Here is a 57,671-nt window from a genome sequence, read left to right on the forward strand (position 1 = left end):
GAGGTCGGCGGCATCAACCTCTTCGAACGTGCCGAGATCGCCGGGAAGGGCGAATGGCGGCTGCTGACGCGCAATACGCCCGACGGCAGCCAGTCGCTGCAGCTCGCCGCCTGGCAGCTGCCCGAACTGCTGTCGGTGGTGGCTGTGGACAATCCGGCTGGCAGTGGCAGTGGTGGTGCGCCGGGTGACCTCTCGGCGCTGCCCAACCCCTTCGCCGACGACAGCGCTGTCGCTGTGCCGGTCGTGCCCGAGCTGTGCTGATGGATGCCAACGGACAGCGCTTCTGGTTACTGGCCGACGACCGGCACTGGCCGGGGCGCAGTCACGTCGATTACCGTGCCGCTTGCCGTGCCTTGCGCCTGGCCAGCGAGCGCCGTCTCTCGGCAGCTCCGGCGGACGCCGCCGGGATCGCCGCGGCGGCGCTCGAACGTCTGCCGCAGTCGGTCGACCGGCACGGCGCCAGCGCGCGCTGGGAGCAAGCGGCGATGGCCATCGTCGTCGTCAGTCATCTGCCGGCGGTGGCGACTTTGCTGCCACTCACCGAGCGACCGCTGGATTTTACTGCCGGCTTCGACGACGTGCTCTACGTGGCGCTGGGCGAACGCCTCCTGCTGCACGACCTGCGCGGTCGCTGGCCGGACACCGTTTTGCCGACACCGGACTTCCAGGCCTGGCGTCTTGCCGCCGATCCACGCGGCGGCGTGTGGCTGCTGGAACGTGCCAGCGGTCGCCTCGGTCACCTCAGCGGCTGCCTCCAGCCGGAGCGGCCGGCGGTTGACTACGCGCCGGGCACTTTCCGCCCCGATCCCGAAAACCCCAGTCCGCCAACGCTGAAGATTTTCGACGACGTTGTCTGGCCGGCCGGCGAGCGGCCGCAGGCGCTGACGCTTGCCGCCGACGGCACGCTGGCGCTGTTGTCATGGTTCGGCGATGGCGAATGTCGCCTGCGCCTGTTCGATCGGCTGCTGGCCAGGCTCGGACCGGCGCAGACGCTGGCCGGTGCGATCTTCGCCTATGCGATCGACTGGCTCAGCGAGGGCGGAAGCCGTGTCATCGTGGCGCGCGTGCCGGGCCGCCGTGACGCGCCAGTGTGGGTGCCCAGGGGTTCGCCCGCGGTGGCGCTGACGCTGCAGCCGGCCGGCGACATCTACCCGCTGGCGAGCGCTGCCGAGGAAGCGCCTTTCGCCCATCGCCTCGACGATCCGCCACGTTACCCGCTGGCGGGCGGCGCGCTCGAACCGCTTTACCGGTTGTCGCTGGCCAACCTCGCCCGCCGCGGCGAGGCGGCGAATTTCAGCAGCGCGGCGATGCATCTCATCGACAGCGGCGACCAGCGGACGGTCTGGCACCGGGTCTACGCCGACGCCCGCCTGCCGGTCGGCTGCGGCCTGCTGGTGTGGTTGGCGACGAGCGCCGAGCCGAGCCCTGCGGTGGTCGATGAATGGCACGCGCATGTCTTCGGTGAACTGCCCGACGAGTCACTGCCCGCCGGGCCCGTGCCGCACGCGGTTTGGGAACGGCAGCCTTCCGAGCTGCCTGGCCATCCCGGCCTGGGTGCCTGGGGCGCGCCCGAGCCCGGCCGCGCCGGACTGTGGACGGCGCTGGTCCAGCGTGCCGCGCATCGCGTGCGCGCTCTCAGCGGCCGCTATCTGTGGGTGCGTGTGGCGTTTTTCGGCGCGGGGCGTGATTCGCCTGAACTGGCCGCCTTGCGCGCCTACGGCTCGCGCTTCTCCTACCGTGATCAATATCTGCCGCGCCTCTATCGCGAAAGCGAATTCGGCGCCGCCGCGGAAAGTCCTGGCGTGGCGACGCCCGCCGATTTCCTCGAGCGTCTGCTGGGCAACGTCGAAGGCGTGCTCACTCCGCTTGAAGACCGCGTCGCCGCTGCTCATCTGGCGAGCGACCCGGTGGTGGTGCCGGAAGAGTCGCTCGAATGGCTCGCTGGCTGGCTCGGCGTGGCCTTCGACGCCGTGCTGCCGGAGGGGCGGCGGCGCGAATGGCTCGTCCGTTCGAGCGAGCTTGCGCGCTACCACGGCAGCCAGCGCGGTCTGCGGCTGGCGCTCGACATCGCCAGCGACGGCGGCGTGCGTGGCGGCGAGATCGTGGTCCTGGAAGGCTTTCGCATGCGCCGGCTGATGAGCACGCTGCTCGGCGTGAACCTCAACGTCGCGGACGACCCGCTTTTGCCAGGCCTGGTCATCAGCGGCAATTCGGTGGTCGGCGATACCCTGGTTCTCGGCGAGGCCGAACGCGTCGAACTGCTGGCACTGTTCCGCGACGAGCTGATTTCGAGCGCCGAGCGCTCGGCGGTGCTTGCTTTCTACGACCAGCTGGCCTTCCGCGCGCTGGTGCTGGTGCACCAGCGCGTCGAGCCACAGGACCTTGGCCTGCTCCGCCGCATCGTCGAGCTCGAAGCGCCGGCCCATGTCGAAGTGCAGGTGGCGACTGCCACCTGGCCGCTGCTGGTCGGCATTGCCAGCCTGGTCGGTGTCGATACCTACCTTGGCCCGCCGCGCGAGCGCATTGCGGCTCGGCTCGGCGTCAGCAGCCTCGGCAACGGCGATTACGTGCTCGGCGTCGGCAGCCTGGATCCGCGTTTGTCAGGTGCGCTGTCACCGCTGCCGCTGGTGCCGCCGGTGGCTGATGCCGGCCCCGACATGGCCGTCGCGCACGGTCGCAGCTTCGTCCTCGATGGCAGCGGCTCGAGCGCCGCGCCTGGCGGACGCATCATCGAGTATCGATGGCGCCTGACAGACTAGGTGCCAGCAGCGCGGCAACAGCGCTGGTAAAACCACCCGCAACTCAACCCGACACAAGGAGCCAAAAATGGCCGAGTTCATCATCAACCAGGAGGTCAAGACCGAGACCCCCACCGTCGAAGTCACCCTGTCCGCCGATTCTGCGCTGCCGCTGGGGCGCCACACCTTCCGTCTGGTGGTGGTGGACGACTCCGGCAACAGCTCGATTGCTGACGACGTGATCGTCATCGTCGCCGATACCGAAAACCCCACCGCCGTGCTGAATGCACCGCGCAGCGTGGACTTCGCGACCAGCTTCAACCTCGATGGCAGCCGGTCCTTCGATGCTGGCGGTGGCCGTGTGGTGACCTATTTGTGGACTTACATGGGTCAGCCCTGAGTCGCCAAGCGGAGCCGATGCGATGACCACTTTTGTCAAGGGGCGCACCGTCGAAACCGCCGAACCCGTGGTGGTGGTCGATGCCGGCCTGTCCGTCGGCACGCACCGCTTCCAGTTGGTGGTGGTGAGCAACAATGGACGGCGCAGTGCGCCCGAGGCGGTCGATGTGGTCGTCAGCCGGCGGCTTGTAGTCGAAACGCCACCGCGGCCAACGCTATTTCGGCCGCCGTTGCCGGGGTGGACAGCAATCCTCACCCCCGTTGTTCGGCCGACCCGTGCCCCCGCTGAAGCGCGCAAGGCGCGGGCGCGCAAACCCGCCAAGCCCGCCAAGCCAGCCAAACCCAGGAGCGAAACATGAACAGGCCCCTTCGCCCGCCTTCCGACGACCCGCTCTACGCGCTGCCCGACGCGGCGCGCCCGCACTACGCCACGGGAATGCTGCTCGATGCCGGTGACTTTGCCGACGAGCAGACCTACCACCGCAGCCGACTTGCTCGCGCGCTAGCTTTTGTCAGTGGCGCCGGAGCGCGGCGCCTGCCCGCGGGGCTGGATGCCGATGCTGCCGGCGCGACGGGCCTTTTTGCTGGCGGGACGTTGGCCGGCTTGCGCGTGCGTCAGGTGCCGGCGGCAGGCGAGGCGGTCGAGGAAGTGCGTATCGCCCCCGGCCTGGCGGTAGACCGGCTCGGGCGCCTGGTGGAACTGCCGCGACCGGTGTGCCTGCGCCTGGCGCGCTGGTTCGACGGTGAACTGGCAGGCGACGGCGGTGACGGCTTGCGCCTCGCCGCGCTCGACAACCCGCAGCGCTTCGCCAGCGCACGCCTCATCGCCGACGGGCCGGTGCTGCCCGCGCGGGCCGTGATCGCCGATGTCTTCGTGCGCTTCGTGACCTGTCGTCAGGCACTCACGCCGGCTTTCGCCAGCGGGCCCTTCGACGCCCTCGACGCGGTGCAGACCTCGCGTCTGCGGGACGCTTTCGAGGTGCATCTGGTGCTGCGCGGCGACGGCCTCGACGACGATTTCAACGGCCTGCCGCTGCCGGATCGCGACCTCTCCGCTCTCGCCCCGGCAGCGCGCCGCGACGCCTTGCAGGATGCGGTCCTCGCTGGCTGGCCGGATATCTCTGGCAGCGCCGGCGGCAGCGACGCTGCCGGCGAATTGCCGGCACCGCCGGGGCATCCGCCCGGCCTTGATCCGACCGCGGTGTTCCTGGCGCGGATCTTCGTTCCGGTGGCGGCTGGCGACCCGCCGGCACGCAGCGGCGATGCCATCGTCGATAACGGCGGCCGCCGCGTGTTGCCGCACCTGGGGATGCTCGCCGGCGCACTCGGGCTGGGCGGATGAACCGCAAGATCAATGGCGCGCCAAGCGGCGCTCTGGAGGATGAGTCATGAACCTGATCACTGGCGAAACGCGCGCAACTCTTGGCTCCGCGGAGGTGGCGCGGCTCAAGGAAGCCGGGGCGCTGATCGAAGACCCGCGCCGCGAACGGCCTCGCTATTTCGACGGCCGCTTCCTGGCCGCACGCGACCTGATTCGCGACCAGCAATACATCCTCACCCGCGAAGCCGACCTCGGCCAGGCCGCCGGCAGCGGCGTGGCCAGCGGCCTCGATGTCGAGCGCGGCAGCGCTGGTGACCGGGTGAATGTGGCGGCCGGCCACGGCGTTACCGCCGCTGGCGAACTGGTGCTGCTGACGCGGGCCATCGAACTGCGGCTCGCCGACATCCCGCGCGCCGAGCAGCTGTCGGCACGTTTTGGGCTCGGCAGAGTAGCGCAGCCACCGCTGCGCAATCGCAGCGGCCTGTTCGTGCTGGCGCTGCGCCCGGTTGAATACACCGATAATCCGATTGGTTCCTACCCGACGTCGATCACTGGCCAGCGTAGCGTCGAAGACGGCGACGTGGTCGAAGCCACGGCCATCGTCCTCGTGCCGTGGCAGGATGATGGCGCCGCCGATGCCCTCGACGCCCGGCGTGGCCGCGCGGCAGCGGCGATCTTTGCCGGCGACGGTGCGCGCGGCCTGTCGGCCAACGTCCTGCCGCTGGCCATGCTGGCGCTGTCCAATAATGTGGTGGTGTGGGTGGACGAGGCCATGGTGCGTCGCGAACTCGGTGCCGATCGCGCCGACTTGCCGGGCCTTGGTTACGCTCCGCGTGCGCTGCGTCTGGCGCACCTGGTCCAGCACCAGGTGCATCTCGCCGACCTCCTGCTGGCCAGCGGCGGGCGCGGCTTCGCGGCGCGCGAGAACTTTCCGCTGTTGCCGTCGGCCGGGCCGATACCGGCCGGCATGATCGACAGCCGTGATTTCACGCAGCGATATTTCCCGCCCGAAATGGTCGTCGATTTCTCGATCATCCCCGAGGACGAACTGCCGGCGCTGGTCGAGGAGGCGCTGTCGCTGCCGCCGATCGACCTCGAAGCGCCGTCGGCGACGCTCGAATCGACCTCGATATTGCTGCTGGCGCCGATCCCGCGCAACGAATGGCGGGCGGTGAGCAGCCGCTTGACGACCCGCACGCGCACCCTGCGTCCGGCGGCGATAAATCTGGTGGCGACCCGCAAGCCGCTTGAAATCCTTCAGCAGCTGCGCATTCCGCGCTTGCCCTTGCCGATCGATAGCGGCGATCCTTCCAACGCCGAGTGGGCACGGCTCGCGGTCTTGCCGGATTTATGGTTCGTGCGTCGGCGCAATCTTGCCTATCGCGACGATCTGGCCGGTGAGGCGATCCGCCTTGCTGGCCGTGACACCCTCGAACCGAGCACCGATTCGTCGCGGCTCAGCGCGCTGGGTCTCGACATCGCCAGCAACCGTGTCTTTGCGCGCGCCACGCCGCGCGCCGCGCTGGAAGTCCAGAGCCTGCTCGCGAGTCCGCGCTTCGCCGAGTCGCCAAGTCTCACCGCGGCAGCTCTCGGCGAACTCGGCCGGGCCGAAACGCTTGATCAAGCGGCCGTGCTGCGGGTGGCCGCGGATCTTTCGGCTCCCGGTGTCGGCGACGGTCTGATCCGCCTCGAACGTGCCCGGCCGGACAGTGTGGCGAGCACCGCGGCGCTGGCGGCGATTGCCGATGGCGGCGACTGGCGCAGCGCCGATAGCGCAGCCGCCAAGCTGCGCTCCGCCGAGCTGTCGCGCATGGCGGGCACGGTCCTGCGACCGCAGCCACTCAATCCCTCCGAGCCCGCCGTCAAACCGACACTGACGACGCCGACAGCGGCGCCGACGCCGACGCCGATTCCGCGCCCGCCGGCGAGGGCGGGGGCGGCGACGACTCGGGCAGCAGCGCAAGCCGCGCCGGCCGTCGACACTCCCACAGCCGGCGAAAAAGCCGCCACCACGCCATCGGGCAAACGCCGCAAGGCGTCGCCCGCCGCAAGTACGAGCGAGGCCACCGGCAAGGCCGGGGGCAACCGCAAATGACTGAAGGAGGTGGATCGTGAGCATCACACCAATCGACAGGCCCCTGGCTGGCGAGCAAGTCGTCGGCCTGGCGCCGGAAACTGCCGCCGACGCCGGCCGCTGGTGGTTGCGTCGGCCGAATCTGTTTGCCGGCCGTACGCTCACCGGGCCAACGCTGTCGGGTCGCCAGAACTGGGCCGCTCGGCATATCGCCTTGCGTGGTCAGGCGTTCACGCCGGGCGTCGTGCGCGGCCTGGAGACGGCACTGTTGAGCAGCGCGGCTGGCCTTGTTGGCACCCGCCTGGCGCTGCTGCAGGGGCAGGGCCTGAGTATCGATGGCGAGGATGTGCGCGTGCTGCAGGCGCTGGAAGTGGCGCTGGCCGACCTGCCGGCGGTAGCCGACCCGTCGGCCTTTGCCGGCATGGGTGGGGCCGGCGGCGAGGATAGTAGCACTGCCGCCAAGGTGCTTGGCCCGACACTCGGCGCGGTGGTGGCGGCTTTGCCGGATGCGTTGCCAAGAGTCGGCATTCTGCTCCTGCAGCCGGTGAGCGCCGACCGCATCGGCGAGTTCGATCCCACCGATCCGTGTTCGCTGGACGCTTGCGGCAAGGGCAATGTGATCGCTTTCGAGGACTGGCGCATTGGCGATGCCGCGCGGCTGCTGTGGTACGCCTGGCCGGAAGAGTTCCTCAGCCTGCCGACCCTGCCGGCCGGCGCGCCCGGGCGTTGGCGCAATGAGCTGGCGTGGCGCATTTTCGACGCCGAACGCCTGCTCGCTCCCGACGCGGCGTTGCCCTGGGAGGCCTTCGGCGTGCCGATCGGCCTGGTCGCCTGCGCCAGCGACTGGACGCCGCTATTCCTCGACCGTGCCAGTGTCGTCCGCAGCGGCGGACGTGCCCGCTACGGGCGCATGGGCGGCGCCGCCGACAACCTTGGCATTCACTGGCGGTTGCCGGCGCTGTGGCAAGCACGCTTCGAACAACTCGCCGAGCAGATTGCCGCGGCCGGTGACCCGGCGCCAGACGCCGCGACATTGGCGGCTGACTACGTGCGTTTGCCGCCTTTCGGCCTCTTGCCGGCGCATGTCGTCGATCTCGACACCTTGTCGAGCGCTTTCTTTCCGGCCAGTTTCACCCTCGACGCCGCGCCGCTGCCGAGCGAACAACTCGATGCCGCGCTCGCCGAGGCCGCGTCGCTGGCGCCGCTCGATCTGGCGCTGGGCGAACGCGTACGCCTGTTGGTACCGGTGCCGCAATCGGTGTTCGAGCCGCGTCTGCTGATCCGTGAAGTGATCGACCCGGAATTCGCCACCACCCTGGCCGCCTTCCAGTTGCAGCGCTCGCGTGCGCTCGGCGCGCGTCAGGGGTTGCGCACACGAGCCTCGGTGCTGGCCCGGGCGATCAGCGGCAAGGCGCTGGCGGTGCCGGCGCTAGGCGAAGATCCAGAAGCGCTCGAAGCCGAAACGCTCGCCCCCTGGGGCCCGCCACCGGCCGGTGGCGGGCATCGCTCGGGCTTGCGCGCCGGCGTGCACCAGCATTTCTTTGAAGCAGCCACCGAAACGCTCACCCTTGCTTTGGGCGAGCAGCTCTATGCCTGGGTGTACCTGAACCCCGAGCGCCCGCCGCGTACCTTGATGCTGCAATGGCATGCCGATAGCTGGGATCACCGCGCCTACTGGGGTGAAAACCTGATCGACTGGGGCGCGGAAGGCACGCTTGCACGCGCCCGCGCCGGCGACTTGCCGACGCCCGGCGAGTGGGTGCAGTTGCGCTTGCCGGCGGCGCTGGTCGGCCTCGAAGGACTGGCCGCCGACGGCATGGCATTCACCCTTTACGACGGCCAGGCGGCGTTCGCGATGACCGGTGCGATTGCCACCGGCGGTGCGCCGAGGAAGTGGTTCTGCAGCGTTCTTCCCACGGCTGCCCAGCAAAATGGCGACGAGCGCTGGGATTTCATGACCCACAACGATCTGTGGGCACCGTTCGATGCCTCGGCGGCGGTCGTGCCGGTCGATGGCAGCGGCGCTCCGGCAAGTGGCGGCCATAGCGAGCCGCCAGCGGCCGGTCTGCATCAGCATTTCTTCGAAAATGCCAGCGCCACCTTCACCGCGGCGGCTGCTGAGCAGCTCTACGTGTGGGTCTTCGTAGACCCTGACAATCCGCCGACGCAGCTGATGCTGCAATGGCGCAGCGGCACGAGCTGGAACCACCGCGCCTACTGGGGACTGAGCCGAATCAGTTGGGGTACGGAAGGCACGGCGTCGCGTCGGCGTATCGGCGCGATGCCGCGGCCGGGCCGCTGGCAGCGCCTCGAGGTGCCGGTGGATGCCGGCAGTGGCGTCGATGTCGTCGGCGCGGCGCTGAACGGCATGGCGTTCACCTTTTTCGACGGCGCTGCCGCCTTTGCCCACGCCGGTGCGCTGTCGGCGGCCAATGTCGAGCGGCCGTGGTTCTCCGGCGCTCTGCCTGCCGGCGCCCAGCCACGCGGGGTGTGGCAGTTTCTGCAAGCGCGTGACCTGCGCGCGCCGACCAGCGCGGCGGTGAACGGCCAGGTAGAGGCCGCACTGCGTCTCTACGACAACCCGGCGCTGGGCCATCTCTCGGCCCAGGAGCGCTACCAGATCTTCCAGCTTGGCCTCGACGGTTTCATCGCCTACCTCAAGAGTCGCGCCGACCGCGCCGACGATCTGGTCGATTACAACTTCGTCAAGGTGCAGACCGACATCTATCGCGTCCGGCAACTGGTGCTCGGCACCACCGCCGCCACTCGCCTGGCGATCTCACCGGCGCTGGCCAGCATTGCCCAGGCCGAGACCGCGGTTGCGTCGACCGAGCGCATCGCCGGTTTCTTCGACGAACTGAAGAACACGCCAGCGGCCACCCAGTTTGGCACGGCGGCAGCCCGCGGTGGCTCGCCGGCGGGTGCGCAGACTGCCGCAGCCTTCGCCAGCGGCGGCGCGGCTGGCTCGGCCGGCAGCATTTCGACCGCCTCGGCACGGGCAGTGGGCAGCGCCTTTGCCAGCGGCGGCGCCCAGGCGCTGACTGTAGATTCATCGGCAACGCAGGAGCTAGTGAAGGGCGAAGGACTCACCTTCAAGGCGGGCAGCTCGACGGTGAACCAGAACGCGCTGGTTCGCGACAGCACCAATACCCGGCTGCTGCTTGGCAGCGCGAGCTTCGTTCCCTTCGACATCACCAACGCCGCGCCACTGATCGGCAAGGCGGAAGTGCGCACGGTGAGCATCGCCGAGCGGCTCGCGGCGCCCAAGGCCAACGAGGCCAAGGATTACACCACGTCCACGCGCTACGAGGCGGTGCGCGGTCTGATCGCGCTGGCCGACGAACTCGAGGTCGAGGACGGGGGTGACAGCGCCGGCCTCTTCGAGAGCATTGCCTTCCACGGCGTGCGTGGTGATCCGGCGCTGTTCTACGAGACCGAGGCGGAGGTGGGCAATCCCGACCGCCCGCTGCCGATCGTCGACAGTGGCGATCCCGCGGAGCAGAACACGCTCAACCGCCTGCCCCGTAGCCTGCCGCTGCGCACCGTGCTCAAGCAGCGCTGGCGCTTGCCGCTGATGCTGCAGGCGCCGCGGCGCAGCAAGATTGACGAGTCGGCCTATTTCTCGGACGGCGCTGACCTTTCCGACAACACGGTGGCGCTGATGCGTCAGCTCGAAGGTCGCATCAAGCTTTACCGCAACGCCATTGCGCTCAGCGAGGCGCTGCTCGACAGCCTCAGAAAGCAGACCGCCGTGCTGGAACAGCGGCTGCTGGCGGTCGGCGAGGACCTCGCCGAGGCGCGCCACGACGTCGCCGTGACGCGCGCGCTGATTGCCGAGGAGGAGGCGCGACTGGCGGCGATCAACGATCGCCGGACGCAGATCCTGCGTGATCACGTCAAGTTCGTCGCCTATCAGCGTCCGCGCGAGGCCGAACTGATCAGCCCGGCGCCGATGCGCCAGCTCGATCCCGGCTTGCTCGAAGCGCCGGTACCGGCTTGTCTCATGGCGCACCAGGACGCCCCCGACGAACTCGCCGATCTGCTGGGCGTCGTGCGCGAGGCGCCGTCGCGCTGGTTTGCGCGCTTGCCGGCGCTGCTCGATAAACTCGACCGCGTCGATCTCCTGGTCAGGGTCATGCAGTCGGCGCAGTTGCGCAGTCAGATCATGAACTTGCGGGCGGCGGCGCGGCCGCCAGCCAGTGCCGTTCGTGGCGTCGCTGGCGCAATCCTTGCGCTGCAAGACAAGCGCTTCGCCGCCGTGCAGCAACTGCGCGTCGCAGCCACGCGTATCGAGCCGCTGGTAATTTCTGCGCTGGGTTGGCAGGGGGCGCGCGCCGAGGCCGAGAAAGTCGTCTCGCTGGGCGACCTGATCGATGGCGAGCACGGCAGTGGCGCGGTCGCCAGCAACGCCGCCAAAGTGTTCGCAGAGCTCTCGCGCATTGCCGCCTGTCTGCACGAGGCCTTCTCGGAAGTGCTGCCATCGATCCGTCTCGACTGGGCCGAACGCCTGTCGCAGTTCGACGCCACGCCACAGCTCAGAAACCTGGCCGGTCTGCCGCGCTGGGGCGAGCTCGATTATGCGACGCGGCGCCAGTTGCAGGCCTACGCCGACTGGCTGTTCGGGCAGATGAAGAGCGGCGACCGCGAGGCCGAGGGCTTGGTCAACGACCTGGTGCACATGTGCTTGCTGCTCGCCAGCCACGCGCCGGTGAATCGCATCATTTCCGGTCGCCTGCCGGGGCCGGTGACTGCGCTGCCCGGTATTCGCCTGCCGATTCGTGTTATCGACGGCCTCAAGCTCAGGGTCGGCATGCAGGCGCTGGTGTATCAGGGCGACCGGGTGGTGGCGCGAGCACGGGTCGATGATCTGGCGAGCAGCGAGGTGTCAACCACGGTGCTGCACGTCGAGGGCAACCGCCTGGACCTGGCTGCCGAGAGCCGGGTGCAGTTTGTCGCTGCCGACAGCCCGCTGGCGATGAGCAGCGCGCGGCTGGCCAGCGTCAAGATCAGGTAAGGCTCATGCTCGCCGAGCGCACGGTCCGCCGCCTGTCGATCCGCGCGCCGGCCGATGCCCTCGCTCGCCGTGCCGGCTTCCTGATCGAGGACGCGCTGCGCACCGCCAGCCTGCCGGGCGACGGCGCCGAGCTACTGCTGCTGCGCCGCGTGCGGCTGCCTCCGTTCGCGCCCGGGGTGTCGCCGCAGCAGGTGGCGCTGCACCTGGAAGCGGTGTGCCGTGCGGCGATCGCCGTCGATGGCTCGCTGGTCGACGATGCGGCGCTAGGCGCCGCACCGGCTGTGCGTTTTGCCGATGCGCTGACGGCCCACCTGGCCCTGACGCGTTTACTGCTCGCCGACACTGCGCGCCAGGCGTGGTGCTGGCCGCTGGTCGTGACGAACTATCGACCCACCCTTGGTCGCGCTGCGGCGCTGCGCGCGCTGGCCTTGTCGCTTGCCGAGTTGCCCGAAGCGCCGGCGGCATTGCCGCGCTGGATGGCGCTGCTCCTTGCCAACAGCGACGCGGCTTGCGCTGCACTGGTGCTCGCCCTGCGGAGCGACGACGTGGCCCGTTTGCAGTTGGCCTGCAAGGGCGCCCGACGACAAGCGCCGCCAAGCGCGCCGGCGCACTGGCAGTCGCTGCTCGACTGGTCGGCCGGGCAGCTTGGTGGCGACGATGGCCGCCATCGCTGGCTGCTCGATATGGCGGTTTTGTGTGGCGTGGCTGTCGATCACCACATCCGCCGGGAGCGTGGCGGCGCCGATCATGGGGAGGACAAAGCCTTGGCGACAAGGCGCGTCGCCTGCCACACTGGCGGTGATGGCGGTGATAAAAAACGATGCGCAGCGGACGCTTTCGACGCAGCCCTTGCCGCTCAGCAGGCGGCGCTTGGCGCCTTGCCCGCGGCGCTGCCGGCCGCCACGCCAGCCGCAAGCAGCGTGCCAAAATCCCCGCACGCGGCAGATATGGGCGCCCCTCCCAGGCATTTGGCTGCGCCTCCGCAAGCGGCCGCTGCGGCCAGCGATGGCCCACCTGCGCCGGTTGCCGAGAATGTGCCTGGTGCCGGCAAAGCCGTCGCCAGCAGCGAGCCGTCAGCAGCGCAGTCGCCAGCGACGGCACCGGAAGCTGGCCGTGAGTTGACAGCGCCACCCGTAGCGCTCGCCAAGGACTCGCCGAGCACGGTCGATAAGAGGGAAGCACTGCTGAGCAGCGATGCTGCGACGGCCGCTGGCGGCCTGCTGCTCCTGGTCCCCTTGCTGAACCGCCTCGGCCTGGCCGACTTCCTCGGCGACGACAGCGCGCCGAGCGCTCTGCCGCAGCGCATTTTCGCCACTCTGCTGCGGCGACTGGCGATCGCCGACGCCGATCCGCTGTGGCTGTTGTGCGTTCTGCCGCTGGCCGTCGATCGCGAGGCCGATGGTGAGGCCGTGCGCTGGCTCGGGCACTGCCGCCGCCATCTGCGCCGCCATGTCGGCATCGGCCTCTACTCGCTGGTCTGCCGTCCGGCACGCATCGCCATCACCGCCACCCATGTCGATGTGCGCCAGGATCTCAATGCCGTCGATCTGCGCATTCGTCGCGCCGGCCTGGATGTCGACCCGGGCTGGGTGCCGTGGCTGGGGCGGGTACTACGCTTTCACTACGGGCGGGATCAGGGATGAACCGACCGGAACATCCCGGACTTGAGACGGGGGCTGCGGCGACGCAATTGCCGCGCTTGGCCGATCTGGCCTTGGCGTTGCTGGCGACTGACTGCAACGCTGCTCAGGGTGCTGAAGCGGCTTGGCTGGAAGCGCTTGGCCGTTCCATCGATAGCTGTGGTGGTGTTCTGGCACCCGCTGCACGAGGCCGTGAGGCGGTAGTGCAGGCGCTGATGTCGGCCTGGCTGTCCGGTCCACCGGCGGGCGATAATGCGCTTTACGCTCTCGCCGCCCGCGAAGCCCTGAGCCTCCCCGAAACCCTTGCTGCCGCGCTGAGCTGTGCCATCGAGCTGACGCCGATGGCTGCGCGGACGCTGATCTGGCTGCAGCACCCCGTCGGCAGCGCGCGGCCCACGCTAGGCTTGCTGGCGAGCTTGTGCGAGCGGCTCGGCGAAGACCATGCGCTGGCCCTGCTGGCCGAAGGTGGCGGACGGCGGATAGGCTTGCTGCAGCTCGAGTCGCAGGATCGCCCGTTGTGCGAACGCTGTGTACGCACGCCGTTGCCGCTGGTCATGGCGTTGGCCGGCTACGAGGGCTGCTTTGACGGCGTCAGCAGCAAAGATGACGGGCTGCCGATGCTGCCGGATTCGACCATCGCGGCGGCGCACAGCCAGGCTGCCGGCCTGCGCGACGACGGTGTCCGGGTGCTGGTTTTGCGCAGTGCCGTGCCCGGCGAGGCGCGTGCGGCGGCGCTTGCTGTGGCCGCGGCCAGCGGTCGTCGCCCGGCTTTCTACGAGGGCGACGCGCCGCACGGACTGGGGCCGTGGCTATGGCTGCAGGACCGTCTGCCAGTGTTGCAGGTGGCGCTGACGCCGGGCGAGCGACGGCGTTTACCCGAAATTCCGGGCTACGATGGACCGCTGCTGGTCGCCACCGGACTCGAGGGCAGCATCGAGGCTGCCGGCGCCGTGAGCCAGTGGCGTCTGCCGGTGCCGCCGGCCGACGAGCGCGCCCGGCTGTGGCGCGCGGCGCTGGGCGATGCGGTCGCGGTTGATCAGCTCGCTGCGCATCATCGCCACGGAGCCGGGCGCATCGCCGAACTGGGCCAGGCAGCTCGCTCGGCGGCGGCCCGTGCTGGTGAAACGCCCGCTGTGAAACATGTCGTCCAGGTGGCTCGCCGCGGGGTCGGTGCCGACCTCGGCGCGCTCGCCGAGCTCTTGGATGACGACATTGCCGATGAGGCGTTGGTGCTGGCGCCGGGCCTGCGGCAGGTGCTTGAATCGCTGGTCGCCCGCTGCCGTCTGCGCGATACGCTTGCCAACGGGCTCGGCGCTGCCGCGCGTACCCGCTACCGGCCCGGTGTGCGGGCGTTGCTGGTCGGGCCGTCTGGCACCGGCAAGACGCTTGCCGCGAGCTGGGTGGCGACCCGTCTCGGGCTGCCACTGTACCGGGTCGATCTCGCCTCGGTGACCAGCAAGTACATCGGCGAGACCGAGAAGAATCTCGCCGAGCTGTTTGCCCGCGCCGAGCACGCCGAAGTGGTGTTGCTCTTCGACGAGGCCGATTCCTTGTTTGGCAAGCGCACCGACGTCAAGGACTCCAACGACCGCTTCGCCAACCAGCAGACCAACTACCTCTTACAGCGCATCGAGAGCTTCGAGGGCATAACCTTGCTGACCAGTAATAGCCGGGCACGCTTCGACTCGGCCTTTACCCGACGGCTCGACGCGATCATCGAATTCCTCGCTCCCGGGCCGGTCGAGCGGCGGGCACTGTGGTTGGCCCACCTTGGAGAGTCGAATATCCTCGATGCCGTGGCGCTCAATCGGCTGGCCGCCAATTGCGATCTCCCCGGCGGGCACATCCGCAATGTGGTGCTCGCTGCCGCCGCACTGGCCGGTGCGCAGGGGGCTGCTCTCGGCGAGGCGGAGTTGAGCGCCGCTCTGGCCAGCGAATATCACAAGCTCGGCAAGCAGATGCCGGCCGGCGTTGGAGGCAGTGGATGAGCCTTGTCCTCGACCGGCGGCCTCAGCCCGATGCGGCTCCGCCCGGCAGTCGCCGGGCCTGCGACTGTGCCGGGCCGACGCGTCCGACGCCGGGTGTGCCGCGTTGCCTCGGCGGTGATGGGGTGCAGGCGCGCCTCGAGGTCGGAGAGCCGGACGACCCGCTCGAGCACGAGGCCGAGGCCTTTTCGCGCGCGCTGGTGGCGGGGTCCACGGTTCCGCGCTTTCTCGGCCACGATCCTGGGGCGCCGCTGCGGCGGACGTGCCCGCAATGCGCAGAGGAGCTCGTCGAGGAGAGCGCGGAGCCCGGCAACGATGAACAGCCGCTACGCCGCGAGTACCTGAGCGCAGAGCCGCCCGACGATGGCGATGGTGGCCGCAGCGGCACCGCCGACGATGCCCGGCCGGCACGCAATGGCAGTGCTGCCACCGGCCTGCACGGCGCGGTGCGCGGTCAGCTCGAAGCAGCCCTCGGCACCGATCTCGGTGCAATCCGGGTCCATCAGGGCAAAGCGCCGGCGCGCGCTGCTCGCGCCATCGGTGCGCGCGCGTTCACCCGTGGTCGGGATATCTGGCTCGGTGCCCGCGAGCGCACTGACGACCTCGCCTTGATGGCCCACGAGGTGGCGCACGTGGTACAGCAGCGAGGGCGGAGTGGGGGCGTGCTCAGGCGCCTCCCGGAGGACGAGTTTGCCGGAATGACCAGTGCCGATGCGGCAAGCGTCGCGGTGCCGCTGGCCACCAGTTCAAGCGCTGCCCGTCCCTCGCTGATGCCGCCTGGAGCGGGTGCCGCCTACGATCCCTGCGCGGTGTCGGCGCGTGCGCTGAGCAACGCCGAACTCCTTGCTCATTGGCAGCGTGTTGTCGCCTACCTTGGTGATCGCCGTCCGGACTCACAGCCTGCCTACGACCACGACCACCTGCGGCGCCGCCTTGCCGGCGAACGTCGCCGGCGTGGCGGAATGGGTCACTCCTGGCTCGCCGAGGAGCGCATCACGGCGGTGCCGACAACGCTCTACGAGATCCGGCCGATCGGGCCCGAAATGCTCGCGGTGGTGCTGGCCGATGTTGCGCGTGAGGAGGGCCCGGCTTTCCAGCACGAGGGGCAGGTGTTGACGCCCGCCCAGTTCGACCGGTTTTTGGCTCGCTACAACGTGCCGCAGGTGGACGTGAACGAGTTCTACGCCAGCCACGACCCCTTCTCGCAGGCGCTCACCGTTCGCCTCCCTCCACCGACTCCGGAGCCGGCACCGTTGTGGCCAGGGTTCTCTGCAGGGCCGGAATCAGGCATGGGGCCAGACTTCAGCTTTGCCGATCCGGGTGCAAGGGGTTTTCCCGGCGTCCCCGGGCGGCTGTCGGGGGCGTCGACCGCAGTGATTCTGCCGACCGACCTCTACGCAAACCCGACCGATCTCTATATTCGCGACGCCTTCCTTCGCCCGTTAGTGACGCCGGGCACAGATCCGGCGAATCCGGCCTCTATGCGGGGTGCCGGCGTCAATTGGCGCGGCACGATGTTCGAAGAGCTGCATCTGGGTGCGGATCTTTCCACCATCCTTGATCCATCCGTGGTTGACCTGAACAGCCTGCAGGCCAATGCGCCGACCTTCGATACCCTCGATCTGCGCACGGGCGACCTCGAGTCGCTCACCCACTCGATGAGCGGCGTCGATACGGGCGGCCCGCTCAATCCGGATCACTATCTGACCAAGTTCATGCGCATGATGAGCCCGACTGCCGAGGGCTCGACGCTGACTTCTGCGGCAGACATGCTGGGCCCGGTCTATCCCGAGTTTGGCACCGATCTGGATGCGGCGGCGAGCGCCCGGCTGCTGGTACCGGATGAGCATGCCGGGGCGGTGCGTGCCGCAGTCGAGACGATGGTCGCCGGCGGAAACCTCTCGCGCGCCGATTTTGCGGCTGGAATCGAGCGCGCGGTCAGCGCGTCGCCGTCGCGGATGACCGATGCCAGCCGCGCGATCATCGAGGCCTCGTTGAGTGCCGATCCGATAAGCCACGGCGACGGCACCTACTCGTCATGGGATCAGGTACGCGCGCTGTCACCTTCCAGCCGGGCCTATCGAACCATTCGCGCCCAGCTCACCGCGCGCTTGCGTGCCCGTGCCCTGTCAGGGGACCTGCGCGGCGCGGTGGCCGGCAGCGTCGACGCCGGGCTCGCCTCCGCGTGGCGCGAGCGGGCGTCGGCGGGCCGTCTGGCGCCGGTGGTCGATGCCTTGGTACATGGCGCGCCTGTGGGCGAGGGTGCTGCGGCGATCTCGAACTGGGCGCAGATCGAAGCGCTGATCCTTTCCGGCGATGTCGATGCCACGGTGCGAATCCAGGCGGTGTTCGGCGAGGTCGCGCAGCGTGCCGGTGCGCGTGTGGCGCCGATGCGCGCGACCCTGGCTTCGGTGATGGCCCTGCAGCGTCTGAACACGCTGGCCGTTTCTCGCCTGCAGCGCAATGTCCTCTTTCCACCTGAGGTCGTCGAGTATCACCGCCTGGTTGCCAACGGGATGGCGACTGAAGATGCCCTGTCGACGGTGTCGGGTGGAAGCGCTGCGCGTGCCGCTCGGGTGAGTGGCGCGCTGGCGGCGCTTACCGAGTCGGGTCGCCTGTTGTGGCATGCTGGCGAAGGCGACTTGAATGGTGGCATGGTGGCGACCAGCATGTTCAATGTGGGGGCGTCGATTCCGGTCGGCTACGGCGGTGCACTTGTGGAAAGTCGTGCCGCGCTGGGTTTGTCGCAGTGGGCCAGCCGTGGCCTGGTTGCCGGTGAAACGCCGGGGTTGCTCGCCAGCAGCGGTGTCCTGGGGGGACGCCTTTTTGTGTCGACCGGTGTCGGTGCCGTTGCCGCGCCGGTGATCTCGCTGGGGTCGATGGCCTTCCAGGAAACCTTCCTGGATGCCGACTATAGCGACATTGATTACTACGCCACTGGTGCCCGCACAGCGGTCGCCGGGGGCGGCGGAGCCTTGGCAGCCGGGATTACGGGCGCAGTGCTTGGCTCGGAGGTGCCACTCCTCGGTAACGCGGTTGGCTTTATCGTTGGTTTCGGCGGCTATCTCCTGGTCGATTCCATCTGGGGTGACGATATCGAACATGCCGTGCGTGAAGGGATGGGGGAGTTCGGCTGTGTGGATGGCGCCGCCGATTGAATTGACCTGGATCGATGCATGCGGCCGAAATCGCCTGCCGTGGCCCCTGTTGGTCGCTGGCGGCCAGCGTTCGCAGACAACGGTCCGACGCCAGGCACTGCCGGTCGAGACCGCCGGAACGGCGGGTACATGGCTGGGCTTGGACCGCGAGTCGGTGCACCGCGACCCTTCGACCATGCGCTATGCTGGAGTACGGCGGGCAGATCGATGCGCTCGTCGGCTTGCAGGAGCTTACTGCAGGCGAAACCCGGAGGACAGACGATGACATTCACGACTCAGGCACGAGGCAGCATGGCAGCTTCTTCAGCTGAGCACACCAAATCCGGGCCCACGACTGCAACACGCGCTGCCGGCACTCCGCGATTCCTTGCGGCGCGCGGAATGAGCGTCTCCCGCCCGGAAGATGCCGGCGAGCGGCAGGCAGAGCGCATCGCCGCCGCGGTGATGGGGCCCGACGGATGCCACGGCTGTACGCCGGAGGCACCCTGCGCCCGTTGCGCTTCCGCTATCCAGCGTTCGGCCGAGGGGGCCGGGCCGCTGTCGGCGTCGCTGCCCGGGCTGGGCGCGGGTCGCCCGCTCGACAGGTCCGCGCGCGACTTCTTCGAGCCGCGGTTCGGGCGTGATCTCGGCGCGGTGCGGGTGCACAGCGGATCGCGCGAAGGGAGCATGGCGCGCTCACTGGCTGCGCGCGCCTTCACCCTCGGCAACGACATCGTGTTTGCGCCCGGCCGCTACGAACCCGAGTCCGATTCGGGGCGCCGGCTGATCGCGCACGAACTCGCCCATGTGGTCAGCGGCGGCACGGGCAACACCGTTTCCCGCGTGCCTGACGCCGGGGTCACCGCCGATGCCGGTACAACGCCGGACGCGGCGGCGGCTGCGGCTGCCGCGGCAGCCGCACCGACCGATGCCGGTGTGCCCCTGCCGGCAGGTGTTCCGACGGTGCCGACGCCACTCTTCGACAGCCTTTTCGGCAGCTGCCTGACGCCGGAAGAGGGCGTCCGCCGTGACGCCTTCGCGCTGCGCCATATGCACCTCGAACGCTATATTCCCTCGACCACCTTCGGCATGTTCGACGCCGACTACTTTCCTCTGGTCGGCCTTATGCCGGTGACGGTAAAGATGAAGTTCAATTTCGTTTCGGCCGACAACGCGCCGGGAATGCTTGAACGGATCAGCCGCACCATGGCCGGCGAAGACCTCAGCCGCTTCTTCTGGAGCGATACGGAAAAGACGGACTTCAAGAGCGCCTATATCGGTCGCGTCGCGGCGCGCTGGAGCGCCCAGCATACGCTGACCTCGAGCAAGCCCTGCTGGGACTTCAGGGCGATCCCGCTGGTGACGCCGGTAGAGGTCAGCGACGACGCTGCAGCGCACTACGTGACGACGGTGCACAAGAGCCCCGGGCCGGGGATCGACTACAAGTCGGCCACCAACGACCCCGACGTGGCGCATCCCGAGCGCCCGGCAAGCGCCGACCTCTACCAGTCCGACGTACGCGAGGAGCCCGACTTCAACAGCGGCAGCGTGGCTACCACCGAGCGCCAGCGCCTGGAGAGCGCACTCGCTGCGGCGGCGGCTTCACCGGTGTTGTTCGGCAACGATTCGGATGTCATCAGCCCGGTGATGCGGCCGGCCCTTGTCGCCTTCGCCGATGCGGCCAGGCAGAAGAATCCGTCCGATCCGTTGATCCCGCTCAAGGTCGACGGCTTCGCCAGTCTCGACGGTGACGCCACGCATAACGTCGACCTCTCCGAGAGGCGTGCGGTGGCGGTGCGCAGCTTCCTTGCCGGCCTTGGTGTGACGCAACCGATTGGCGTCCTTGGCCACGGGTCGGTGGGGGTTGCCGGCGACGCCGCCAACCGCCGGGCCGACCTAGCGGTGGATCATGCCTTCGAAACGACGTATGCCGCCAACCGCTATTCGGTCGGCGAGCACGAGTTCGGTCACATGCTGGGCCTGCCTGACGAGTATCAGAACAACACTACCGGCGTTCTTGGCGCCCAGCAGACGCTCTATTCCGGGCTGGTCACTGCAGCCGGGGTGCCTGGGCCGGCGGTGTGGGGCGTCGATACCGCGAGCCAGATGTCGAACGGCATCGACGTGCTGCCGCGTCATTACGTGACCCTGTGGGAGGCGCTCGGCCGCATGACCGCCCCCGACATCGCTCAATCCGAGTGGAGCATCAGCTGAGCACCGGGCAGCCTTCAACAGCTGCGCAGCCGGAAATCGAGTTCCGCCGCATTCAGGCGATCAGTTGTCGCGGCAACCTGCGCATCCGGGTGACGCCCGCCGGTGAGCTGTTCGCCTACGTCGAGACGCGTGACTGCACGCGTGGCCAGCACTGGAGCGCACCCTGGCCCGAAAAAGCGCTGCGGCGCCTGGACCTCCGGCAGCAGCGGCAGCTGGTCGACGCGCTGCTTGAGGGCGATTTCTTCGCGTTACCGGGCGAGATCTTGACCCCGGGGCGCGACGGTTTCCGTGATCAAATCGACGCTACACTCGGCGAGCGGCATCATTCCGTGAGCATCGAACGCAGCGCTGCGCCGCCGGCCTTCGCACGCGTGCGCGCGACGCTCATGGCCCTGGCTGGCCCCGTGTTCAGTGGCTGAGAGCCGAGCCCATGTTGAAACGGTGCGTTCGCCCAAGCCGGGCGCGCTGAGATTCCACTTGCACGGGCGTGGTGCGGCTGGCGGGCCTTTTGCGATCTCCGGCGATGGCGGGGCCCTTGCAGGACCTGACTACCCGTTTTCCGCACCTGACCATCCACATTACCTGGAACGACGCCGGCGGTGCACAACGCTTTTTGAGTTTCGCTAATGGTGAACGGCTGTTCCCGCGCTGAGCGCAAGGAAGGAGGGCGAAGATGACTTATCAGAGCAAGAAAACCTCGACGCGAAGCGAGGCTGCCGAGGCCGTGTTTCCTTCTCGCGGAGCGTCGACCGCTACGCCTGGCGTACCCAAATTCCTGACCGCACGCGGCAAGATGACGATGCGGCCGGCGCGCGACCAGCACGCCGAAGTCGATGCCGAGCGCGCTGGTGCGCGCATGCTGGCGGGAGGTGCCCGAAGTGCTCCCGACGTAACGCCGATCGGCAGGGGTCCGGGTGCGGATCGGCTCGGTGGGTGGCTGGCACGGCAGGCCAGCGCGGGCGAGCGGCTGCCTTCCGAATGGTCGGGACCACAGGATGTGCGCATCCATTCCGGCTCCAGCGCCGGGCGGATTGCGACCTCGATGGGTGCCAACGCGGTCACCGTCGGCAAGGATATTTTCTTCGCGCCCGGCCGCTATGCGCCAGGAACGCCGGGTGGCGATCGTCTGCTGGCGCACGAACTGGCGCACGTCGCCCAGCAGGGGGGCGAGCCACGCGCGCTGCAGTGTGACCTGATGCAAAGCATGCCGGTGGCGCTCGGTGTTTTCGAGATCGGCATGGCGACGCAGGCGGCACCACCCGGTCTGTCGGGAACGATTGCCTTTCAGCCGGATCCGAACGGGCCTTACTCGGCGGAGATCGGCCTCGTCCAGGCGGTCAACGCCACCGACGTTTCGGGAACGACGACGCCGTCTTCAGGTGCGCCGGTGGACTGGCGCAACATGGTCGACGGCAATACCGGCGTACAGGGCACCGAGGCCGGGCGCATGGAGCAGATGACGCCCGGCACGCCAGGCGGCGCCCCGGCCGGCTGGATGATCGACAACCTGCCCTCGGCGACCCCGCGCGGCGACGCCGGCTCGCCCAACTACATCGAACATTTTGGCGTCGGCGGTGACAACCAGTACGGCTGGCTGCGCTCGCCAACGGATTTCGGCGCGGCCTCCCTGTTCGATTTCCCCAGCCTGTCATTCGACAGCGATCTGGATTTCGAGACCGTCGCCAAGGGCACCGACAACCAGACGATATATGGCGCCATCTCGTGGGGCTTCCAGATTCGCAGCGGCGCGGTGCAGAACGAATACGCCAGCGTGCAGGACAGCGCCTCGGCAGTCTTCGACGAGGCCCTCGAGCGTTTCCGCGGTTACTATGTGCACGAGCCTGTCGTGCTCTATTTCGATACCAATCAGGATGTGCCGATGGCCGGCGAGGAGAGCAAGCTGGCGGATATCCCGGATTACCTGGATCGTTACCCCGATGTCACGGTGGCCATTGAAGGCAATGCCGACGTGCGTGGTGGCGAAGCCGCCAACGCCGATCTTTCGCAGCGCCGCGCCGATGTCGCAGAAAACCTGCTGTTGCTGGCCGGCGTCGATGCGACGCGCATTACCTTCTCCTTTGGCTTCGGCGAAACCGAGATCTTCTCCGAGCACGGCACGGCGCCGGGTGCCACGCAGCCGCGTGACGCGGGACGCTTGCGCGCCAATCGGCGCGTGGTGATCAGCTTCTCGCACACCGTTTCCAACCATCCCATCGTGATGCCGTGAGCGATGAAATCGCATCCCTCGTGGAACATATCAATCGTTCCCCCGAGCCCTTGCACGCGGATTTCACCGCTGAAGTGCGCGCGCTGGTACGCCTTGGCCTGCCCGCCGCCCGGGCAGTGCTGCCGCTGTTGATGTCCCCGGACGAACTGGCGCGTTTGCGTGCCCAACGGGTGCTCGAAGGGGTCAGCCGCCATGTGCTTGCCGATACCTGGGGCGGCGACTGGGCGCTTCTGTGGCACGACAACGGCGATTATCACTGGCGGGACGCTGCGGAGAAGCGGCAGGCGGCGGTGGACAGGTGGCTGGCCTGGCTCGATCAGGCCGTTGCCCGGGCGTCGGATTGATCTATCCTCGAGTGTTTCCACAGGACACCGCCCGCATGCTCAACATGAACTTCGCTGAAGCCGCGCACATTGATACCGCGACCGCGCCCTGGCAAGTCACCCCGATGCCCGGCGTGTGGCGCAAACCCCTGGCCCGCGAGGATGCCGAGCGTGGGCACGCGACGAGCATCGTTCGCTACGACGCCGGCGCTCGCTTCGCTCACCATCTGCATCCCGGCGGCGAAGAAATCCTCGTGCTCGAAGGCGTTTTCTCGGACGAAGACGGTGATTACGGACCCGGAAGCTATCTTCGCAATCCACCCGGCAGTGGCCATGCACCCTTTAGCGGGGAGGGTTGCGTGCTGTTCGTGAAGTTGCACCAATTTGCCGCTGGAGATACCGCCAGCGTGCGTATCGACACCGTCAGCGCGGCCTGGCTACCGGGCCAGGGCGGACTGCAGGTGATGCCGCTGCATTCGTACGAGGTCGAGCACGTGGCGCTCGTCAAATGGCCGGCCGGCGAACGCTTCGTGCCGCATCGGCACTGGGGAGGCGAGGAGATCTTCGTGCTCAGCGGCGAATTCATCGATGAACATGGCCGTTATCCTGCCGGCAGTTGGTTGCGTAGCCCGCACTTGAGCGCGCACTGCCCGTACACGGAAGTTGAAACGGTAATCTGGGTGAAGACCGGGCATTTGCAAGCGGGCGCAGAATTGGGCAAGTCCTCGTTCGCGGGCTGCTGAAGGCGCTTCGACGCTTATCGCGTTCCGCCCCAGGCGAGGGAAGGCTTTCGGGAGGGGAGCTAGCCCTGCTTTTTCTTCGCTGTTTCAGCCCTGAAGCATGAATGCTGCAGCCCGGTGTTTTCAAGGCCTGGCGGTCGTACCGCAGTCCAAAAAAACTTTCGACATCCTCCTGGCTGACTCCATCCCCCCGTCCTTTGCCGCCAACCATGCGCAATCTGACCGCCTCGGCGGCAAAAGCCGGCGTTACCGGCAAACGAGCCCGATTCGGCTGGGTCATGCGTCAGGGCTGAAGGCTGCGCTTGTTGTTGGACGATAGCGGCGCTGTGAGTCATAATGCTGAAATGAACGAATCACCTCCCCAGGATCCGCGTCGCCGGCTCCGTGAACTTCTCTCCATCCCCGAGCGCGATCGCAGCGATCCGCAATGGGATGAAATTATCGAGCTCGAAATTACCCTGGCTCCAGGAAACCGTGAGTCCGATCGAAATTCGGACCGCCTGCCAGGACAACCGGAGAAGCGCCAGAACGCCTCCGGGCCAGGTCGTCGACCGGAGCAACGCAAGGCCGCCCCGACGGGCCCGCGCCCGGCTGGGCCTCCCCGCCAGCAGGAACAGCGGCAGCCTGCCGCGAGAGCAGAAGGTGCCGCGGATGGTACGTCGCTTGATGGGCGTTCGCCAGATTCCCGGGCGACACCCAAACGGCATGGCCGGCGGCCCAGGCGTCCACCCGAAACGCCCAGCGACAGCTGATAAGCCATACAGCCGATACCCGTTGCGGCCACTTGCGCGGTCGACACTGTTGTCTGCCGCGCGTTTGTCGCCGGTTTTCCCTGCCGCAGCTATTGCTGGCGGTGGGCTTGCGGTTGCGAATCGCGCAGGACCAGCTTCGGCGAGGCAAACGGCGCCAGGCGTTCGAGGAAGTCGAGTAATTCGAGCACCGGTGAGCTACGAAAGAACTTGGCCATCGGTGTTTCGATCCAGATAAGGTCCGCGTAGGCCCAGATTTCGTGTGCGCTGTCGCCGACCCCGTCGGCGTTCTGATCGAAGCCCTGATAGTCGTCCCAGTAGTTGCCTCGCCATTCGTTGTGATCGCCCTGGCCGCTCTCGCCGACCAGCGCCTGCCAGAGATTGTGCTCGAAGCGATTGCGCAAGACGAGATGGCCACCCCTCTCGCCGTAGAAGCTGATTCCCGTGAAGTTGTGGGCGATGCGATTGTCGATCACCGTGATGCGGTTGATCGGATGGGTCGGCGAATCGGACATCAGGCCAACCGCACAGTGAATGATTTCATTGCCGTGAACCAGCGTCGTGCCGCTTTCCTTGAGGGCGATACCGGCGCCGCTGGCGTCCACGGAATGCATGATCTGATTGTTGCGGATGATGACGCCGCTTGAGTTGACGCTGGTAATGCCGGTCGAGTTGTTGGCAAAGCGGTTCCTCTCGATCAGCGTGCGGTGCGAAAAAAGCAGATTCAGCGCCCGGCGACTATCCGTGACGCGGTTGCCGATGAAGCGATTGTGGAGCGAGTTGCTGACCGTCATGTCGCGAATCCGTGCGATGTCGTTGTTCTCGATGCGGTTGCGCATGCTGTACCAGAGGCGGATGCCGTCGCCCCGGTCGGCAGGATCGCTGTGCCGGGAGCGGATGCGATTGCCGATGATGCGATTGTCGTTGGCGGCTTGCAGCGTGACTCCGAACAATACGTCGTCGATGACGTTGTTTTCAACCAGATTGTCGCTGCCGTTTTCGATCAACAGGCCCGAGTCGAGGCTGTCGTGCGAATCACCCGAGTGCTTCAGATGCAGTCCTCGTATGGTCACGCCAGTGGCGCGCACGGTCAGCACTGTGCCTTTGCCACCACCGTCGACGGTGATCTTGTCGTCGCCGTCGATGATTATCGCTCGGCTGATCACGGCCGGGCCAGCATAGGTGCCCGGTGGTGCGCGCAAGCGGCCTCCTGTCGGGGTGAGGTCGATCCAGGTTTGCAGCGGCGGCAATGTCACGGTCGACGCCGCGTGGGCGGCACTCAGCGCGGATAAATCCGGGACGACAAGTGAGGCGAGGAGAGGGGTCAGCAGTGCTGCGAGCAGGAAGCCGCGCACGCGCGCAGCGAGCAAGAGCAGGTGCTGAATGCGGTGAACGCGGTGAATGGCTTGAATCAGCTGCCGCCCTCCAAATGCAGCCACAGGCATTTGCCTTTGCTTGTTTCGTCAAGGTCTGCCAGCGCTTGCTGGTGTTCAGCGATTTCTTCGTCGCTGGCGCGCCTGACCACCTGGGCTTTGCGCCGACCCGAGGAGGGCAGCGGGCGGGCCGCTGCGATGCGGCTGGCGCTGTCATCGCCGAGATCGATGATCAGACTTTCCTGGCCGCGGGTCATTGCCAGATAGACTTCGGCGAGAATTTCAGCGTCGAGCAGGGCGCCGTGCAGGGTCCGCTGCGAGTTGTCGACCCCGTAGCGGTCGCACAGCGCGTTGAGGTTGTTCTTCTTGCCGGGATGCAGATCCTTGGCCATGCGCAGAGTGTCGCAGACGGCGTGACAGATGGTATCCAGCGGAGCCATGTCGAGCATGGCCAGTTCAGCGTTCAGAAAGCCAAGGTCGAAAGCGGCGTTGTGGATGACCAGTTCTGCACCGCGCACGAAATCGAGAAACTCGGCGGCAACGTCGGCAAAATGCGGCTTGTCGAGCAGGAATTCACGGCTGATGCCGTGCACCGCCAGGGCACCGGCGTCAATATCCCGCTCGGGATTCAGGTAGCGGTGGAAATGGTGATTGGTCTGGCGTCGGTTGCACATCTCGACGCCAGCGATTTCGATGATGCGGTGGCCAAGCTTGTGCTCCAGGCCGGTGGTTTCGGTATCGAGAAAGATCTGGCGCATGGGCATTGTCCATTGCTGGTGAAGAACTCGCGATGGCGCGGATTCTGTGGTCGGCGCGGGCGGGCGGGTGGCTGGTGTCGGTCCTTGGGCAGGCGGCGGCCGAGGGCGCAGGTCAGTGCTCAGGAGGTCTTGGCACGCAGCTCGTCCATGCCGCGATTGGCGAGTACGTCGGCTCGTTCGTTGCCGGCATGCCCGGCATGTCCCTTGACCCAGAACCACGTGATCTGGTGCCGGCTGGCCGCTTCGTCGAGACGTTGCCAGAGGTCGGCGTTTTTCACCGGTTTCTTGTCCGAGGTGCGCCAGCCATTGCGCTTCCAGTTGTGAATCCAGGCACTGATGCCTTTTTGCACGTACTGTGAGTCGGTGTGCAGGTGCACCGTTGCGGGTCCGTTAAGCGCCTCGAGGGCGCAAATGGCGGCCGTCAGTTCCATGCGGTTGTTGGTCGTGTCTCGCTCCCCGCCCCACAGTTCCTTTGTTTTCTCGCCGGCCTGCAGGAGCGCGCCCCAGCCGCCCGGCCCGGGATTGCCGCGACAGCCGCCGTCGGCGTGGATGATAACGACTTGCTGATCATTCATGTCTTGCTATTTCCTTTTTTTCTGAGCACCGACAGCGCCTTGCGCGGCGCGGCCTTCTGTTTCCAGCTCGGCAGGATCAGGCGCATGCTATGCACGCGCTTGACCGCGCGCAGTACGTAGACGCCGCCGGCAAAATTCCACCAGCGCTGGCCGCTGGCTTCCAGGAAATGCCAACGCTTGAGCCAGCGGTCGTTTCGGAAGGGCGGGGCGTAGCAGCCAAAGCTACAGTGCTCGGCCTCAAAGCCGAGTAATTGCAGCCAGTCCTTGAGGCGCTGCAGCGAAAGGTAGCGACCATTCCAGGGAAAGTGTTGCGGGCAGTTGGGTAGCCGGCGACGCAGGCCCCAGATCGAGATTGGATTGAAACCGGCAATAATTACTTCGCCTTCGGGAATCAGAACACGTTCCACCTCGCGTAGAATCTGGTGCGGGTCGTCGTCGAACTCAAGGCTATGCGCCATGACCACCAGATCGATGCTGTGAGCGGCGAAGGGAAGTTGCCGCAGGTCGCAGAGGACATCGACCTGGCCCGAGTCGTGCACCAGTTGGCGGAGGGGGATGCGGTTCTGCGCGAGCAGGTCGAATTGTGGCAGGCCCAACTGAATCGCATTGTAGCCGAACACGTCGGCGACCATTTTGTCGACAGTGGCCTGTTCCCAGGCCATGACGTACCGTCCCTGCGGCGTTTGAAGCCAGGCGTCGAGGCCAGCAATTGACATTTTCCGCAGTTCTTCCAAAATTGAGCGATGTTCGACGTCATCCGCATTCCAGCCTTCAAGGATAACTACATCTGGTTGTTGCGCAAAGGCGCGTCAGCGGCCGTGGTTGATCCAGGTGATGCACGCCCGGTGTTCGAGGTTCTTGAGCGTGAAGGCCTGTCGCTGAGCACCATTTTCGTCACCCATCACCACGCCGATCATCAGGGTGGGGTGATGAGTCTTCTTGCCCATCACCCGGCCGAGGTGTTCGCACCCGCGGCGGAATCGATTGCTGGCGTGAGCAAACCCTTACACGGTGGAGAAAGCATTCGCGCGGCTTTCTGCGACATAGGGTTCCAGGTCCTCGCCGTTCCCGGACACACGCTTGGGCACATTGCCTATTATGGCGCAGGCTGCCTGTTCTGTGGCGATACCCTGTTCGCTGGCGGTTGCGGACGTCTGTTCGAAGGCAGCGCAGCGCAACTGTTCGACTCGCTATCGCGCTTGGCCAGCTTGCCCGACGAGACAGCGGTCTATTGTGCTCACGAATATACCGAGGCCAATCTACGCTTTGCACTGGCGGTGGAGCCCGCTAATCGCTGTCTGCAAAGGCGGGTCAATGAAGTCGCGGTGGCACGCGCCAAGGGCTGGTCGACGGTACCATCGACGATCGCGATCGAGAAGGCCACCAATCCCTTCCTGCGCTGCGCCGCGCCGGAAGTGGTCGCGTCGGCGCGGCGCCGGGTACCCGAGGCGGCCGATGAGGTCGCCGTGTTTGCCGCGCTGCGCGAATGGAAGAACAGCTTCTGAATCGCCCTTCAACTGGGTTCGGCTGTTGCGGTGCTTTCATGGCCACGGCGAATGCGGGAAGCTCGCCTTCGTGCTAAATTCGCGCCTCCTCCAGCCAGCTTGCGGCCTGCTGCCATGACCGAAACCACAGATACTGCCAAGGCTACGGCCTCCATCGAACTGAAGAAATACGTGCTGCGCCTCGCGCTTGCCATGCTCGTTTTCAGCGTGCTCGGCTTCCTCGGTCTGCCGCTGCTTGCCAAGTGGGTACTGGTCGACCAGCTCAGCAAGACCTTGCAGCGGCCGGTGGCAGTGGAAAGCGTGCGCATAAACCCCTACACATTGTTGGTCCAAGTCGCGGGATTTGCGATTCAGGAGAAGGGTGGTGGCGAGACTGTGGCGGCTTTCGACAGTCTGCAGGTGGACGCTGAGTGGAGTTCGCTATGGCGTGGCGGGCCGGTGATCAGTGAGCTGAGCCTGGTCGCACCGACCGTCCGAGTGGTGCGTCTGGCCGACGGGCGCTTCAACTTCTCCGACTTGATTGATGAGTTCGCCGCCCAGCCGGCGTCGGACGCCCCGACACCCCTGTTTTCGCTCAACAACATCCAGATCTCGCGCGGGAAGATCGATTTCGACGATCAGATGCTTGCTGAAAAGCACCAGCTCGGCGAGCTGAATATCGGCTTGCCGTTTATCTCCAGCTTGCCGCAGGCGACCGCAATATTCGTCGAGCCGACTTTTTCGGCATCGATCAATGGCTCGCCGCTGCTTGTGCAGGGCAAGAGCAAGCCTTTTGACGCATCGATGGAAAGCGACGTGGCATTCGAACTGCGCGACGTGCAACTGGGCAAGTATATCGATTACCTGCCGCATGGCTTGCCGATCGAGGTCGTTTCCGGCGCACTTGACAGCGATCTCAAGCTGGCTTTCCAGCATCAGGAGGAAGGACGTTCGACGCTGGTGATTTCGGGTGGCGTCGCGCTCAAGGATTTGGTCGTCAAGAATGCTGCCGGTGCCCCGCTGCTTTCCTTGCGTCGTCTGGATGTGGTGGTCGGCAGCCTGGATCCGCTGAATGGCAAGTTTGTGATCGACCGGGTGTCGCTCGAGGAGCCAGAGATACACGCACGGGTCAGCACGCAGGGAAGCATTGACTGGGTCGACTTTTTCAGCGCGAAACAGGCCTCCCCGCGGCGGCCGGTATCTGAAGACGAAGCGAGGGCGAAGAGTTCGCCGCTCGAGTGGTCGCTGGGCGAAGCCGAAATCACTGGCGGGGCCTTGCGCTGGCGCGACGAGTCGCGTGGAGAGCCGTTCGATGCACGCGTTGACGGGCTTGCCGCCAGGCTGAGGAATGTCGACAGCAAGAGCAGCGCAGCGAGCGAGTTCGATCTGGCGTTCAGCCTGGATGCCGAGCCATGGGTCAAGCTCAAGGCGTTCTCGGTGCAGGGCGGCCGTTTCGATCTCGCCAAGCGCGAAGTGCTCATTGGTGAAGTTGCGGTGCGCGACGCGATGCTGCTGATCCGGCGTACCGCAGACGGCAGCATCCTGTTTGTCGAGCCGCCGTCCTTGCGCGCCGTCGAAGCCGCACAGGAAGATTCGTCGAAGCCGTGGGAGTTGACGCTCGCCAAGTACCGTGGGGAAAACCTCGGCTTGCGCTTTGAAGATTCCGTCATGTCGCCGGTAGTGGTGCACAGCATCGAAGCGATGAAGGTGGATGCCGAGAACCTGTCTACCGAGCCCGGCACGACCGCCAGGATCGCGACGCGTTTCAGAGTCAACACGAAGGGCGACGTCGAGGTCGGCGGCACCGTCAAGTTTTTTCCACTCCTTACCGAGCTCAAGCTTGCCGTCAAGACGCTGGAACTGATACCGCTGCAACCATATTTTACGGAGCAGTTGAACGTCGTCCTTTCGAGTGGCCAGGTGAGTTTGAGTGGCGATGTGCGCATGCGGCAGGCGCCCGCGGCAGGTGCTGCCGAGGCCGGCAAGCTGGCGGGAAGTTTCACCGGGGAAGTGGTGGTAGCCAACTTCGCGGCGGTCGACAAGCTCGATTCCTCCGACTTCCTGAAGTGGAAATCCTTGTCGTTTGCCAACATCGACGCGCGCCTGAATCCGAACTCGCTGTCGATCGCCGAGGTGGGGCTGGCGCAGTTCTTTGCGCGCGTGGTCATCGACCCGCAGGGCAAGCTCAATCTCTCGCAGATCGTGCGCGAATCCGGGGCGGCCGCTGCCGGGGCGGCCGATAAAGCCAAGCAGGCGACTGCCGTGATCGCTGCGGAAGGCAAGGCAGTCGCGCCGGTTGCTACCGCAGAACCGCCGCAGCTGCCGATAAAGGTCGGCAAGATCAACTTGCGCGGCGGCGACATCAAGTTCAGTGACCATTTCATCAAGCCGAACTACTCGGCCGATTTGAAGAAGATCGGTGGCACGATCAGTGGCCTCTCTTCGGCAGATGGCAGCCTTGCAACGCTGGATCTACGTGGGAGCTACGACAACATTGCACCGCTGACCATAGCCGGTCAGCTCAACCCGCTGATTGCTGATCCCTTTCTTGACCTCAAGGCAGACGTCAAGGGTATCGAATTGACCGCGCTTTCGCCGTACTCCAGCAAGTACGCGGGCTATGCAATCGACAAAGGCAAGTTGTCGTTGTTCGTCAAGTACAAAATCGAGAAGAAGCAACTGACTGCCGAGAATCGGATTTTTCTCGATCAACTGACTTTTGGTGAAGCGGTCGATAGCCCGGAGGCCACCAGGCTGCCGGTGAGCCTCGCCGTTGCCCTGCTCAAGAACAGCAAGGGGGAAATCGACATCAATCTGCCGGTTGCGGGTTCGCTCGATGACCCGGAATTCAGCATTGGCGGGGTGCTTGGCGAGTTGATCGGCAATCTTCTGGTCAAGGTCGTTACCTCACCTTTCGCTTTGCTGGGTTCGGTATTCGGCGGTGGCGAAGAGCTGTCGAACGTCGAGTTCGACCCCGGTCGGGCGTCGCTTGCCGGCTCGGCGAAGCCACGCCTTGAAGCACTGGCCAAGGCCTTGCTTGAGCGGCCCGCTCTCAAGCTCGAGATTACCGGACAGGCCGATTCGGAGAACGACCCCGAGGGCTTGAAGCGCGCTCGACTCGACAGCAAACTGCGGGCGTTGAAGAGCGAGGCCGGCAAGAAGGGCGATGCCGATGTCGCGGTGGGGACGATAGACATGGACAGCGAGGAGTATCCGGAGCTGCTGGAGCGTGTCTACCGTGACGAGGACTTCGAGAAGCCGCGCAACATGCTCGGGATAGCGAAGAGCCTGCCGGTTGCCGAAATGGAGACACTGATTCTCGCCAATACGGTGCTTGATGAGCAGGATCTGCGCGATCTGGCCGATCGGCGGGCCAAAGCAGTCCGCGACTGGCTGCTCGTCGAGAAAGTTCCGGCAGAGCGCCTGTTCCTGCACCCGGCCGAGATCGTCAAGACGGACGACAAGTCGGAATCGTCCGCGCAGGGCAAGGGAAACCGGGTTGTATTCTCCCTGCTGTAGAGGCTTGCACGCTTCACTTCCCGAGCTTGCGGCCGGTCTTTCCGAGGCAAGTCAGTGAGCCAGGCCTGGTTGTATGCGGTGAGTGCGCTGGCGCTGGTGCTGATCGTTCTGCAGCTCGCACTGCTGTTGCGCGCGGGAACGACGCGCGAGGTGCTGGCGGTCCGTTTGCGCGACCTGCAAGGGGGCCTGGAGCGGCTGGAGCGGGATTTGCGACAGGAGTTGTCGCTGGGTCGGCAGGAGGCGGCAAGCACCGCGCGTGGTGATCGCGAGGAGCAGTCGCAGTCGCTGAACCGCGTCTCACAGACCCTTGCCTCGCAGTTGGCCCAGTTGGGGCGTTTGCAGGCGCAGCAGCTCGAATCCTTCGCGCAGCAACTGGCGCGTCTGACGAACAGTAACGAGCAGCGCTTCGAGCAGCTACGCCGGGCACTTGAGGCCCGCCTTGGGGCGATGCAGGCCGACAACGCCAGCAAGCTTGAAGAGATGCGCCGCACGGTCGATGAAAAACTGCATGCCACGCTGGAGCAGCGCCTCGGCGAGTCGTTCAAGCTGGTCAGCGATCGCCTCGAGCAGGTGCACAAAGGGCTTGGCGAAATGCAGACCCTGGCCGCCGGCGTCGGCGATCTGAAGAAGGTGCTGACCAACGTCAAGACCCGTGGCAGCTGGGGGGAAGTGCAGCTGGAGACGCTCCTCGATCAGTTGCTGACTAGCGAGCAATACGGCAAGAACGTGGCCACGCGGCCGGAGTCGTCGGAACGCGTCGAGTTCGCCATTCGTTTGCCCGGTCGCGCGATCGGCGACGACGAGCAACGGCCGGTGTGGCTGCCGATCGACGCAAAATTCCCGCTCGAGGATTATCAGCGTTTGCTAGAGGCGCAGGAACGGGCTGATCCGCTGGCCTCGGCAACGGCAATCAAGGCGCTGGAAGTTCGCCTGCGTGACGAAGCGCGAAAGATTCACGACAAGTACGTTGAACCGCCATACACCACCGATTTCGCGATCCTCTATCTGCCGACCGAGGGCCTCTATGCCGAAGCCTTGCGGCGACCGGGACTGGTGGACAGCCTGCAGCGCGATCTGCGCATCTGTATCGCCGGGCCGACGACGCTGGCGGCGCTACTAAACAGCCTGCAGATGGGTTTTCGAACTCTGGCCATCGAGCGCCGATCGTCGGAAGTGTGGGCGGTTCTCGGCGCCATCAAGACCGAGTTTGGCAAGTTCGGCGAGGTGCTCGAGGCCACGCACAGGAAGCTCGAGCAGGCTAGCCGCAGTATCGAAGCAGCTGGCGTGCGGACGCGGCAGATCGAGCGCAAGCTGCGTGGCGTGGAAGCCCTGCCGGCAAGCGAGGTGCGTTCGCGGCTGGGTGATCTGGAAGACCTTGGCGCGCTGGGCGAGGAGCCGTGAGCAGGGCCGAGGCCGCGCTGGAAGCTGCATTCCTGGCGACGACCTATCGGGTGGAGACTCCCGAGCGCGTGTTCGACTTGCGCATCGGCCTCGTCAGCTCTGAGTTCGATGAATTTCTGCGCCGTCAGCCAGCTTCGCTTGCGCCGCTGGACGCCCCTGCAGCGTCCGTGAGCCAAGCGATCGGCTGGGGAATCGTGACCGCCTACAATCCCGGAGAGCGGCTCGCGGATCACCAGAACGAGCCTCGCCAGCGCCGTTTGCGCGAGCGAATCGCCGCTTCGGCTTGCACTTTCTTCGCCGCCAGCAACATCGCCGATGGCGACGAGGATCACCATGCTGGCTGGCCGGTGGAACCGAGTTACCTCGTCTTCCCTGTCGATGAGCAGCAGGTCGCTGCCCTTGGTCGTGCTTTCAGCCAGCTCGCGGTCGTCTATGGAGAAACGGGTTTGGCGCCGCGCTTGCTGTGGCTGTGAGGGGAAGTTGCGTGGCGGCTGTGACTTTTTCCACACGGCTCGCGAAGGCAGGACGCCTAGAATAATGTTTTTTGCAAGCGAGCGAAATCCGTGAGCAAGGACCTTGGACGTTTCGAGCTGATTAGTGAGCAGGGTCGAGGCACCCGGAGCGGCGTCGATCTGGTGCCCGAAACGCCGGCGCCGGTGGCAGATTCACGGCAGAGCACGATCGAATTCCTGCTCCGGCGGATGCGCCACCAGAGCGATTTCCCGGCGCTGTCGGAGTCGGTCGGGGCGATCAACCGGATCACTGCTTCGGAAAATCAGAACCTCGCCGAGCTCTCGAACACGATCCTCAAGGATTTTTCCCTGACCAACAAGATTCTGCGGATGGTGAACTCGGTGCACTATCGGCAGGCCGGTGGCGGCAGCATCAGCACCGTGTCGCGGGCGATCGTCGTTCTCGGTCTTGATGCGGTGCGCAGCATCGCCATTACGGTGATGCTTTTCGAGCACTTGCAGAACAAGGACAATGCCGATCAGCTCAAGGAAGAGTTCCTGCGCGCCAATCTGGCCGGTCTTCTGGCCAAGGAGCTCGCCAGCAAAAGCGCGACGCGCGGGGATGTCGAGCAGGCCTTCATCTGCTCGATGTTCCATAACCTCGGCCGTCTGCTGAGCCAGTACTATTTCCCGGAAGAAAGCGCCGAGATCCGGCGCCTGGCGCAGCAGAAAGACTGCGCCGACGATCTGGCGGCACAGCAGGTTCTCGGTCTCTCGTTCGAAGACCTCGGCGTCGGCATCGCGCAGAGCTGGGGTTTCCCGCGGCTGATCGTCAGCAGCATGCGCAAGCTGCCAGTCGGGAGTGTTCGCCGCCCGGTAAATGCGGAAGATCGCTTGCGCGTGCTGGCAGCATTGTCCAACGAGTTGTGTAGTCTGCTCGCCGCTGCCGGAGGCGAACAGCCGCAGAAGGATTTGCGCCGGATTGTTCTGCGTTTTGGCGACGTGATAGAGCTCGACGAGCAGGGCCTGCAGAGAACGCTGCGCAAGTCATTCGAGCAGATGTCGCAGTTTGCCGGCATCATGCACCTCGATCTGCAGAAGACCCTTCTGGGCAAGCAGATGCAGGCCTGGGGCGGCGCAGCGGGGCGACCAGCATGTGCCGCAGAGCGGCGGGCCGCGGAGGATGGTCTCGCCGGTACGATTCTCCCCGATGTCTCCCCGCTGCCGGCGGTCGATGATGTCAGGCCCGCTGCGGCCGGCGCCTCAGCGAGCAGCGAAGCCATTCTGATGGCCGGGATTCAGGACGTCAGCAACGCCCTGATCAGTGATTTCAATCTCAATGATGTGCTACGCATCATCCTGGAAACGATCTATCGGGCGAAGGGCTTCAAGAACGTCATCCTGTGTGTTCGCGACGGGCGCAGCAACGCCATGCTCGGTCGTTTCGGTTTTGGCCCGCAGGCTCCGGAGATTGCCGTACGCTTTCGGTTTTCGCTGGTGTTCAGCGCCGACATTTTTCATGCGGCCCTAGCCAACGGGGTGGATATTCTGATCGGCGATACCCGTGACGCGAAGATCGCGCCACGTATCCCGGCCTGGTATCGCCAGGCGGTGACGGCGGAAACATTCGTCGTCTTTCCGCTCTGCGTCAGGGGTAACCCCGTGGCGATGATCTACGCCGACCGCCAGCGGGCAGGGGAGATCGTCATCGCCGAGCAAGAGCTGTCCTTGCTGAGAACCCTGCGCAATCAGGCAGTGCTGGCCATCAAGCAGTCAATCTGAGCGGTCTGGGCGAGGCGGTTGCGAGTGCGTCTGGCTTACCAGAGCTTCCACCACGGTTCCTGACGATCGAGGCCGCGCTGATAGTATTCGCTGTTCGGGTAGTTTTTGCGCATGACGCGTTCGGCGTCGTCGCGCAGATCGTGCAGGCCAATGGCGTCGTAAGCCTTGACCATGATGAACAGCGCTTCTTCGCTGGACGGCGTGTCAGGATAGTTGATCATCGCGAACTGGGCGCGATTCGCGGCTGCCAGATAGGCGCCGCGTTTCATGTAGTAGCGTGCCACGTGCAGTTCGAGGCGCGCCAATGCGTTGACCAGGTATTTCATGCGCAGTAGCGCATCGGGGGTGTACTTGCTGTTCGGAAAGCGGGTGACGAGCTCCTTGAAGGAGTCGAAGGATTCACGGGCCCCCTTCGGGTCGCGTTCAGTCATGTCCTGATTGCTGATCGAACCGAGAAGACCGAGATCTTCGTTGAAGTTGATTAGACCGCGCAGGTAATACACGTAGTCGACATTCGGATGGTTCGGATGCAGCTTGATGAAGCGGTCACAGGCGGCGATCGCCGAGGCCGGCTCCAGATCTTTCCAATAGGCATAGGCAATCTCGATCTGCGCTTGCTGGGCATAGCGCCCGTAGGGATAGCGCGACTCCAGCTTCTCGAAGTACTTGATGGCCGTGGTGTAGGAGCCGTCATTGAGCGCATTCTTGGCTTCGGTATAAAGCTTGTTGGCCGACCAGCCGACGGTCTCATCCTTGCTGTCGGGAAGAAGCCCGCAGCCAGTGACCAGCAAGGCGAGGAAAAGGGTTGCGATAACCGCTAAACTACGCATGATGAAAAACCCACAGAAGAAAGAAGCACTGGCGGAGGAGGCGACGCGGAACAGCGAGCTTGCGGATTATAGCGCAAACCCCCGGATTGCCCTGAGCGTACCTGGCGATTGCAGCGGTCAACGGCTAGACCAGGTTCTTGCGCGCTTGCTCTCGCAGCACTCGCGCAGCCGTCTACAGAACTGGATACGTGAGGGCCGCGTGACGGTAAGCGGTGAGTGCGTCGTCGAGCCTCGGCAGAAACTATGGGCTGGCGAAAGCATCGAAGTTGCCGAAGTGCCGGACGAACGAGCCGAATCCTCGGCGCCCGAAGATATCCCCCTGCAGGTGGTGTATGAGGACGACTGCCTGATCGTCCTCAACAAACCCGTCGGCTTGGTGGTTCATCCGGGTAACGGCAACTGGAGCGGGACTTTGCTTAACGCTCTGTTGCACTACGCGCCGCAACTCGACAAAGTGCCGCGGGCGGGTATCGTGCATCGGCTGGACAAGGATACCAGTGGGCTGATGGTGGTCGCCAAGACGCTCGAGGCGCAGACCGATCTGGTCAGGCAGTTGCAGGCACGCTCAGTGAAGCGCTGCTATCAGGCCCTGGTGCGGGGCATCGTCGAGCGTGCGGGTAGCGTCGACGCTCCCATCGGCCGGCATCCGACCTTGCGCACCAGCATGGCCGTGGTGCGCACCGGTAAACCGGCACGTACGCACTACCGTGTTCTGGAGCCGTTTCTCGCCTGCACGCTGATTGAATGCGCGCTTGAAACCGGGCGGACGCACCAGATTCGCGTGCACATGACTTCGATCGGGCATCCCCTGGTCGGCGACCCGACCTACGGTAGCGGTGCCAGCCGCGTGCCCCGCCTGGTAGAATTTCCGCGCCAGGCGCTGCACGCCTGCCGTTTGTCGCTGACTCATCCGGGTACTGGCAAGGCCATGCTCTGGCGCTCGGGCTTGCCAGACGATATGGCGGCCCTGATCGACAGCGTGCGACTGGAGGCGGTCACGGCGCGCGCTGGCGAGTGCGTCAGCGACGAGGAACTGGCAGATGATTGGGACGATGACGATTGGGACGATGACGATGACGGCCCGGAAGTAATTATCGTCGACGGTGACGGTGACTGCGAAGACGACGATGAGGAGCTGGGTGAGCAGTAAGGGCTGCTTGTTTCCCGACTGGCCGGCACCGAGGCGGGTGCGCAGCCTGATCACCGGTCGCGACGGTGGCGTGAGCCTTGCGCCGTACGCCAGCCTCAACCTTGGCGCCCACGTCGGTGATGATGCGCTCGCCGTTGCCGAAAATCGTCGCCGTCTTGCCGATCATCTACCGGCATTGCCCTGCTGGTTGGAGCAGGTGCACGGCACGACCCTGGTGGACGCTGCCGGCCTTGGCGTCGCCGAGGTGCCGGTGGCCGATGGCGCATTTGCGCGTGCTCCCGGTGTCGTCTGTGCGGTGATGACCGCCGACTGTCTGCCGGTCTTGCTCTGCGACCAATCGGGCAGCGTGGTTGCTGCGGTGCATGCCGGTTGGCGCGGTTTGCAGGCCGGTATACTGGAACGGGCGGTGGAAGCGCTGGCTGTGCCCGGTGTGCGGTTGCTGGCCTATCTGGGTCCCGCCATTGGCCCGCAGGCCTTCGAGGTTGGTGAAGAGGTGCGTAGCGCATTCGTCGGTGCACACCAGGAGGCTGCTGCGGCATTCCTGCCGGTGTCACAGGATTGGCCGGCAAGAAATATCCCTGCGGCTAATGGGCCAACGGCGCAGCAGCCTGCGCGCAAATGGCTGGCCGACATCTACCTGTTGGCCCGGCAAAGCCTGCAGCGCGCGGGTGTCGACGCCATCTACGGCGGGGGTGGCTGTACGCTGCGCGAAGCCGAGCGCTTCTTTTCCTATCGGCGAGATGGCGTGACGGGGCGGATGGCCGCGTTGATCTGGCTGGCGGACGCTTAATGTGAAAGTCGCGCAAGCGACTCACGAACCTCCCTTCTCCCCCTGCGGGAGAAGGGGCGGGGGTGAGACGGGGAATTCGGGGAGCATGCTCCCTGCCCGGCGAACGATTCCGGCGTGTAAGCCGGAATGCGCACTGCAAGTGAGAGGGGGGACGGTCATGACTTTCATCATCCGGGGTATCTCGACTGTCATGAGCGTTAGCCAGAAATCGTCAGCGATCCTGCGGCGGGTGGTCGTTTGCGCCACCCCTGGTCTCGCTCCTGGTGTCACTGGCGTTGCTGGCCATCCTGGCGGCGCGACGACGACGCGTCGGGCCGCCGAAAAGCCAGAGCAGCAGTGCCGTCGGCAGCAGGCCGTAGAAGGTCAGGCTCAGTATCCCGGCAACGACGCTGCTTTCGGTCAGCGCCATCAATACAGTAACGTACAGCCAGCCGATCACGATGATATACATGCCGGCATTATAGTGTGCCAGGATGCTCTGGGGGGCGCTCGCACTGCGCATTTGCTTCGTGCACGGTGCGTTCGCTGGACTGTTTGATTCCGCCGTGTGCGCGGCTTGCTCAACTTCGCTGCCCAGGGGCTCGTCAACAGCTGATCGTCGTGGGAGAATGGCGGGTGGCGTTTTCGCCGGGGGCTGGGCAGGCTCTGGGGAAATTGCCGCACCTTGTCTGCTTTTCGTGCAGGACTGAAGATTTTTGCCGAACCGAGGTGGTGTTCCCGCCTGGCTTGGTCAGCAGATGTTGTAATCGTGGTGGTGGATTGCCGCCAATCGTTTCATTCGTCAACAGGAAAGGAAGAGTTATGACGCAACGTGTTGCTTTGGTTACAGGTGCCATGGGTGGGCTTGGCACTGCTATCTGCCAGGAACTGGCGAAGGCCGGTCACAAGGTGGTTGCTGCCTACCATCCGGAGTTCGACAAGCCGGACGAGTGGAACAAAGCCATGGCCGAGGCCGGCTTCAACGATTTCATCTGTGTTGCCGGCGACGTCGCCAGCTACGATTCCTGCGTGGCCATGGTCGCCGAGGCTGAAGCCAAGGCAGGTCCGGTCGACATTCTGGTCAACAACGCCGGAATTACTCGCGACAAGATGTTCGGAAGGATGGAGGAGGCGCAGTGGAATGCCGTGATCGCGACTAATCTGTCGAGCCTTTTCAACATGACCAAGCAGGTTTCGGCGAAGATGGCCGAGCGTGGCTGGGGACGGATCATCAACATCTCCTCGGTCAATGGGCTGCGCGGCCAGGCTGGTCAGACCAACTATTCGGCGGCCAAGGCCGGCGTGATTGGTTTCAGCAAGGCGCTCGCGGCCGAACTCGCCGCCAAGAACGTTACGGTCAATGCCATTTGCCCGGGCTACGTGGCGACTCAGATGGTTCTGGCCATCAAACCGGAGATCCTGCAGAGCATCATCGACACCGTGCCGATGAAGCGTCTGGCCAAGCCGGAAGAGATCGGTGGCGCGTGTGCCTATCTCGCTTCGGATATTGCCGGCTTCATGACCGGTTCGACGATGAACATTTGCGGTGGTCTCTACTACCAGTAAGTCGTTTTTTGTTGCACCTTGGTCAAGACAGGCCCCGCGAGGGGCCTGTTTTTTTTGCCAAGGGTTTTTGCCAAGGGTTTTTGCTAAGGTATAATTGTGCTGCACCGCACCATGAGACGCTAGGCCGCGCTCGTTGAATTACCTGCAGATGGAGGAAGTATCGTCATGCCCGAGCAGCTGCGACTGATCAAGAAATACCCCAATCGTCGCCTTTACGATACCAAGACCAGCGCCTACATCACGCTGACCGATGTAAAGGACCTTGTCCTGTCCCGTGAGGTTTTCAGTGTTCTGGATGCCAAGACCGGCGAAGACATTACGCGCGCGATTCTGCTGCAGATCATTCTTGAGGAGGAAGCGTCGGGCGCGCCGCTGTTTACGGCCGATCTTCTGGCGCAAATGATCCGCTTCTACGGTCATGCGATGCAGGGCATGCTCGGCAAGTACCTGGAGACGAGCGTCAAGTCCTTTGTCGATTTCCAGAAGAAGTTGCAGGAGCAGTCGCAGTCCCTCTATGGGGAAAGCAACAGCCAGATGCAGAACGACATGTGGTCGCAGTTCATGAATTTCCAGGGCCCGGCGATGCAGACGATGATGACCACCTATATGGAGCAGAGCCGGAAGATGCTTCACCAGATGCAGGACCAGCTCAAAACGCAGACCCGCACACTGTTCAACGGCATACCCCTGCCGGGGTTTCCGGCCGATTCCACCAAACAGCCGCACGACTCCGAACAGAAATAAGGGCGTCCTTGTGATCTCTACAGGGCCTTGCTGCAAGGCCTTGTCGCTGACCATGAATGGCTTGTTGTGTTTTAACAGCAAACAGCGCCTGACTACTCGCGTAGTCAGGCGCTGTTACGTGAGCAGGCCTCTGCCTACCGCTTAGCGCAAGAGCGAGATGAAGGTCGCGGCGATGATCGCCGAAGTGATCACCCCGCTGATGTTCGCTCCCAGCGCATGCGGCATGATGATCGCATGCGGATTGGCTGCCATGGCCACTTTCTGGACGATCTTGGCGGTGGTCGGTACGCAACTCACGCCTGCGATGCCGACGATCGGGTTGAACTTGCCGCCGCTCCAGAAGTACAGAATGTAACCACCCGCCAGACCGCCAAGCGCCGAAACTCCCAGAGCCAGCATGCCCAGAAGCAGCAGCTTCAAGACCGTTGGGTCGAGCAGCGTGTTCGCTTCACAGAGAACGCCCAGGGTCAGGCCGAGGAAGAAAGTGGCCCCGTAGAGGAAAGTTTCGCCGAGCAGCTTGGCGAAGTTCTCGAGGCCGCTTTCACGCACTGCGACGCCAACAAACAGCGAGAAGAACAAGGGCGCCGCCACCGGAAAGAGCAGGCACAGTAGCGTGCAGGCGACGACGGCGAAGATCAGCTTCTGCGAACGGCTGATCCTCGGCCCCTGATCGGCAGCCATGCTGATGCCGCGAATGTGCTTCGGTACCAGCCACTTGATCATGTACGGGTAGACGCCGTAGGTCAGGCCGAGGTAAAGGTAGCCAACGACGGTGATCGACACGAACAGATGCTTGGCGAGAACCAGTGAAGTGAACAGCACCATCGGACCATCGGCGCCGCCGATGGTGGCGACCGACGCTGCTTCGGGTGCCGTGAGGCCGAGAGCAATGGCGAAGGGGAAGACCACGAAAGTGCCAAGTTCGGCGAACAGGGCGATGAACATGCTCTGGAACGGGCGGGCCATGACGTAGCCGACATCCAGAAGCACGCCGATACCCATGAACACCAGACAGGCGATCAGGCCGTTGCTGAAGGTGAGCGTGTATATCGGCTGCAACCAGTCGATCTGCAAAATGTTGATCAACTGGAGCGGGTCGGTAATCAAGGGATCGACGAAGAGCGTTCCCGGCTTGCCGCCTTCGAGGAACATCACCGCCGCGTTTACCGAGGACATGCCCATGCCCATCGGAATCATCAGCAGAGGTTCCAGGACGTTCCGAGAGCCCAGATAGATGAGCAGGAAGCCCAGCAACATCAGGAAGATACGCCCCATCATGATCTGCGGCTCGGCGGCGATCAGAGTGGCTACACCCTGGAACAGATCGAGAAAATTTATGCTTTCCATGCGCTTCAGTCCTCGTACCTAGCCGCGGCGCCCACCGCTCCGCTTGTCGGCGTGTACACCGACTCGCGGAGCATGTGGGGTGTCGGGTTTCGGCTGATATCCGCTCACGCGATTGTCAACAGGGGCTGTCCGCCCTCGATGGGATCGCCGGCAGCGACCAGTACTCGCGTCACCTGACCGGCACGGGTCGCGATCACTGGCGTCTTCATTTTCATGGCTTCGAGGACCATCAGTCGGTCACCAGCGGCCACCGACTGACCCACCTTGACGTTGACTTCGACGACGGTGCCACCCATCCCGGCGAGGATATCGCCGTCGCCAGCGGAAGCGCCAGCTGCGGCGGACGGCGCCGCGGCGGCCGCAGCTGGCGCGCTTCCCCCGGCCTGTGGCGCGGCGGCCACGGCCGCGGGCGCTGCTGATGGCGCCGATTGACCGGCATTGAGTTCCAGTACGCTGACGTCGTATTCGCGTCCGTTGACCGTGACCTTGAATTGTCTGGGCATGTGTTGCTCCTGTTAGCGGTGGCTTCGGCCGGGCGAGTGGCCCGGCGTATGTGATGAATGTTGGGCGGCGCGACCGCCGACTGCCCAGCCGTGGCTGGGTTGTGAAATGCGCAAGACGCGGTGCGGGCCAATGGCCGCGAAGATCGCCGCCGACAAGGCCGCGACGTCTTCGTCCGGAACGCCGAGGAACACTGGGCAAACGTCTCCGGTCGGGACTTCGACCGCTGGGCGCTTTTCCATCCTGCCGGTCACTACAACCAGCACTTTGATCAATACGGCGACGACCAACGACACTACAATGGCGATGCCGTAGACCTGTAGCGATGTGATGATGGCGGTTGTAATCATGGGGTTTTTCTTCCTTCCATCGCCGGTTACATGGGGATGTTGCCGTGTTTCTTGGTCGGCCTGAGTTCATGCTTGTCGAGCACTTTGCGCAGGGCCAGGGCAACCATCCAGCGGGTGTCTTGTGGCTCGATCACGTCGGTAATGTAGAAGTTGCTGGCCGACACGTAGGGTGAGGCGAACTTTTCGCGGTATTCCTGTGCCATTTCGGCGGCTTTCGCCGATTGATCGTCTGCCGCCGCGATTTCCTTGCGATAGAGAATCTTGACCGCCGCTTCGGCACCCATGACCGCGATCTCGGCCGTTGGCCAGGCGAAGACCATGTCCGCGCCCATTTCCTGGCTGCACATGGCGAGATACGAGCCACCATAAGCCTTGCGCAGGATGACCGTAATTTTCGGGGTGGTGCAGGAGCCGTAGGCAAACAGCATTTTCGCGCCATGGCGAATGATGCCGCCACGCTCCTGTTCGACGCCGGGCAGGAAACCGGGGACATCGACCAGCGTCACAACCGGCACGTTGAAGACGTTGCAGGTGCGAACGAAGCGCGCCACCTTGTCGGCCGCATTGAGGTCGAGGGCGCCGGCCATGACCATTGGCTGGTTGGCGACCAGGCCGACGACGACGCCGCTGATGCGCGCGAAGCCGACAATGATGTTGCGAGCAAAGCCCGCATGCACTTCGAGCAGCTCGCCATTGTCCACCAGACGGCGAATGACGGCGTACATGTCGAGCGGTTCCGACGGGCTATCCGGGATGCAGTCGTTGATGCCCGGATCTTCCATCTCCTCGATCGGCACCGACAGGTCGTGCGGCGGATCCTCGGTATTGTTGGCCGGCAGGTAGGAGAGCAGTTGCTTGACCACACCGATGGCGTGCTGGTCGTCTTCGGCGATGAAATGGGCGTTGCCACTGATCGTGGCGTGCATCTCGGCGCCGCCGACTTCGGCCATCGTCGTCGCGCGTCCGGTCACTGCTTTGATGACCTGCGGACCGGTCAGGAACATGTGCGCGTTTTCGCGAGTCATGATCACGAAATCCATCAGCGCCGGCGAGTATGCCGCGCCACCCGCGCAGGGACCACAGATCACCGCGATCTGCGGGACGACGCCGGAGAGCAGGACGTTCGAGTAGAAGACGTCGCCGTAGCCCGAAAGTGCATCGACACCTTCCTGAATGCGCGCGCCGCCTGAATCCTTGAAGGCCACCACCGGCACACCGTTCTTGAGGGCGTGGCGCATGGTGCGGTTGATCTTTCTGGCCTGCATCTTGCCAAGTGTTCCAGCGACGACGCTGAAGTCCTGGCTGAAAGCGGCGACCTGCATGTCGCCGACGTAGCCGGTGCCGCAGACTACGCCGTCGGCGGGCAGCATTTTCTCGGCCATGCCGAAGTTGGTGGCACTGTGCGAGGCATGCAGGCCTAGTTCCTGAAACGTTCCCTCGACAAAGAGGGATCCAAGGCGTTCGCGAGCCGACAGCAAACCCTTGGCGTGCAGCGCTTCCAACTTTTCTGGGCTGACGTTTTCCGTCAGCTGTGTGCGCTTGTTGCGCAGCTTATCTATTAATTCCGGTCGTATCGTCATCGGGAATCCTAACGGTTGGCAAAGTTTGAACTTACTCGCAGCAGCGGGGCTGGCGACTTTCCGGCAGCGTAGTATCCACACTTTTGTAGGTGCTGGCTAGTGGTTGTGAAAATCATTTACACGGAGCCCTCGACCGGAAAAATCGCCTCCCGGGAGCCGCTCGCGCTGGCTGGAGCAGGCCGTCGCTGGCCCGGCCGAAGGCGCGGATCGACGGGATCGTGCCAGCGCTGGCAGGGAAAAAAACGCGACCTGGAGGTTTGCGCGTCGCGCAGGGAAGCGAGGCCATCGTAAGCGTAGTCGGCGTACAATTCGCCGTGGCCGGCCCTGGCCTTGCCGGGCGGGGTTGGACGGGCAAGGGAATTGCGCTGCTCAGACGCAAAAAAAGCCCTGATTGATCAGAGCTTCTGTTGTTTAAGACTGGTGCCCAAGAGAGGAATCGAACCTCCACGGTGTTGCCACCACTAGGACCTGAACCTAGCGCGTCTACCAATTTCGCCACCTGGGCATTTCCAGAGAGGCCGAATTCTATAGGAACAAAAGAAAATGTCAATAAGCAAACTATCAACAGTACGCCGTGCCGACCCCTATCTTGAGCGTGAGTTGAAGACCTATGAACAGCCCTTGCCGTCGCGCGAGTACATCCTGCAGATCCTTGAGGAGCAGGGCAAGCCGGTGAGCTTCGACGCGCTGTGCGTCTTGCTCGACATCCGCAACCACGAACTGGAGCTCCTGCAGCGCCGCTTGCGGGCGATGGAGCGTGAAGCGCAACTGCTGCGTAACCGCAAAGGTTCGTTCATTCTCCCCGAGCGCGCCAGCCTGATTGCCGGGCGAATCGAGGGACACCCGGATGGCTACGGCTTCCTGGTTCCCGACGATGCCGGCGAAGACCTGTTTCTCGAAGCCAGGCAGATGGCCAAGGCCTTGCACGGTGACCGCGCCCTGGTGCGTGTCGTCGGCGTCGATCGTCGAGGGCGTCGCGAAGGCGTTATCGTCGAAGTCATCGAGCGGGCGAACAGCCGCGTTGTCGGCCGGGTACTGGTCGAGCACGGCATCACGCTGGTTGTTCCCGAGAATCGGCGCATCAACCAGGACATTCTGGTGACGCCGGACAGCAGGAGCGGCGTGCGCTCGGGTGAGGTGGTCACCGTCGAAATCATCGAGCAACCCGGTCGTCATTCGAAGCCGATCGGACGCATCGTCGAAGTGCTCGGCAACTACGCCGATCCGGGCATGGAGATAGAAATCGCCCTGCGCAAGCACGAGCTGCCCTTCGAGTTCTCGAGTGGCGCTCTCGCAGAGGCGGCGCAACTTCCGGAGCGGCTCAGGCCCTCAGATAGCGAGGGAAGAAAAGATCTGCGCGCGCTACCTCTGGTAACCATCGATGGCGAGACGGCGAGAGACTTCGACGACGCGGTTTTCGCCGAGCGCCAGGGCGCTGGCTGGCGCCTGGTGGTGGCAATCGCCGATGTCAGCCACTATGTGCAGCCGGGGACGGCGCTCGATCGTGAGGCGAGCGAGCGCGGAAATTCGGTCTATTTTCCGCGCCGGGTGATTCCGATGCTGCCGGAAAAACTTTCGAATGGCCTGTGTTCGCTGAACCCCGACGTCGATCGCCTGGCGATGGTGTGCGACATGGCCATCGACGCCGGCGGCGTGATCACCGATTACGAATTCTATGCAGCCATTTTTCGTTCGCAGGCACGTTTGACCTATGACCAGGTCTGGAACTGGCTGGCCGGGACGGCGCAGCCTGAAAGCGAGGTTCATCGCCGCCTGCAGCCACAGCTGCAGGCGCTCTACGCCTTGTTCAAAGTCTTGAGCGAAGCGCGTGGCAAACGCGGCGCCATCGATTTCGAAACCATCGAGACGATGATGCTGTTCAATGAGCAGGGCAAGATCGACAACATCGTTCCGGTGCACCGTAACGACGCGCACCGCGTGATCGAGGAGTGCATGCTGGCCGCGAATGTCTGCGCCTCGGGATTTCTGCAGGCCAACCGGCATCCTTGCCTGTACCGCATTCACGAAGGGCCGACCCCTGAGAAACTCACGGCCTTGCGCAATTTCCTCAAGGAATTTGCCCTTGGCCTCGGTGGCGGCGACGATCCGACCGCCAGCGATTATGCTGACTTGCTGGCAAGCATCCAGGAGCGTCCGGACGCGCAGTTGCTGCAGACGGTGATGCTCCGTTCTCTGCGTCAAGCCCAGTACAGCCCTGACAATGTCGGCCATTTCGGTCTTTCCTACGAGCATTACACGCACTTCACTTCACCCATCCGGCGCTATCCGGACCTCCTGGTACACCGCTCGATCAAGGCGGCACTCGCCGGCACGAGCTACTTGCCGGGCAAATGGGCGGAGATCGGCATGCACTGCTCGCAGACCGAGCGCCGTGCCGACGAGGCGACGCGCGACGTCAGCAACTGGCTGAAGTGTTACTACATGCGTGACCGAATTGGCGAAACCTTTGCCGGAACGATTGCGGCGGTGGTACCTTTCGGCGTTTTTGTTGCCCTCGATGAGGTCTATGTCGAGGGGCTGGTGCATGTTTCGGAACTCGGCGAGGATTACTTTCAGTACGACAGCACCCGGCATCAGATGCTTGGCGAGCGCACGGCAAAACGCTATCGCCTCGGTGACCGCTTGCAGGTAAAACTGGTCAAGGCCGATCTCGAAACCGGGCGCATCGACTTCGTGCTGGCCGACGGCTAGGTGTTTGGCGTTTTTGCAGGCTTCCCGCTGCAAAAACGTCGTCGCTGCGGTCACCGTCGATCGGCGGCTACGCACTGCTTTGCTGCATCACACTCTTCGAGACGCGCGCCTTCTTTGAAAGGAAGATTGCATGAGTTCCCAGTTTGGTCTGCTCAAGGCCCGTCGCTTCGCGCCTTTCTTCGGTACGCAGTTTCTCGGCGCCTTCAACGACAACCTGTACAAGAATGCGCTGGTCGTGTTGCTCACTTTTCAGGCCGCGAGCTGGACGACGCTGACTCCCGAGGTTCTCACCAACCTCGCGGCAGGTCTCTTCATCCTGCCCTTCTTCCTCTTCTCGGCAACTGCCGGGCAGTTGGCCGACAAGTACGACAAGGCTCGTCTGGCGCGGCTGACCAAGCTGCTCGAAATCGTCATCATGGGCGTCGCACTGTCAGGCTTCATGATGCACAGTCTCGAAGTGCTGCTCCTGGCCCTGTTCCTGCTCGGTTTGCAGTCAGCGCTGTTCGGGCCGGTCAAGTACGCCATCCTGCCGCAGCACCTGCGCGAGAACGAACTGGTCGGCGGCAATGCGCTGGTCGAGTCAGGGACTTTCGTCGCCATTCTGATGGGCACCCTGGCCGGCGGCATTCTCGCCGGTGCGGCTGGTCATCCGACCTGGGTCGCTTTCGCCGGCTTGCTGGTCGCGGTCGTCGGCTATCTGTGCAGCCGCGGCATCCCGCCGGCTGCGGCGCCAGCTCCGGATCTGGTCGTCGGCCTCAACCTGTTTGTCGAGACCTGGCGCAACATCGGCTTCGCGCGCGAAAACCGCACGGTCTTTCTATCGATTCTCGGCATCTCCTGGTTCTGGCTGTACGGTGCGCTGTTCCTGGCGCAGTTCCCGGTGTATTCGAAGAGCGTCCTCGGCGGTGACGAGACGACCGTGACCCTGTTGTTGTCAGTGTTCACCGTCGGTATCGGACTGGGCTCGCTGCTCTGTGATCGGCTCTCGGCCGGGCACGTCGAGATTGGCCTGGTGCCTTTCGGTTCCATCGGCCTGACCATTTTCGGTCTCGACCTGGCTTTTGCGTCGCCCGCTGTGCTGCCCACTGGCGCGCCACTGGCGCTTGCCGGAGTTCTCGCCATGCACGAGACATGGCGGGTGCTTTTCGACCTTTTCGCGCTCGGCGTCTTCGGGGGCTTTTTCATCGTGCCGCTGTATGCGCTGATCCAGGTGCGCAGCGCCGCGGAACAGCGGGCGCGAATCATCGCCGCCAACAATATCCTCAACGCGCTGTTCATGGTCTGCGGCGCGCTGGCTGCTGCCGGACTGCTTGGCAACGGCATCTCGATTCCGGCGCTGTTCGCTATCGCCGCGCTGTGCAATGCGGCGGTGGCGGTCTACATCTATAGCCTGGTGCCCGAGTTCATGCTGCGTTTCATCGCCTGGTTGTTGATCCACTCGGTGTACCGCATGCAGCAGAAAGGGCTGGAAAACATCCCGCAAGAAGGGCCGGCGGTGCTGGTCTGCAACCACGTCAGCTTCGTCGATCCGATCGTCATTGCCGCTGCCAGCCGGCGGCCGATCCGCTTCGTGATGGATTATCGTATCTACCGTCTGCCGGTGATCAACTTCATCTTTCGCCACATGAACACCATCCCGATTGCTCCCGCGCGCGAAGATCAAGTGATGATGGAGGCCGCTTTCGAGGAAGTCGCGCGGGCCCTCGAAGACGGTGAGCTGGTGGCTATCTTCCCGGAAGGGCGGATTACCGACAGCGGCGACCTCAACCCCTTCCGATCGGGCGTGCAGCGGATCGTCGGACGCACGCCGGTGAGCGTGATTCCGATGGCCTTGCAAGGCCTGTGGGGTAGCTTCTTCAGTCGCAAGGGGGGGCCGGCAATGAGCAAGCCGCGGCGTTTGCTGGGGCTATTTTCCAGGATTACGCTGAACGTTGGCGGGGCGGTCGAGCCCGCGGCAGCGACGCCCGAGCATTTGCGCGAGATTGTCGCCGGCCTGCGTGGTGACTGGCAGTAAGCCCTGGCACGCCGCTGGCGTCGGCGGTCGGCTATTTCGCGTCTCGGCGATACCGGGAGGCGTGATCAGAAGCCTGCCTGCAGGTGGAGGGGACGGTCATGGCTTTCATCATCAGGGGTGTCTCGACAGGTGATGACCGTTAGAATGAGCGCCATGCGATTTTCCGGCCAACAACTGCGTGAGCGACTCGATCTTTACGAGCGCCTGATGCGCCTCGACAAGCCGATCGGCATTCTGCTGCTGCTCTGGCCGACGCTGTGGGGGTTGTGGCTGTCGGCGCTAGGTAGGCCGGACTGGCGGGTGCTCTGGATTTTCGTCCTCGGGACGGTGTTGATGCGTTCGGCCGGCTGCGTGATCAACGACCTGGCCGATCGCAACTTCGACCCGCACGTCGCGCGTACCAGTCAGCGGCCGCTGGCTGCTGGCCAGGTGTCGGTCAGGGAGGCTTTGCTGCTTTTTTGCGCGCTGGTCGGCTGTGCCGTCCTTATCGTCGTGCCGCTGCGTAGCTGGCTGCTCGCCGCACTGTGCATCGCGGCGCTGTTTCTTGCCGCCAGCTATCCTTTCACCAAACGCTTCCTGGCCATTCCACAGGCCTACCTTGGCCTTGCTTTCGGCTTCGGAATTCCGATGGCCTATGCGGCACAGCTCGGAACGGTGCCCGCGGAAGCGTGGTGGTTGTTGCTGGCCAACGTCTTCTGGGCGATTGCTTACGATACGGAATACGCCATGGTCGATCGTGCCGATGACCTCAAGATCGGCATTCGTACTTCGGCGATTACCTTCGGTCGCTTCGACGTGGCGGCGGTGATGCTGTGCTATGCGCTGACCCTGGCCTTGATCGCCGCGGTCGGCTACGGGCTTGGCCTGGGGGTGTTTTTCTACGCCGGTCTGGTGGTGGCAGCGGCAATTTCCGCCTACCATTACACCCTGATCCGGGCGCGCAAGCCGGCGCCTTGCTTCAAGGCTTTCCTGCATAACAACTGGCTCGGGGCCAGTATTTTTGCCGGCATCGCCGTGGATTTTTTGGCCTCGAAAGGGATTTCCGGATGAAAGCTCCCCTGTTTTTCTGTTCGCTGGCGCTGCTGGTGGCGACGGTCCACGCTGCCGATGGCGACGATACCCGGCAGTTGGCGTCCTTGCCAGCGGCAGCGGAATCCACGCTACGTGCCGAGATGCGCGCCAACCTCCTGGCCTTGAACGAGATTCTTGGCCTGGTCGCCAGCGGGAAGTTCAAGGAGGCCGGCCAGATCGCGGAGCAGGAGCTTGGCGTCTCGGCAATGGGCAAGCATCGCGACCTCCCCTTTGCAGCCCGTCCCGGACCACACATGCCGCCGGCGATGCACGCTATCGGCATGGACGGGCATCGCGCGGCGAGTGAGTTTGCCCGTATCGCCGCCAGCGGCGACCGCGACAAGACCATCGCCGCGTTGCCGTCGCTGACCAGCGGCTGTGTCGCTTGTCACTACGTTTATCGTCTTCGCTAGTCAATCGCTACGCTCGTCGGCGGCGCGGTGGCACTCAGGTACATTCCGACCTACCCATCGTATCTTCGTCAAGGTCAACAATAGAGCCAAGAGGTGCTGGCCGTGGCGCTCTTTCTCAAGAGCGAGTGAACGCTTTCCGCCATGGCTGACCATGTCGAAGAAATTTACACATGGGCTCGCCGAAGCGTTGATTAAAAGAACAAAACATAAATAATTCAAATGGATGATAAATGGGGCGCATTATTTGCTTTCTTTTTACCAACGCTTGATGGAGCCCATGTTTTCTGGACGGTACAGGCACAGGCGGATCACCGATGCTTTCGCGTCAAGCAAGATCGCCACCCCGACCGACAGGAGAACCACTATGAGAACGAGCAAAAGGAGTACGGCAGCGGCAGTTGCCTTGGCTTGGGATGTGCCGTCGCACTGACATGGGCATGGCCGGCCATGGCAGCACCGGTCAGCATCCTTAACGCCAGTTTTGAAACCCAGTTTCTGCTTGAGGACACGTTCACCAACAATGTTCTCACCGATTGGTCGGACAGCACAGGCTGTGCGCCGGATTGCTTTGGCGCCTTCAACCCTGGCGTCGGCAATGTCGCGTTTCCAAGTGGCAACGTACCGAATGGCAATAACACCGCGTACATGGTGTCGCCAGGCGGTGTTCCGCTGACGCAGACGCTCAGCGCAACGCTACTGGGGAATACGACCTACACGTTGCGGGTGGCAGTGGGCAATCCGCTTGATCGGCTCAATGTGGGCTCGTTTGGATTCCAGCTTGGGCTGGTCGGATCGGCTCAGAACATCATCGACTTCACCGATCTACTCGACAATGTCACCGACGGCGGCTTCGATGAGTATTCTGCCTCGATGTTCGTGTCGAGCGCCAACCCCGACATCGGCAAAACCATGGTGCTTCGATTGATTGGGACGAACAACTCAGGCCCCGGGACGCCTTATGTGGCATTTGACAACGTGCGGCTGGATGCCGAGGCGGTGACCGCGGCCGTGCCGGAGCCCGCGAGCGTGGCGATGGTCGGTTTGGCTCTTCTCGGTCTGGGCGCGACGCGGCGAAAGCATGCCCGATCAGTTGGCGCATAGCTGGGCGGCGTTAGCGTACTCGCCGGGCACTGGCCTGGGCCGCTAGTTGCTGCGCTGTTCCGCTTCGTCGAAAGACATCGGTTGGGCACGGTCCTTGGCCGCATCCAACGCCGCTAGAAGCTGCTGCTATCGCTAGCGGACGGATGCTCCCGTACGCCCCGATGGCAGGCGCCTTGGCGGTGGCCTTGCGGGCCGGGCAGACTTCGTTGCCGATGCGCCTGCCAGATTATAATCAGGCGTTGAACGCCCTGGTCACTGGCTCGCGGACTCCACGGCGGGGTCGCCTGGCCGGGTCCACCTTGATGGTCGCCTTTGCGACCCTGCCGCCGGGAGGCTCCCGGCCGGACACCTGCTGATGAAATATCACGACCTGCGCGACTTCGTCGCGCAACTGGAAGGCCTCGGCGAACTCAAGCGCATTGGCGTCGAGGTTGATCCGCGCCTCGAAATGACCGAAATTTGCGATCGCGTGCTGCGTGCCGGCGGGCCGGCGCTGCTCTTCGAGAAGCCCAGGGGGCACCGCATACCGGTGTTGGCCAATCTCTTCGGTACGCCGCGGCGCGTAGCGCTGGGGATGGGGCAGGAATCGGTGCTGGCGCTGCGCGAGGTGGGCAAACTGCTGGCCTATCTCAAGGAGCCCGAGCCGCCGAAAGGACTAAGGGACGCCTGGGACAAGCTGCCGGTACTCAAGCAGGTGCTCAACATGGCTCCGCGCGTGCGTTCTTCGGCGCCGTGCCAGGAAGTGCTCTGGGAAGGCAAGGACGTCGATTTGTCGCGCCTGCCGATCCAGCTGTGCTGGCCGGGTGACGCCGCGCCGCTGATCACCTGGGGGCTGACGGTGACCCGCGGGCCGCACAAGATGCGCCAGAACCTCGGCATCTATCGCCAGCAGGTGCTCGCTCCGAACAAGGTGATCATGCGCTGGCTGGCACATCGTGGCGGCGCCCTCGATTTTCGCGAGCACTGCCTGCAGTACCCCGGCCAGCCGTTTCCGGTGGCGGTGGCGCTGGGCGCCGATCCGGCAACGATTCTGGCGGCGGTGACGCCGGTGCCGGACAGTCTCTCCGAATATCAGTTTGCCGGTCTGCTGCGTGGCGCCAAGACCGAGTTGGTGAAATGCCTCGGTTCCGATCTGCAGGTGCCGGCTTCGGCCGAGATCGTCCTCGAAGGTTATATCGATCCCGCAGAGACTGCACTCGAAGGGCCGTATGGCGACCACACCGGCTACTACAACGAAAAGTCGCTGTTCCCGGTGTTCACCATCGAGCGTATCAGCATGCGCCGCGAGCCGATCTACCACAGCACCTACACCGGCAAGCCGCCCGACGAACCGGCGATGCTTGGCGTGGCGCTCAACGAGGTCTTCGTGCCGCTGTTGCAGAAGCAGTTTCCCGAGATCGTCGATTTTTATCTGCCGCCTGAAGGTTGTTCCTATCGCCTGGCGACGGTGAGCATCAGGAAGCAGTACCCGGGGCATGCCAAACGGGTGATGTTCGGCATCTGGAGTTTTCTGCGCCAGTTCATGTACACCAAGTTCATCATCGTCGTCGACGACGACGTCGATATCCGCGAGTGGAAGGAAGTGATCTGGGCGCTGACCACCCGCGTCGACGCGGCGCGCGATACACTGATTGCCGAGAACACGCCGATCGACTATCTCGACTTCGCCAGTCCGGTCGCCGGCTTGGGCAGCAAGATGGGTCTCGATGCGACCAACAAATGGCCGGGCGAAACCAGTCGCGAGTGGGGAACGCCGATCGTCATGGACGCTGCCGTCAAAGAGCGGGTCGATGCACTGTGGAGCGATCTCGGGCTATGACTGCCAATGGTTTGAGTGGCGGCCCTTGCGTGATCTCGCGCTTGGCCAATTGATGTTCGCGCGGCGCGGCAAGTGCGCTGCGTGACTGGAGAGAAAATGAGTAGTGAGCTTATCCCCGATTCCTACCTGGAAGGCGAACGCGCCTGGTGCCACGTCATCTACGCCCTGCACGCGGTGGCCGTGGTGATCGGCGTTGCCGGTGCGGCGAGTGTCGCCGGCGCTTTCGTCTTTGGCGTGCCCTCCCTGTTTGCCGTCATTCTCAACTACGTCAAGCGCGGCGATGTCCGCGGCACCTGGCTTGATAGCCATTATCGCTGGCAGATCCGGACCTTCTGGTTTACGGCGCTGTGGCTGCTGGTCTACGGCCTGCTGATCATCACCATCATTTTCATTCCGATCGCCTGGTTGTTGATTGTCGTCCTTGGCCTGTGGGTCAGCTATCGCGTCATCCGCGGCTGGCTGGCGCTGTCCGGACGAAGAGCGATCGACGACCTCTGAGCGCCACCGCCGCAAGGGCCAAGGGTCACGAGTCGCTGGCGCGACTTTCCCATTAACGGTCGGCGACCCACAGTAGCAGGGCATCCAGGGCGGCTTTGCCGAGGCGGGCATTCGGGTCGTTGATCAGGCCGACGACGATCCAGCGCTTGCCGCTGTTGTCCAGCACAAATCCGGCAATCGCTCGCACGCCTTCCAGATAGCCGGTCTTCAGGTGCGCTCGTCCAGCCGCAGAGCCATTTTTCAAGCGCTTGCGCAAAGTGCCGTCGACGCCGGCGACCGGCAGCGAGGCGATCAGTTCGGCCATCACCTGGCCTCGCCAGGCAGCGCCCAGGAGTTGCGCCAGGCCAGCGGCCGAGATGCGCGCCTGGCGTGACAGGCCGGAGCCATTGTCGATGAACAATTCGGGCAATTGCAGATCGTTGGCCAGCAGCCAGCCGGCGATCTGTCGACGCGCGCCCTCGATCGTCGCTGGCCGTTCGCTGTCCAGGGTCAGGAACAGCTGGCGCGCCATGACGTTGTTGCTGTACTTGTTGATATCGCGCACGATCTCGCCGAGCGGCGGCGACTCCTGGGAGAGAAGCATCGTGGCAGCAGCCGGCGTACGGCCTTCCAGCACACTGCCCTTGAAGCTACCACCAAGTTCCTGCCACAGCGCACGAAACAGGCTTTCGACCTGCCTATCGGCGGCCCACGGGGCCAGGTTCAGGCTGCGCTCGCCACAAGCCGCCGGAAAGCTGCCGCTGAGTTCGATGCGCAGCCCTTTGATCACTGGCGTGAGCTGTTCACGCCAGTCGCCGCAGGCGCCACGCCCGAGGCTAAGGCGATTGTCGATGCTGAGACCCGCGCTCGGCGTTTCGGCGATCACACGCACGGCGTTTCCAGCCGCGTCGGCCTGCAGGAGCAGGCGCAGGCTCTTGAAGTTCACCAGCAAGGCGTCGGGGCCGGCGTTGTAAGGCCGCAGCGGCTGTTGGTCAAACTCTCCCGGATCGTGCGCCGGCAGGGCAAAAGCGCTGCGATCGAGAATCAGGTCGCCATTGATTTCCTTCACTCCGCGCTGGCGCAACTGGCGCAGTAACAGCCAGAACTGTTCCAGCGCCAGCTTCGGGTCACCGCTGCCGCGCAGGTAGAGATTGCCGTTGAGCCGGCCGTCGCGCGGGCTGGCGTCGGCGAGTAGCTCGCTGCGCCAGGTATAGGCCGGGCCGAGCATATCGAGGGCGGCGTAGGTCGTTACCAGCTTCATCGCCGAGGCCGGGTTCATTGCCTGCTGGGCGTTATGGCTGAGCAGCGGCGGCCCGCCGTCGACCGCCTGCACGACCATGCCGACGGCGTTTGCCGGGATGCCGGCCTGCTGCAGGGCTTGGCTGACGGCGCTCGGCAAGTCGGCCGCCCGGGCCAGCGGCAGGCCGCCGAGCAGGACGGCAAGCAAGGCCACGGCGAGCGCTCTAGCGGCGCCCGGAACGAGGGAAGAGTGGGTCATCCGCTGCGCCGGCTGCAGCGCGCGAGGTGTCGAGAAAGTTCGCTCGCTCAGCCCCGGTCCCAGGGCGCCGGATGGCTGAGAAATTCGCTCAACATGGCGTCGAGCTGGCCGAAGAGGAGGTCGTTCCGCCCTGCCAGCCAGGCACGCACCAGATCACTATGATGTCCCGGAAGGGCTTCGGCCACCAGATGTTCGGCGACAGTGAAGTCGTTCATGCGGCCGAGCAGGTCGAGCAGTCCGGTCGCACTCTGCTGATAACGCTGCAGGCGGCGGGCCGGGAACAGGGGTGCAAAGAATTCGATCGCGTACCGCAGTCGTTTCAGCGCCTTGCGCAAGTCGTGGCGTGCTTCCGGATCCGACTCCTTCGTTCTGGTGGCGAGTTCGGCGACCTTCTTGGCACGTTTGTTCAGTGAGCGTGGGGCAAACACGGTCAACGCGGGCTTCTTCTTTTCCGGTAAGGCTATTGTTGCCGCGGTGAACTCGAGCAGCAGCTTCGAGTAGTCGGGTGAGGCGATTGCCGCCTGCGCCGCCTTGCGGCAGGCCGCCAACTGGATGGCCGCTTGTTTGGCCACCGCGTGGACATCGCTGTGCTCGGGAAAAGCCTTGCTGATCGGTGGCAGGACCTCGGTGAGAAAGACGTCCCAATTGCGGGTATCGCCGAGTTGCCCGGCGAGCGCACTCCAGCGCGGGTCGAAGTCACTGACGTACTCTACCGGCAGCAAGGGTTTCCAGAGTCGAATCGCCGAACGCAGACGACGGATCGAAACGCGTGCCTGATGGATGAAGCCGGGATCGTTGCTTTCACGTGCGCCGCGTTCGTTGCCCTGCAACTGCACCAGGCAGGCGACGGCGCTGCTACAGAAGACAGCGATGCTCGACATGCCCAATTGCAGCTTCGCCTCGGCGGCCCTGACCGGCGTGTTCGCTGTGTTCGCCGGGTTGGCGGCCAGGCGGTAGCCGCGCTCGGCTTTGCTGGGGGCTTCCGGGTGCAGCGGCAGGTCTTTTTGCAGGGCGATGGCCACTGCGAACAGGTCGGCAACGCTGCCTTCGAGCAGTTCGAGCTCGACTTCGCAGATCGTCTCCTGACGTCCGTCGGCGTCGATTTTTCCGCGGTCCAGAGCGACCTCGATGCGGGTTCCCTCATTTGGCGTCAGAAGCCAGCTGAGGCGTGTGAAGTCGGTGGTAAACACCGGCACCAGTTCGCTCGTCGCTGCTTCGAGAAAGCTCCGCAGCTTCGGCGTGTCAACGTGCGAAAAATCGAAGTCGCCCGGCTGGCTGGGGACCTCCCACTCGTTGCGCTGTGCCAGGCCCCCGGGTGATGGCGCTTGGCTTTTGACGGTCAGCAGCCACTCCGTGCCCTTCTTGCGATAGCGCACGGCGATGTGCTTGGCTTCAAGTCGTCGGTCGGGCGTGTCGTAGTAGGTATTGATCAGCTTCTCGCGGTGCGACGGGGTATCAGCGAGGATCGGGTGTGTCGGTAATCTTCGCGCCGCGCTGACGGGAATGCTCAGCTTGATCTCGGTTTCCAATGCCATTAATGGGGTCTCCTCGTTAAATTGTTATAGGTACGGCAGATTTCAGAGATCATAGTTGCGTAGTTCATCGACGTTGGCGATGTGGATTTTTCGCCCGTCGACGGCGATCAGGTTTTTTTCCGAAAGTTCGTGCAGGATTCGCGAGAAATGTTCCTGCGTCAGATTGAGACGCGAGGCGATGACGCCCTTGTTGGTCGGCAGCGTGACGGTAATCACCTGGTCACCCGTTTCACCTTCCTCGCGCAACAGGTAGCAAATGATTCGCCGGCGACCGGAATGCAGCGAATAG

At 64.5% G+C, this 57,671-nt stretch carries 43 protein-coding genes, 1 tRNA gene and 1 pseudogene (1 of these 45 running past the window's edge); 31 read left to right on the forward strand and 14 right to left on the reverse strand.

Annotated features, from left to right (window positions below; genetic code table 11):
• The 15 genes and pseudogenes from QZ648_RS03535 to QZ648_RS03605 all read left to right on the forward strand — a co-directional run.
• Positions 1-261 (forward strand): annotated as a pseudogene (locus QZ648_RS03535) (putative baseplate assembly protein); the annotation flags it as partial.
• Positions 261-2,759, forward strand: coding sequence for a phage tail protein (locus QZ648_RS03540; protein WP_291996138.1), 2,499 nt, complete (start codon positions 261-263; stop codon positions 2,757-2,759). The pseudogene QZ648_RS03535 and the gene QZ648_RS03540, both read left to right, overlap by 1 nt.
• Before the next feature lie 67 nt (positions 2,760-2,826).
• Positions 2,827-3,138: a hypothetical protein gene (locus QZ648_RS03545; protein ID WP_169067901.1), complete on the forward strand. Its 312-nt coding sequence runs from the start codon at positions 2,827-2,829 to the stop codon at positions 3,136-3,138.
• A gap of 22 nt (positions 3,139-3,160) precedes the next feature.
• Positions 3,161-3,496 (forward strand): hypothetical protein, encoded by a 336-nt coding sequence (locus tag QZ648_RS03550; RefSeq protein WP_169067900.1) that lies wholly within the window; start codon positions 3,161-3,163, stop codon positions 3,494-3,496.
• Complete coding sequence (locus QZ648_RS03555; protein ID WP_291996139.1) at positions 3,493-4,479, forward strand: hypothetical protein; 987 nt, start codon at positions 3,493-3,495, stop codon at positions 4,477-4,479. Before QZ648_RS03550 ends, QZ648_RS03555 begins: the two co-directional genes overlap by 4 nt.
• 46 nt (positions 4,480-4,525) lie before the next feature.
• Positions 4,526-6,553 (forward strand): hypothetical protein, encoded by a 2,028-nt coding sequence (locus QZ648_RS03560; RefSeq protein WP_291996140.1) that lies wholly within the window; start codon positions 4,526-4,528, stop codon positions 6,551-6,553.
• Positions 6,554-6,569: 16 nt separating this feature from the next.
• The gene (locus QZ648_RS03565) at positions 6,570-11,546 is read left to right on the forward strand and encodes a hypothetical protein (RefSeq protein ID WP_291996141.1); all 4,977 of its coding nucleotides are present in this window, start codon (positions 6,570-6,572) and stop codon (positions 11,544-11,546) included.
• Between the two features lie 5 nt (positions 11,547-11,551).
• Positions 11,552-13,189 carry a hypothetical protein gene (locus QZ648_RS03570; protein ID WP_291996142.1) on the forward strand — a complete coding sequence of 546 codons (1,638 nt, stop codon included), beginning with the start codon at positions 11,552-11,554 and terminating at the stop codon, positions 13,187-13,189.
• Positions 13,186-15,174, forward strand: coding sequence for an ATP-binding protein (locus tag QZ648_RS03575; protein WP_291996143.1), 1,989 nt, complete (start codon positions 13,186-13,188; stop codon positions 15,172-15,174). Before QZ648_RS03570 ends, QZ648_RS03575 begins: the two co-directional genes overlap by 4 nt.
• Positions 15,171-18,329, forward strand: a complete 3,159-nt coding sequence (locus tag QZ648_RS03580) for a DUF4157 domain-containing protein (protein WP_291996144.1) — start codon at positions 15,171-15,173, stop codon at positions 18,327-18,329. The genes QZ648_RS03575 and QZ648_RS03580 overlap by 4 nt, the downstream gene beginning before the upstream one ends.
• Before the next feature lie 381 nt (positions 18,330-18,710).
• The gene (locus QZ648_RS03585) at positions 18,711-20,522 is read left to right on the forward strand and encodes a DUF4157 domain-containing protein (RefSeq protein ID WP_169067894.1); all 1,812 of its coding nucleotides are present in this window, start codon (positions 18,711-18,713) and stop codon (positions 20,520-20,522) included.
• Positions 20,507-20,941, forward strand: a complete 435-nt coding sequence (locus tag QZ648_RS03590; RefSeq protein ID WP_169067893.1) for a hypothetical protein — start codon at positions 20,507-20,509, stop codon at positions 20,939-20,941. Before QZ648_RS03585 ends, QZ648_RS03590 begins: the two co-directional genes overlap by 16 nt.
• A gap of 254 nt (positions 20,942-21,195) precedes the next feature.
• A complete protein-coding gene (locus tag QZ648_RS03595; protein ID WP_291996145.1) occupies positions 21,196-22,749 on the forward strand; it encodes a DUF4157 domain-containing protein in 1,554 nt (517 codons plus the stop codon).
• Between the two features lie 20 nt (positions 22,750-22,769).
• Positions 22,770-23,093 carry a hypothetical protein gene (locus tag QZ648_RS03600; RefSeq protein WP_291996146.1) on the forward strand — a complete coding sequence of 108 codons (324 nt, stop codon included), beginning with the start codon at positions 22,770-22,772 and terminating at the stop codon, positions 23,091-23,093.
• 35 nt (positions 23,094-23,128) lie between these two features.
• Positions 23,129-23,815: a cupin domain-containing protein gene (locus QZ648_RS03605; RefSeq protein ID WP_291996147.1), complete on the forward strand. Its 687-nt coding sequence runs from the start codon at positions 23,129-23,131 to the stop codon at positions 23,813-23,815.
• A gap of 838 nt (positions 23,816-24,653) precedes the next feature.
• Here QZ648_RS03605 and nosD read toward each other — a convergent pair.
• From nosD to QZ648_RS03625, 4 genes are all read right to left on the reverse strand, one after another.
• Positions 24,654-26,006 carry a nitrous oxide reductase family maturation protein NosD gene (gene nosD, locus QZ648_RS03610; RefSeq protein WP_169067889.1) on the reverse strand — a complete coding sequence of 451 codons (1,353 nt, stop codon included), beginning with the start codon at positions 26,004-26,006 and terminating at the stop codon, positions 24,654-24,656.
• Entirely contained in the window at positions 25,973-26,692 is a 720-nt protein-coding gene (gene dnaQ, locus QZ648_RS03615; RefSeq protein WP_291996148.1) for a DNA polymerase III subunit epsilon, read from the reverse strand. The genes nosD and dnaQ overlap by 34 nt, the downstream gene beginning before the upstream one ends.
• Positions 26,693-26,811: 119 nt before the next feature.
• Complete coding sequence (gene rnhA, locus QZ648_RS03620; RefSeq protein WP_169067887.1) at positions 26,812-27,267, reverse strand: ribonuclease HI; 456 nt, start codon at positions 27,265-27,267, stop codon at positions 26,812-26,814.
• Positions 27,264-27,983 (reverse strand): class I SAM-dependent methyltransferase, encoded by a 720-nt coding sequence (locus QZ648_RS03625; protein WP_291996149.1) that lies wholly within the window; start codon positions 27,981-27,983, stop codon positions 27,264-27,266. Before QZ648_RS03625 ends, rnhA begins: the two co-directional genes overlap by 4 nt.
• Positions 27,984-28,010: 27 nt before the next feature.
• Between QZ648_RS03625 and gloB the strand changes: the two genes are divergently transcribed.
• The 5 genes from gloB (at position 28,011) to QZ648_RS03650 (ending at position 35,905) form a co-directional block, all read left to right on the forward strand.
• Positions 28,011-28,772, forward strand: a complete 762-nt coding sequence (gene gloB, locus QZ648_RS03630) for a hydroxyacylglutathione hydrolase (RefSeq protein WP_291996150.1) — start codon at positions 28,011-28,013, stop codon at positions 28,770-28,772.
• A gap of 114 nt (positions 28,773-28,886) precedes the next feature.
• On the forward strand, positions 28,887-32,270 hold the full coding sequence (locus QZ648_RS03635; RefSeq protein WP_291996151.1) for a DUF748 domain-containing protein: 3,384 nt from the start codon (positions 28,887-28,889) through the stop codon (positions 32,268-32,270).
• 54 nt (positions 32,271-32,324) lie between these two features.
• Positions 32,325-33,671, forward strand: a complete 1,347-nt coding sequence (gene rmuC / locus QZ648_RS03640) for a DNA recombination protein RmuC (RefSeq protein ID WP_169067883.1) — start codon at positions 32,325-32,327, stop codon at positions 33,669-33,671.
• On the forward strand, positions 33,668-34,144 hold the full coding sequence (locus tag QZ648_RS03645) for a DUF3293 domain-containing protein (RefSeq protein WP_169067882.1): 477 nt from the start codon (positions 33,668-33,670) through the stop codon (positions 34,142-34,144). Before rmuC ends, QZ648_RS03645 begins: the two co-directional genes overlap by 4 nt.
• Positions 34,145-34,234: 90 nt before the next feature.
• Positions 34,235-35,905 (forward strand): HDOD domain-containing protein, encoded by a 1,671-nt coding sequence (locus QZ648_RS03650; protein WP_291996152.1) that lies wholly within the window; start codon positions 34,235-34,237, stop codon positions 35,903-35,905.
• Between the two features lie 35 nt (positions 35,906-35,940).
• Here the strand turns inward: QZ648_RS03650 and QZ648_RS03655 are convergent, their stop codons facing one another.
• On the reverse strand, positions 35,941-36,735 hold the full coding sequence (locus tag QZ648_RS03655) for an outer membrane protein assembly factor BamD (protein ID WP_291996153.1): 795 nt from the start codon (positions 36,733-36,735) through the stop codon (positions 35,941-35,943).
• On the opposite strand from QZ648_RS03655, the gene rluD reads away from it, so the two are divergent.
• Both rluD and pgeF read left to right on the forward strand, forming a co-directional pair.
• Positions 36,734-37,885: a 23S rRNA pseudouridine(1911/1915/1917) synthase RluD gene (gene rluD / locus QZ648_RS03660; RefSeq protein WP_248595548.1), complete on the forward strand. Its 1,152-nt coding sequence runs from the start codon at positions 36,734-36,736 to the stop codon at positions 37,883-37,885. The two genes, QZ648_RS03655 and rluD, sit on opposite strands and share 2 nt — an antisense overlap.
• Positions 37,863-38,675 carry a peptidoglycan editing factor PgeF gene (gene pgeF, locus QZ648_RS03665; RefSeq protein WP_169067881.1) on the forward strand — a complete coding sequence of 271 codons (813 nt, stop codon included), beginning with the start codon at positions 37,863-37,865 and terminating at the stop codon, positions 38,673-38,675. Before rluD ends, pgeF begins: the two co-directional genes overlap by 23 nt.
• A gap of 211 nt (positions 38,676-38,886) precedes the next feature.
• Here pgeF and QZ648_RS03670 read toward each other — a convergent pair whose 3' ends face one another.
• Positions 38,887-39,126, reverse strand: a complete 240-nt coding sequence (locus QZ648_RS03670) for a hypothetical protein (RefSeq protein WP_169067908.1) — start codon at positions 39,124-39,126, stop codon at positions 38,887-38,889.
• A 350-nt stretch (positions 39,127-39,476) separates the two neighbouring features.
• Between QZ648_RS03670 and phbB the strand changes: the two genes are divergently transcribed.
• Both phbB and phaR read left to right on the forward strand, forming a co-directional pair.
• Entirely contained in the window at positions 39,477-40,220 is a 744-nt protein-coding gene (gene phbB / locus QZ648_RS03675; protein ID WP_169067880.1) for an acetoacetyl-CoA reductase, read from the forward strand.
• A gap of 165 nt (positions 40,221-40,385) precedes the next feature.
• Positions 40,386-40,964, forward strand: coding sequence for a polyhydroxyalkanoate synthesis repressor PhaR (phaR, locus tag QZ648_RS03680; protein ID WP_169067879.1), 579 nt, complete (start codon positions 40,386-40,388; stop codon positions 40,962-40,964).
• Positions 40,965-41,105: 141 nt separating this feature from the next.
• On the opposite strand, the gene QZ648_RS03685 is transcribed toward phaR, so the two are convergent.
• From QZ648_RS03685 to QZ648_RS03705, 5 genes are all read right to left on the reverse strand, one after another.
• Positions 41,106-42,311 carry a sodium ion-translocating decarboxylase subunit beta gene (locus QZ648_RS03685; protein ID WP_169067878.1) on the reverse strand — a complete coding sequence of 402 codons (1,206 nt, stop codon included), beginning with the start codon at positions 42,309-42,311 and terminating at the stop codon, positions 41,106-41,108.
• A gap of 104 nt (positions 42,312-42,415) precedes the next feature.
• Positions 42,416-42,814 (reverse strand): biotin/lipoyl-containing protein, encoded by a 399-nt coding sequence (locus QZ648_RS03690; protein ID WP_169067877.1) that lies wholly within the window; start codon positions 42,812-42,814, stop codon positions 42,416-42,418.
• Between the two features lie 12 nt (positions 42,815-42,826).
• Positions 42,827-43,162: a hypothetical protein gene (locus QZ648_RS03695; protein ID WP_169067876.1), complete on the reverse strand. Its 336-nt coding sequence runs from the start codon at positions 43,160-43,162 to the stop codon at positions 42,827-42,829.
• Positions 43,163-43,188: 26 nt separating this feature from the next.
• Positions 43,189-44,742, reverse strand: coding sequence for an acyl-CoA carboxylase subunit beta (locus tag QZ648_RS03700; protein ID WP_169067875.1), 1,554 nt, complete (start codon positions 44,740-44,742; stop codon positions 43,189-43,191).
• A 418-nt stretch (positions 44,743-45,160) separates the two neighbouring features.
• Positions 45,161-45,247: transfer RNA gene (locus QZ648_RS03705), tRNA-Leu, on the reverse strand.
• A gap of 38 nt (positions 45,248-45,285) precedes the next feature.
• Here QZ648_RS03705 and rnr point away from each other — a divergent pair.
• The 7 genes from rnr to QZ648_RS03740 all read left to right on the forward strand — a co-directional run bounded on the left by rnr (position 45,286) and on the right by QZ648_RS03740 (position 54,370).
• Positions 45,286-47,454, forward strand: coding sequence for a ribonuclease R (gene rnr / locus QZ648_RS03710; protein WP_169067874.1), 2,169 nt, complete (start codon positions 45,286-45,288; stop codon positions 47,452-47,454).
• Positions 47,455-47,584: 130 nt separating this feature from the next.
• Positions 47,585-49,468 (forward strand): MFS transporter, encoded by a 1,884-nt coding sequence (locus QZ648_RS03715; protein ID WP_169065058.1) that lies wholly within the window; start codon positions 47,585-47,587, stop codon positions 49,466-49,468.
• Between the two features lie 144 nt (positions 49,469-49,612).
• Positions 49,613-50,518 (forward strand): 4-hydroxybenzoate octaprenyltransferase, encoded by a 906-nt coding sequence (gene ubiA, locus QZ648_RS03720; protein ID WP_248595188.1) that lies wholly within the window; start codon positions 49,613-49,615, stop codon positions 50,516-50,518.
• The gene (locus QZ648_RS03725) at positions 50,515-50,952 is read left to right on the forward strand and encodes a cytochrome C (RefSeq protein ID WP_211203587.1); all 438 of its coding nucleotides are present in this window, start codon (positions 50,515-50,517) and stop codon (positions 50,950-50,952) included. The genes ubiA and QZ648_RS03725 overlap by 4 nt, the downstream gene beginning before the upstream one ends.
• A gap of 219 nt (positions 50,953-51,171) precedes the next feature.
• Positions 51,172-52,053 (forward strand): PEP-CTERM sorting domain-containing protein, encoded by an 882-nt coding sequence (locus tag QZ648_RS03730; protein ID WP_169065059.1) that lies wholly within the window; start codon positions 51,172-51,174, stop codon positions 52,051-52,053.
• A gap of 355 nt (positions 52,054-52,408) precedes the next feature.
• Positions 52,409-53,872 carry a 4-hydroxy-3-polyprenylbenzoate decarboxylase gene (gene ubiD, locus QZ648_RS03735; RefSeq protein ID WP_169065060.1) on the forward strand — a complete coding sequence of 488 codons (1,464 nt, stop codon included), beginning with the start codon at positions 52,409-52,411 and terminating at the stop codon, positions 53,870-53,872.
• 96 nt (positions 53,873-53,968) lie between these two features.
• Entirely contained in the window at positions 53,969-54,370 is a 402-nt protein-coding gene (locus QZ648_RS03740; RefSeq protein WP_169065061.1) for a hypothetical protein, read from the forward strand.
• Positions 54,371-54,422: 52 nt separating this feature from the next.
• Here the strand turns inward: QZ648_RS03740 and dacB are convergent, their stop codons facing one another.
• The 3 genes in view from dacB to QZ648_RS03755 are tightly spaced (at most 47 nt apart) and all read right to left on the reverse strand, a layout consistent with a single transcriptional unit that may run on beyond the window.
• Positions 54,423-55,847: a D-alanyl-D-alanine carboxypeptidase/D-alanyl-D-alanine-endopeptidase gene (gene dacB, locus QZ648_RS03745; protein WP_169065062.1), complete on the reverse strand. Its 1,425-nt coding sequence runs from the start codon at positions 55,845-55,847 to the stop codon at positions 54,423-54,425.
• 47 nt (positions 55,848-55,894) lie between these two features.
• Positions 55,895-57,382 (reverse strand): CYTH and CHAD domain-containing protein, encoded by a 1,488-nt coding sequence (locus tag QZ648_RS03750; RefSeq protein ID WP_169065063.1) that lies wholly within the window; start codon positions 57,380-57,382, stop codon positions 55,895-55,897.
• 42 nt (positions 57,383-57,424) lie between these two features.
• On the reverse strand, positions 57,425-57,671 hold the 3' end of the coding sequence (locus QZ648_RS03755; protein ID WP_291996154.1) for a Crp/Fnr family transcriptional regulator. Its footprint extends 446 nt past the window's final position; only the last 247 of its 693 coding nucleotides appear in the window; its start codon lies off the right edge, out of view; it ends in the stop codon at positions 57,425-57,427.

The sequence above is a fragment of the Candidatus Accumulibacter sp. ACC012 genome, from assembly GCF_907163155.1.
GTDB classification, from domain to species: Bacteria; Pseudomonadota; Gammaproteobacteria; order Burkholderiales; family Rhodocyclaceae; genus Accumulibacter; species Accumulibacter delftensis.

Coding starts and splice junctions, on each gene's coding strand:
- QZ648_RS03540 (WP_291996138.1), top strand. CDS start 261: ATGGATGCCAACGGACAGCGCTTCTGGTTACTGGCCGACGACCGGCAC.
- QZ648_RS03545 (WP_169067901.1), top strand. CDS start 2,827: ATGGCCGAGTTCATCATCAACCAGGAGGTCAAGACCGAGACCCCCACC.
- QZ648_RS03550 (WP_169067900.1), top strand. CDS start 3,161: ATGACCACTTTTGTCAAGGGGCGCACCGTCGAAACCGCCGAACCCGTG.
- QZ648_RS03555 (WP_291996139.1), top strand. CDS start 3,493: ATGAACAGGCCCCTTCGCCCGCCTTCCGACGACCCGCTCTACGCGCTG.
- QZ648_RS03560 (WP_291996140.1), top strand. CDS start 4,526: ATGAACCTGATCACTGGCGAAACGCGCGCAACTCTTGGCTCCGCGGAG.
- QZ648_RS03570 (WP_291996142.1), top strand. CDS start 11,552: ATGCTCGCCGAGCGCACGGTCCGCCGCCTGTCGATCCGCGCGCCGGCC.
- QZ648_RS03575 (WP_291996143.1), top strand. CDS start 13,186: ATGAACCGACCGGAACATCCCGGACTTGAGACGGGGGCTGCGGCGACG.
- QZ648_RS03580 (WP_291996144.1), top strand. CDS start 15,171: ATGAGCCTTGTCCTCGACCGGCGGCCTCAGCCCGATGCGGCTCCGCCC.
- QZ648_RS03585 (WP_169067894.1), top strand. CDS start 18,711: ATGAGCGTCTCCCGCCCGGAAGATGCCGGCGAGCGGCAGGCAGAGCGC.
- QZ648_RS03595 (WP_291996145.1), top strand. CDS start 21,196: ATGACTTATCAGAGCAAGAAAACCTCGACGCGAAGCGAGGCTGCCGAG.
- QZ648_RS03605 (WP_291996147.1), top strand. CDS start 23,129: ATGCTCAACATGAACTTCGCTGAAGCCGCGCACATTGATACCGCGACC.
- nosD (WP_169067889.1), bottom strand. CDS start 26,006: ATGCCTGTGGCTGCATTTGGAGGGCGGCAGCTGATTCAAGCCATTCAC.
- dnaQ (WP_291996148.1), bottom strand. CDS start 26,692: ATGCGCCAGATCTTTCTCGATACCGAAACCACCGGCCTGGAGCACAAG.
- rnhA (WP_169067887.1), bottom strand. CDS start 27,267: ATGAATGATCAGCAAGTCGTTATCATCCACGCCGACGGCGGCTGTCGC.
- QZ648_RS03625 (WP_291996149.1), bottom strand. CDS start 27,983: ATGTCAATTGCTGGCCTCGACGCCTGGCTTCAAACGCCGCAGGGACGG.
- gloB (WP_291996150.1), top strand. CDS start 28,011: ATGTTCGACGTCATCCGCATTCCAGCCTTCAAGGATAACTACATCTGG.
- QZ648_RS03635 (WP_291996151.1), top strand. CDS start 28,887: ATGACCGAAACCACAGATACTGCCAAGGCTACGGCCTCCATCGAACTG.
- rluD (WP_248595548.1), top strand. CDS start 36,734: ATGATGAAAAACCCACAGAAGAAAGAAGCACTGGCGGAGGAGGCGACG.
- QZ648_RS03655 (WP_291996153.1), bottom strand. CDS start 36,735: ATGCGTAGTTTAGCGGTTATCGCAACCCTTTTCCTCGCCTTGCTGGTC.
- pgeF (WP_169067881.1), top strand. CDS start 37,863: ATGAGGAGCTGGGTGAGCAGTAAGGGCTGCTTGTTTCCCGACTGGCCG.
- QZ648_RS03670 (WP_169067908.1), bottom strand. CDS start 39,126: ATGTATATCATCGTGATCGGCTGGCTGTACGTTACTGTATTGATGGCG.
- phbB (WP_169067880.1), top strand. CDS start 39,477: ATGACGCAACGTGTTGCTTTGGTTACAGGTGCCATGGGTGGGCTTGGC.
- phaR (WP_169067879.1), top strand. CDS start 40,386: ATGCCCGAGCAGCTGCGACTGATCAAGAAATACCCCAATCGTCGCCTT.
- QZ648_RS03685 (WP_169067878.1), bottom strand. CDS start 42,311: ATGGAAAGCATAAATTTTCTCGATCTGTTCCAGGGTGTAGCCACTCTG.
- QZ648_RS03690 (WP_169067877.1), bottom strand. CDS start 42,814: ATGCCCAGACAATTCAAGGTCACGGTCAACGGACGCGAATACGACGTC.
- QZ648_RS03695 (WP_169067876.1), bottom strand. CDS start 43,162: ATGATTACAACCGCCATCATCACATCGCTACAGGTCTACGGCATCGCC.
- QZ648_RS03700 (WP_169067875.1), bottom strand. CDS start 44,742: ATGACGATACGACCGGAATTAATAGATAAGCTGCGCAACAAGCGCACA.
- rnr (WP_169067874.1), top strand. CDS start 45,286: ATGTCAATAAGCAAACTATCAACAGTACGCCGTGCCGACCCCTATCTT.
- QZ648_RS03715 (WP_169065058.1), top strand. CDS start 47,585: ATGAGTTCCCAGTTTGGTCTGCTCAAGGCCCGTCGCTTCGCGCCTTTC.
- ubiA (WP_248595188.1), top strand. CDS start 49,613: ATGAGCGCCATGCGATTTTCCGGCCAACAACTGCGTGAGCGACTCGAT.
- QZ648_RS03725 (WP_211203587.1), top strand. CDS start 50,515: ATGAAAGCTCCCCTGTTTTTCTGTTCGCTGGCGCTGCTGGTGGCGACG.
- QZ648_RS03730 (WP_169065059.1), top strand. CDS start 51,172: ATGGATGATAAATGGGGCGCATTATTTGCTTTCTTTTTACCAACGCTT.
- ubiD (WP_169065060.1), top strand. CDS start 52,409: ATGAAATATCACGACCTGCGCGACTTCGTCGCGCAACTGGAAGGCCTC.
- QZ648_RS03740 (WP_169065061.1), top strand. CDS start 53,969: ATGAGTAGTGAGCTTATCCCCGATTCCTACCTGGAAGGCGAACGCGCC.
- dacB (WP_169065062.1), bottom strand. CDS start 55,847: ATGACCCACTCTTCCCTCGTTCCGGGCGCCGCTAGAGCGCTCGCCGTG.
- QZ648_RS03750 (WP_169065063.1), bottom strand. CDS start 57,382: ATGGCATTGGAAACCGAGATCAAGCTGAGCATTCCCGTCAGCGCGGCG.